Annotated in this window: 48 protein-coding genes and 1 pseudogene (1 of these 49 running past the window's edge); 15 read left to right on the forward strand and 34 right to left on the reverse strand. The window is 31.2% G+C overall.

The genetic code is table 11. The features are described from left to right. Positions 1-77 precede the first annotated feature (77 nt). Entirely contained in the window at positions 78-179 is a 102-nt protein-coding gene (locus tag KA828_RS07975; protein ID WP_016930637.1) for an SE2200 family small protein, read from the reverse strand. A 219-nt stretch (positions 180-398) separates the two neighbouring features. Between KA828_RS07975 and KA828_RS07980 the strand changes: the two genes are divergently transcribed. Then, on the forward strand, positions 399-1,025 hold the full coding sequence (locus KA828_RS07980; protein WP_210125995.1) for an FMN-dependent NADH-azoreductase: 627 nt from the start codon (positions 399-401) through the stop codon (positions 1,023-1,025). Between the two features lie 49 nt (positions 1,026-1,074). On the opposite strand, the gene KA828_RS07985 is transcribed toward KA828_RS07980, so the two are convergent. Next, positions 1,075-1,521, reverse strand: a complete 447-nt coding sequence (locus KA828_RS07985) for a MarR family winged helix-turn-helix transcriptional regulator (RefSeq protein ID WP_053028986.1) — start codon at positions 1,519-1,521, stop codon at positions 1,075-1,077. A 151-nt stretch (positions 1,522-1,672) separates the two neighbouring features. Here KA828_RS07985 and KA828_RS07990 point away from each other — a divergent pair, with 151 nt between their 5' ends. Continuing rightward, positions 1,673-3,313, forward strand: coding sequence for an alpha-keto acid decarboxylase family protein (locus KA828_RS07990; protein ID WP_210125996.1), 1,641 nt, complete (start codon positions 1,673-1,675; stop codon positions 3,311-3,313). A 66-nt stretch (positions 3,314-3,379) separates the two neighbouring features. On the opposite strand, the gene KA828_RS07995 is transcribed toward KA828_RS07990, so the two are convergent. Beyond that, on the reverse strand, positions 3,380-4,462 hold the full coding sequence (locus tag KA828_RS07995; protein ID WP_245336070.1) for a CapA family protein: 1,083 nt from the start codon (positions 4,460-4,462) through the stop codon (positions 3,380-3,382). Positions 4,463-4,720: 258 nt separating this feature from the next. Here KA828_RS07995 and KA828_RS08000 point away from each other — a divergent pair, with 258 nt between their 5' ends. Further along, complete coding sequence (locus KA828_RS08000) at positions 4,721-5,053, forward strand: SdpI family protein (RefSeq protein ID WP_210125998.1); 333 nt, start codon at positions 4,721-4,723, stop codon at positions 5,051-5,053. 431 nt (positions 5,054-5,484) lie between these two features. Here the strand turns inward: KA828_RS08000 and KA828_RS08005 are convergent, their stop codons facing one another. The 7 genes from KA828_RS08005 to KA828_RS08035 all read right to left on the reverse strand — a co-directional run bounded on the left by KA828_RS08005 (position 5,485) and on the right by KA828_RS08035 (position 11,870). Then, complete coding sequence (locus KA828_RS08005; RefSeq protein ID WP_210125999.1) at positions 5,485-7,608, reverse strand: hypothetical protein; 2,124 nt, start codon at positions 7,606-7,608, stop codon at positions 5,485-5,487. After that, complete coding sequence (locus KA828_RS08010; RefSeq protein ID WP_210126000.1) at positions 7,608-8,798, reverse strand: hypothetical protein; 1,191 nt, start codon at positions 8,796-8,798, stop codon at positions 7,608-7,610. Before KA828_RS08010 ends, KA828_RS08005 begins: the two co-directional genes overlap by 1 nt. 125 nt (positions 8,799-8,923) lie before the next feature. Beyond that, positions 8,924-9,526 carry a hypothetical protein gene (locus KA828_RS08015; RefSeq protein ID WP_210126001.1) on the reverse strand — a complete coding sequence of 201 codons (603 nt, stop codon included), beginning with the start codon at positions 9,524-9,526 and terminating at the stop codon, positions 8,924-8,926. After that, on the reverse strand, positions 9,519-10,238 hold the full coding sequence (locus KA828_RS08020; RefSeq protein ID WP_210126002.1) for an ImmA/IrrE family metallo-endopeptidase: 720 nt from the start codon (positions 10,236-10,238) through the stop codon (positions 9,519-9,521). The genes KA828_RS08015 and KA828_RS08020 overlap by 8 nt, the downstream gene beginning before the upstream one ends. Further along, on the reverse strand, positions 10,231-10,584 hold the full coding sequence (locus KA828_RS08025; protein ID WP_245336071.1) for a hypothetical protein: 354 nt from the start codon (positions 10,582-10,584) through the stop codon (positions 10,231-10,233). Before KA828_RS08025 ends, KA828_RS08020 begins: the two co-directional genes overlap by 8 nt. A gap of 117 nt (positions 10,585-10,701) precedes the next feature. Next, positions 10,702-10,848: a hypothetical protein gene (locus KA828_RS08030; protein ID WP_193838848.1), complete on the reverse strand. Its 147-nt coding sequence runs from the start codon at positions 10,846-10,848 to the stop codon at positions 10,702-10,704. A 62-nt stretch (positions 10,849-10,910) separates the two neighbouring features. Further along, a complete protein-coding gene (locus KA828_RS08035) occupies positions 10,911-11,870 on the reverse strand; it encodes a helix-turn-helix transcriptional regulator (RefSeq protein WP_210126003.1) in 960 nt (319 codons plus the stop codon). A gap of 159 nt (positions 11,871-12,029) precedes the next feature. Here KA828_RS08035 and KA828_RS08040 point away from each other — a divergent pair, with 159 nt between their 5' ends. After that, positions 12,030-12,395: a DUF4870 domain-containing protein gene (locus KA828_RS08040; RefSeq protein ID WP_193838846.1), complete on the forward strand. Its 366-nt coding sequence runs from the start codon at positions 12,030-12,032 to the stop codon at positions 12,393-12,395. A 50-nt stretch (positions 12,396-12,445) separates the two neighbouring features. Here KA828_RS08040 and KA828_RS08045 read toward each other — a convergent pair whose 3' ends face one another. The 7 genes from KA828_RS08045 to isaB (KA828_RS08075) form a co-directional block, all read right to left on the reverse strand. Continuing rightward, positions 12,446-13,441: a LacI family DNA-binding transcriptional regulator gene (locus KA828_RS08045; protein ID WP_210126004.1), complete on the reverse strand. Its 996-nt coding sequence runs from the start codon at positions 13,439-13,441 to the stop codon at positions 12,446-12,448. Between the two features lie 336 nt (positions 13,442-13,777). Next, entirely contained in the window at positions 13,778-14,539 is a 762-nt protein-coding gene (locus tag KA828_RS08050) for an alpha/beta hydrolase (protein ID WP_210126034.1), read from the reverse strand. Between the two features lie 303 nt (positions 14,540-14,842). Continuing rightward, positions 14,843-15,526: a Crp/Fnr family transcriptional regulator gene (locus KA828_RS08055; RefSeq protein WP_210126005.1), complete on the reverse strand. Its 684-nt coding sequence runs from the start codon at positions 15,524-15,526 to the stop codon at positions 14,843-14,845. A 34-nt stretch (positions 15,527-15,560) separates the two neighbouring features. Further along, positions 15,561-16,991, reverse strand: coding sequence for an arginine-ornithine antiporter (arcD, locus tag KA828_RS08060; protein ID WP_193838843.1), 1,431 nt, complete (start codon positions 16,989-16,991; stop codon positions 15,561-15,563). 167 nt (positions 16,992-17,158) lie between these two features. Beyond that, positions 17,159-18,394: an arginine deiminase gene (arcA, locus tag KA828_RS08065; RefSeq protein WP_053015764.1), complete on the reverse strand. Its 1,236-nt coding sequence runs from the start codon at positions 18,392-18,394 to the stop codon at positions 17,159-17,161. Between the two features lie 357 nt (positions 18,395-18,751). Continuing rightward, complete coding sequence (locus tag KA828_RS08070) at positions 18,752-19,216, reverse strand: arginine repressor (RefSeq protein ID WP_053029001.1); 465 nt, start codon at positions 19,214-19,216, stop codon at positions 18,752-18,754. Positions 19,217-19,398: 182 nt separating this feature from the next. Continuing rightward, entirely contained in the window at positions 19,399-19,974 is a 576-nt protein-coding gene (gene isaB / locus KA828_RS08075) for an immunodominant staphylococcal antigen IsaB family protein (RefSeq protein ID WP_210126006.1), read from the reverse strand. Between the two features lie 389 nt (positions 19,975-20,363). Between isaB (KA828_RS08075) and KA828_RS08080 the strand changes: the two are divergent. Beyond that, positions 20,364-20,486: pseudogene (locus tag KA828_RS08080) on the forward strand (YolD-like family protein); the annotation flags it as partial. An 87-nt stretch (positions 20,487-20,573) separates the two neighbouring features. Here KA828_RS08080 and blaI read toward each other — a convergent pair. Together blaI and blaR1 are read right to left on the reverse strand one after the other, a co-directional pair. Next, positions 20,574-20,954, reverse strand: a complete 381-nt coding sequence (blaI, locus tag KA828_RS08085; RefSeq protein WP_001284658.1) for a penicillinase repressor BlaI — start codon at positions 20,952-20,954, stop codon at positions 20,574-20,576. Beyond that, entirely contained in the window at positions 20,944-22,701 is a 1,758-nt protein-coding gene (blaR1, locus tag KA828_RS08090) for a beta-lactam sensor/signal transducer BlaR1 (protein ID WP_001096367.1), read from the reverse strand. Before blaR1 ends, blaI begins: the two co-directional genes overlap by 11 nt. A 106-nt stretch (positions 22,702-22,807) precedes the next feature. Between blaR1 and blaZ the strand changes: the two genes are divergently transcribed. Continuing rightward, a complete protein-coding gene (blaZ, locus tag KA828_RS08095) occupies positions 22,808-23,653 on the forward strand; it encodes a penicillin-hydrolyzing class A beta-lactamase BlaZ (RefSeq protein WP_000733621.1) in 846 nt (281 codons plus the stop codon). 312 nt (positions 23,654-23,965) lie between these two features. Beyond that, on the forward strand, positions 23,966-24,376 hold the full coding sequence (locus KA828_RS08100; protein ID WP_000612779.1) for a YolD-like family protein: 411 nt from the start codon (positions 23,966-23,968) through the stop codon (positions 24,374-24,376). A gap of 42 nt (positions 24,377-24,418) precedes the next feature. Here the strand turns inward: KA828_RS08100 and KA828_RS08105 are convergent, their stop codons facing one another. The 4 genes from KA828_RS08105 to KA828_RS08120 are packed head-to-tail and all read right to left on the reverse strand — an operon-like array spanning position 24,419 to position 29,346. Beyond that, positions 24,419-25,789 (reverse strand): hypothetical protein, encoded by a 1,371-nt coding sequence (locus KA828_RS08105; RefSeq protein ID WP_000368920.1) that lies wholly within the window; start codon positions 25,787-25,789, stop codon positions 24,419-24,421. A gap of 4 nt (positions 25,790-25,793) precedes the next feature. Continuing rightward, complete coding sequence (locus KA828_RS08110) at positions 25,794-26,159, reverse strand: DUF6262 family protein (protein ID WP_000410574.1); 366 nt, start codon at positions 26,157-26,159, stop codon at positions 25,794-25,796. Positions 26,160-26,167: 8 nt separating this feature from the next. Continuing rightward, positions 26,168-28,231 carry a tyrosine-type recombinase/integrase gene (locus KA828_RS08115; protein ID WP_000026851.1) on the reverse strand — a complete coding sequence of 688 codons (2,064 nt, stop codon included), beginning with the start codon at positions 28,229-28,231 and terminating at the stop codon, positions 26,168-26,170. A 2-nt stretch (positions 28,232-28,233) separates the two neighbouring features. After that, a complete protein-coding gene (locus tag KA828_RS08120; protein ID WP_000706213.1) occupies positions 28,234-29,346 on the reverse strand; it encodes a tyrosine-type recombinase/integrase in 1,113 nt (370 codons plus the stop codon). A 195-nt stretch (positions 29,347-29,541) separates the two neighbouring features. Here KA828_RS08120 and KA828_RS08125 point away from each other — a divergent pair, with 195 nt between their 5' ends. Then, positions 29,542-29,826, forward strand: coding sequence for a YolD-like family protein (locus tag KA828_RS08125; protein ID WP_245336072.1), 285 nt, complete (start codon positions 29,542-29,544; stop codon positions 29,824-29,826). Positions 29,827-29,946: 120 nt separating this feature from the next. Here the strand turns inward: KA828_RS08125 and isaB (KA828_RS08130) are convergent, their stop codons facing one another. Continuing rightward, positions 29,947-30,477 (reverse strand): immunodominant staphylococcal antigen IsaB family protein, encoded by a 531-nt coding sequence (gene isaB, locus KA828_RS08130; RefSeq protein WP_210126007.1) that lies wholly within the window; start codon positions 30,475-30,477, stop codon positions 29,947-29,949. Between the two features lie 201 nt (positions 30,478-30,678). On the opposite strand from isaB (KA828_RS08130), the gene KA828_RS08135 reads away from it, so the two are divergent. Next, a complete protein-coding gene (locus KA828_RS08135) occupies positions 30,679-31,194 on the forward strand; it encodes a RodZ family helix-turn-helix domain-containing protein (RefSeq protein ID WP_210126008.1) in 516 nt (171 codons plus the stop codon). A 53-nt stretch (positions 31,195-31,247) separates the two neighbouring features. On the opposite strand, the gene KA828_RS08140 is transcribed toward KA828_RS08135, so the two are convergent. The 4 genes from KA828_RS08140 to KA828_RS08155 all read right to left on the reverse strand — a co-directional run bounded on the left by KA828_RS08140 (position 31,248) and on the right by KA828_RS08155 (position 42,798). Then, on the reverse strand, positions 31,248-36,458 hold the full coding sequence (locus tag KA828_RS08140) for a DUF87 domain-containing protein (RefSeq protein ID WP_210126009.1): 5,211 nt from the start codon (positions 36,456-36,458) through the stop codon (positions 31,248-31,250). Beyond that, positions 36,439-37,797 carry a DNA phosphorothioation-dependent restriction protein DptG gene (dptG, locus tag KA828_RS08145; protein WP_210126010.1) on the reverse strand — a complete coding sequence of 453 codons (1,359 nt, stop codon included), beginning with the start codon at positions 37,795-37,797 and terminating at the stop codon, positions 36,439-36,441. The genes KA828_RS08140 and dptG overlap by 20 nt, the downstream gene beginning before the upstream one ends. Continuing rightward, complete coding sequence (gene dptF / locus KA828_RS08150) at positions 37,797-39,692, reverse strand: DNA phosphorothioation-dependent restriction protein DptF (protein WP_210126011.1); 1,896 nt, start codon at positions 39,690-39,692, stop codon at positions 37,797-37,799. Before dptF ends, dptG begins: the two co-directional genes overlap by 1 nt. A 289-nt stretch (positions 39,693-39,981) precedes the next feature. Then, on the reverse strand, positions 39,982-42,798 hold the full coding sequence (locus KA828_RS08155) for a YhgE/Pip domain-containing protein (protein WP_210126012.1): 2,817 nt from the start codon (positions 42,796-42,798) through the stop codon (positions 39,982-39,984). Between the two features lie 209 nt (positions 42,799-43,007). On the opposite strand from KA828_RS08155, the gene KA828_RS08160 reads away from it, so the two are divergent. Then, positions 43,008-45,134, forward strand: a complete 2,127-nt coding sequence (locus tag KA828_RS08160) for an amidase domain-containing protein (protein WP_210126013.1) — start codon at positions 43,008-43,010, stop codon at positions 45,132-45,134. Between the two features lie 85 nt (positions 45,135-45,219). On the opposite strand, the gene KA828_RS08165 is transcribed toward KA828_RS08160, so the two are convergent. From KA828_RS08165 to KA828_RS08175, 3 genes are all read right to left on the reverse strand, one after another. Then, the gene (locus KA828_RS08165; RefSeq protein ID WP_053029023.1) at positions 45,220-46,794 is read right to left on the reverse strand and encodes a YfcC family protein; all 1,575 of its coding nucleotides are present in this window, start codon (positions 46,792-46,794) and stop codon (positions 45,220-45,222) included. 447 nt (positions 46,795-47,241) lie between these two features. Then, positions 47,242-49,338, reverse strand: coding sequence for an LPXTG cell wall anchor domain-containing protein (locus tag KA828_RS08170; protein WP_348634777.1), 2,097 nt, complete (start codon positions 49,336-49,338; stop codon positions 47,242-47,244). A gap of 117 nt (positions 49,339-49,455) precedes the next feature. After that, positions 49,456-50,067 (reverse strand): metallophosphoesterase, encoded by a 612-nt coding sequence (locus KA828_RS08175; protein WP_210126014.1) that lies wholly within the window; start codon positions 50,065-50,067, stop codon positions 49,456-49,458. A gap of 149 nt (positions 50,068-50,216) precedes the next feature. Here KA828_RS08175 and KA828_RS08180 point away from each other — a divergent pair, with 149 nt between their 5' ends. From KA828_RS08180 to KA828_RS08200, 5 genes are all read left to right on the forward strand, one after another. Continuing rightward, on the forward strand, positions 50,217-51,089 hold the full coding sequence (locus KA828_RS08180; RefSeq protein WP_210126015.1) for a LysR family transcriptional regulator: 873 nt from the start codon (positions 50,217-50,219) through the stop codon (positions 51,087-51,089). 332 nt (positions 51,090-51,421) lie between these two features. Beyond that, a complete protein-coding gene (locus KA828_RS08185) occupies positions 51,422-51,589 on the forward strand; it encodes a hypothetical protein (protein ID WP_174841335.1) in 168 nt (55 codons plus the stop codon). Between the two features lie 302 nt (positions 51,590-51,891). Beyond that, entirely contained in the window at positions 51,892-54,576 is a 2,685-nt protein-coding gene (locus KA828_RS08190) for an MMPL family transporter (protein ID WP_210126016.1), read from the forward strand. A gap of 24 nt (positions 54,577-54,600) precedes the next feature. After that, complete coding sequence (locus KA828_RS08195; protein ID WP_210126017.1) at positions 54,601-55,545, forward strand: glycine betaine ABC transporter substrate-binding protein; 945 nt, start codon at positions 54,601-54,603, stop codon at positions 55,543-55,545. Positions 55,546-55,861: 316 nt separating this feature from the next. Further along, positions 55,862-56,431 carry a TetR/AcrR family transcriptional regulator gene (locus KA828_RS08200; protein WP_193838832.1) on the forward strand — a complete coding sequence of 190 codons (570 nt, stop codon included), beginning with the start codon at positions 55,862-55,864 and terminating at the stop codon, positions 56,429-56,431. 44 nt (positions 56,432-56,475) lie between these two features. On the opposite strand, the gene KA828_RS08205 is transcribed toward KA828_RS08200, so the two are convergent. The 3 genes in view from KA828_RS08205 to KA828_RS08215 are tightly spaced (at most 27 nt apart) and all read right to left on the reverse strand, a layout consistent with a single transcriptional unit that may run on beyond the window. Then, entirely contained in the window at positions 56,476-56,649 is a 174-nt protein-coding gene (locus KA828_RS08205; protein ID WP_210126018.1) for a hypothetical protein, read from the reverse strand. Between the two features lie 27 nt (positions 56,650-56,676). Next, positions 56,677-57,369, reverse strand: a complete 693-nt coding sequence (locus KA828_RS08210) for a type 1 glutamine amidotransferase domain-containing protein (protein ID WP_053016278.1) — start codon at positions 57,367-57,369, stop codon at positions 56,677-56,679. A 20-nt stretch (positions 57,370-57,389) separates the two neighbouring features. Next, positions 57,390-57,671: the final stretch of an NADP-dependent oxidoreductase gene (locus KA828_RS08215; protein ID WP_210126036.1), read on the reverse strand. 720 nt of this gene lie beyond the right edge of the window; 282 of the gene's 1,002 nt are visible here — the last part of the coding sequence; the start codon falls outside the window, past its right edge; its stop codon occupies positions 57,390-57,392.

Below are 57,671 nucleotides of genomic sequence, written 5' to 3' on the forward strand. Positions count from 1 at the left end.
CCGATGTTTGCGTAGAACCCACAAAAAAGAGGCGGGACAATGAAATTATGCTAATTTCTGTCCCGCCCCTTTAAATATTAATATTCAATATTTGGCATTTCGTTTACTTTGTTTTGGTATTTTTTGAAACCAACATATGCAGCTACGCCTAAAACTACTGTAATTAATAATCCCTTCATGTCTGTCACTCCTTTAAGGTTCTACATTTATTAGATTTCTTAAATATTTAAATCTAAATTTACCTATATTATACACTTAAAATCGTTCATTTTTAAAGTCACGTTTCATTATCTTATACACCATTGGTCTGATTTTTTATCAAAAGTATTGCAATAATTTGAAAATCTAATATATTAATTATATCGATTTCGAAATAAATTTATTAGAGGTGCACGACTGTGACAAAATTATTATACATTACAGCACATCCATTAGATGAATTAACTTCTAATTCTATGGCTGCTGGTAAAGCATTTATTGAATCATACAAAGAAAATCACGCTAGTGATGAAGTAAAACATATTGATTTATTCAAAGAAGATATTCCAGTGATTGATAAAGATGTATTAACTGGTTGGGGTAAATTAAGAAATGGTGACGATCTTACTAAAGAAGAACAACAAAAAGTAGATCGTTTCAACGAAATCTTAGAAGAATTCCTTTCTGCGGATAAATATGTGTTCGTTTCACCAATGTGGAATCTTTCATTCCCTCCTGTATTAAAAGCATACATTGATGCGATTTCAATTGCAGGTAAAACTTTCAAATACACTGCTGAAGGTCCTCAAGGTCTTTTAACAGATAAAAAAGTATTACACATTCAATCACGTGGTGGCTTCTACTCAGAAGGTCCAGCTGCTGAGGTTGAAAGTGGTGACCGTTACTTAAGAACCATCATGACTTTCTTAGGTGTCCCTTCATACGAAAATGTCATTATTGAAGGTCACAATGCACAACCGGAAAGAACAGAAGAAATCAAAGCCGCTTCAATTGCCGAAGCACAAGAAATGGGTAAAACTTTCTAATAAACCTTATTAAAAGGCATTGCGTAAACGACTACGCAATGCCTTTTTCTTACTCATCTTTCAAATGCTGAATATCTTGAAAGCCTTCTCTGTAATTTGATAATTCTTCCATGATGTCATACCAATCATGGCCCACGTTTTGAAATGTACGTTGCATTAATTCATTTTGCGCTTTATTTAATTTATCCACTAACTTACTTCCTTTAGGTGTTGGGAATAATTGTTTCACGCGTCGATCTTCTTCAGATGTTTGTTCGACAATAAGCCCTTCTTCTTTTAATTTGCGCAACGTCGCATGTGATCCCTGTTTAGAAATTTCAAGTGTTTTCAATAGTTGTTTAATGGTAATACCAGGCAATTTATTAATGAAGAATAAAAAGCGATGGTGTTGACGGCTCATGTCATATTTTTCAATAATTTCATCTGCCGTTTTTATAAATGTCTTATATGCGAAGTAAAATAACATATGTTCATAATCATTTTTATTACTATCCATAAGCTTCTTTCCTTTTCCATTTGTGAATGATTACCCACATTATAATCAATTTTCAAAAAACAGTCGAAAAAAGGTCAACATAATTGACTTTATTATTTAATGTAATTATATTGTAAGTGGATTCTAATTTATAAATAAAGGTGGAATGAATATGAAACAACGTGTAGGACAATACTTAATGGATGCAGTACATCGTGCAGGTGTCGATAAAATATTTGGTGTTCCTGGCGATTTCAACCTAGCATTTCTAGATGACATCGTGCGTCATGACGGTGTGGAATGGGTTGGCACAACCAATGAACTTAATGGGAGTTATGCTGCGGATGGCTATGCACGTATCAATGGACTAGGCGTGCTTGTTACAACATTTGGTGTAGGTGAATTAAGCGCGGTTAACGGGATTGCAGGTTCGTATGCTGAACGTGTCCCTGTTATTGCGATTACAGGTGCACCAACACAAGCAGTAGAACAAGCTGGTAAATATGTGCATCACTCATTAGGTGAAGGTCGTTTCGATAGCTATCAGAAGATGTTTGAACATATTACGACTGCACAAGCGTACATTACTGCTGAGAATGCTACAACTGAAATTCCTAGAGTCATCAATGCTGCTATTCATGAACGCCGCCCAGTGCACATTCATCTTCCTATTGATGTTGCAATGACTGAAATTGAGGTGGAATCATCATTTGATGTGACACCAGTACCAGACGTGAACGTTGAGCGCTATATAGATATGGTTGCAGAAAAATTACGTTCTGCATCACAACCCGTCATTATTACAGGTCATGAAATTAATAGTTTCCATTTACACGAGGCACTTGAGCAATTTGTTAATCGAACACAGATTCCAGTCGTTCAATTATCGCTAGGTAAAGGTGCTTTTAACGAAGAGAATCCATATTATATTGGTATTTACGATGGCAAAATTGCAGAAGAGCAAATTAAAGATTATGTCGATAACAGCGACGCAATTTTAAATATTGGAGCTAAATTGACTGACTCAGCTACAGCCGGTTTCTCTTATAAATTTGATATTGATGACGTCGTTATGCTTAATCACCATAACTTCAAGCTGAACGAAACAACTGCTGAAGACGTGACGCTACCTCGCTTAATCGACGGCTTGAATACAATTGATTATCGATATGAGGGTACGTTCCCTCCTTTTAAAAAGGAAGCAACAAATGAAATGACTTTATCAGATGATATCTTAACGCAAGCAACTTACTTTGACATGATGCAACAATTTATTAAAGATGATGATGTCTTATTAGCTGAACAAGGTACATCATTCTTTGGTGCGTATGATTTAGCTTTACCGAAAGATATGACATTCATCGGACAACCATTATGGGGGTCTATCGGTTACACACTACCAGCTACTTTAGGTACGCAAATGGCTGATCCAAATCGCCGTAACATCTTATTAATCGGTGATGGCTCATTACAACTTACAGTTCAAGAATTATCTACGATGATTCGCCAAGATATCAAACCGATTATCTTCGTGATTAATAACGATGGTTATACAGTAGAACGCTTAATCCACGGTATGGAAGAAACATACAATGATATCCGTATGTGGGATTATAAAGCGCTACCGAAAGTATTTGGTGGCGATAACGTTGTTGTTCATGACGTGAATACTTCTAATGATTTACAGAACGTCTTTGATGCCATTAACGCTGCACCAGAGCAATTACACTTCACTGAAGTTACAATGAAATGGGATGACGCACCAGCCAAACTTCGCGACATTTCAAAAGCCTTTGCAGCACAAAACAAATAAAAAATATTGCTTCTGCTAAACATCAAGCCTGCGACATTTAATATTGTCGCAGGCTTGTTGCTTAATTTATATACTCTTTTCATCTAAATAGTCGGAATCAATGACGTCTTTCGTTATATCTTGCAGATGTTTAAGATCCCATTGACCTTTATTGTCGTGTCTCAAACCATGTTGTTGCGCTAAATCCTCATTATAATCATCTAAGTTATACACTTCAAAATCATGTCTCGTGTCTTTATCGGTTTCATCCCACTGCTGATAGTGATTGACCATACTTGTCCACTTCACATGTTCTATGTGTGCACCTTTAGGCGCTTTAACGATATCAAAATTCAATCTTCCTAATAATTGATTATGTTCATTTCCAGTATCTTGTCCATTCAGAAAATTACCTAATGAATACGCAACCAATGTTTGATGATGTCCATGTTGACTCTTTACCCACTCAATCGGTTGTATGACATGGGGGTGCGTGCCTATTACGACATCTACGCCTTCATTCGCAAATAATTGCGCATATTTCCTTTGTGTACGATTTGGCTCATGATGATTCTCTAACCCCCAATGGGCCGACACCATCACGACATCACTTTGTTGTTTAGCTTTTCTTACATCTCGTTTAATCGTCTTTTCATCGAACGTTTTAACTGTATAAGGATATTTTGAGTTCATATCATTCATACCGTATGTATAACTTAGTAAACTCACCTTAATGCCATTTACAGTCATGACTGGTATCGTTTGAGCGTCCTTTTCCGAATTAAAAATACCTGTAAATATAACATGATCTTCAAATGGTTTCCAAGCCTTAAGATGATTGAACACCCCTTCATCTCCTTGATCTAAGGAGTGATTATTAGCACCATTGACCATATCAAAGCCTGTTGCGACAACATCTTGCGCAATTTGGCTTGGTGTATTAAAGTGCTTAAATCCAGAAAATGGGCGATCATCACCACCTAAAGGAGATTCTTGATTAATAAACGCAAGATCAGGTGCTTGTATGTCCTGCTTAATGTGTGAATACATAGGTTTAAAATTAAACGTGCCATCTTGTTGCATCGCATCATTATACACAACGGGATGTATTAAATTATCTCCGACTGCAACCACTGACGCCTCATCAGTCACATCTTCGGCTAACGTCATGCCACAAAGGATAGTAAAAGTAAAAAATAATATTATACAGCTGACATAATATTTAATCACAATACATGCCCTCTTTCATTGAAGCATTATAATGTCTTTTATATTCAGAACATCTTTAAATAAATTGTATAATACTTTATAATCATAGCTTTTATTTAATTTTAGTAGATTACTTATTTCGATGCAATTTGAATAAGAAAATAGTTTAATATATCATTTAATTGTATATTTTTATTAATTATTATAGGGAGTTATAACATGATATTATTACCACTAAGCATCATTATGGGGTGCTTTGGTTACATCTTTAAATGCCATCCACCTACCGAGCGCAACGGTTGGTACGGTTATCGAACAAAGAAATCCATGGCCAATGATCTCAATTGGATTAAAGCACAAAAACAATATGGCATCTATTCTCTAAAATACTTATGGGTGATCATATTGTTTGGAATTATCGGACTCGTGATTGAAATTGTAGGTATAGTGAGAAGTAATGATTTAATCATTATGGCCGGTTTAGGCATAGAGTTGGTAGTAATGGTATGGTATTTATTCATCATCTATTGGAAAGTCGAGAGAAAACTGTGATGATAGATTTATGACATAGTAATATTAGCGAAATCCATTTATTTTTTGGAAATCAAAAAGACTGCTGGTTTGTACTGAACCCCAAAAGTTGGACTGAAAATCTAACTTTATGGGGTGCACATCATTTGAGCAGTCTTTTGTGTTAATTATCTTCACCTGAATCATCTATTTATTTAAATACTTTATCAAGTGCATCTGAGAATTTGTACATCACTGGTGACGAATTAATCTTATCAGACCGTGATTTTGGTGACATATTTTCACTAGTCAATATATAAGTATTATGTTGTTTTAGATTATTAATTAGCCTTATTTTCGCAAAGAATCCATGTTAAATATACTTTATTTTTCAAGAAGTTGTAACTTCAAAGAATAATCGTTTGAAAGTTAACAAATGTCTACAATTCTTTTTCTATTTATTTCAAGATTAACTATGATTCAAAAATATTATTACTAGCATATCCAACACTTTTGTATATATATCGTCTGGTTAATTTATGTTGATATTCGTCATCCAATTTAAATATGTCCTCATTATTAGAATTAACATTTATAATCTTATTCTCTGTAACATTAATACTAAAATATTTATAAGGTTTTTCAATTAATTGTACTTTAACTAAATAATTATCTTCTAAATTAATATTTTCAAATATACATCTTCTTATTTCTGATGATTCACTTTCTTTAAAAACAGAAAAGCCAATATACCCTTGTGGCAAATTGCCAAGGGGATATTTTTCATTAAAATTAGCATTTTGAAACTTACAATCACTAATTTTAAGACCACTCGCTATTTCTGCAAAGTTAACAACATTATCAAAAAGACAATCCTTTACTTCACATCCATTAGTATTCATAAATATAATATTACAATTTTCAAATTTAGAATCCAATAGTAATCCATTAACGTTCCCTCGGAAGATTTTTTCACAATTGTAAAAGTCAGTATTTTGAACATTAACCATATGCTCAAGGCCATCATAAATATTTGTACAGTCTGTATAATTTGAATTATAGTCTTTTAAACTTTCGTATGAATAAAACACATTATAAATAGTGTTAAAAGTCGAATTTTTGATTTCTATAACATCCGATTCAAAAACTGGTTGATAAAAGTAATTTTTTATAACATCAATTTCTTCCTCATCCTTAAAGACATTATTACTATTAATTTCCTCTTGGATTTTTTCTTTTGAAACGAACTGATTCTCAAATACACACTCTTCCATAAAAAGTTTTTCACTATTAATGAATATTTCTTCACCTAAAATTTTAGTGAATTTAGATTTTTTAATAGATATGAAACTACCACAATCATGACTATTAAATGGTATTGAAATATCGAAAAGACACCCTTCTATGTATATATTTGATGTATAAGTATCAAATATATCCTTATATTTAAAGCTAGTTAGAAAAATAGTTTCTTCTTTATCATCTTCATCTTTTTTTAAAATTGGACTATTAAAGTCACAATTAATAATATTTACCCTCCCCTCATTAACTTTAATAGTTTCAAAACCCTCTACCAAATTAATCGAACTATTTTTTAATAAAAGGTTTCCTTCTATACGTATTTCACCTTTTATCGACAGTTTACAATTTTCATATTTTAGCGTTTCACCATAAGGAATTTCAAGATCTTCTATTATTTCTTCTCTCAATGTTTCGTCAGTTTTTATACCATATTTATTTTCAATTAATTGTTTATCATTTTCAAATACAGTTTCTTCTGTTTTTTCTATTTCAAATTCAAAATAATCATTATAATTATCCTCATAATTTATAAACCAAGTAAAACCATCAATTCCTCTTAAATGATATATATCTTCAATTTTACTCTTTAGTGATTTAATCGTTTTATTTCCAAAATCAAAGTAGTCAATGATTTCTTCAAACTCTTCCTTAAAATCAAAATCTTTATTGTATAAGAATCCATATTCTAATAATATTTGTAAAAGAACCTTTCGCTTAGATGTTGAATCTAAACTTTCTATAGCATTTTCAATCTCTATACTAGAGTTATTTACTCCTAAATAACGAAGTGTCTTATCTGCAAATTCCTTCTGATCTTCAGAAGTATGTACATATGTTGATGCAACATGTGTTAATAAAGAAGATAGTATAATTTTCTCCTCATCATTTAAATCATTTATATTTAACTCTTCATCGATACCTGCAATAACTTTATTTAACAGTTGCTTAACTTTTCTTGTTAAAATTTCTGTATAGCCATATAATCTTTCAATATTTTTGGAGTTTTCAAGTACCATATTATCAATTTTAGTATCTGTATTTGATAAACGTTTAAGAATTTCTATTAAAATATCTTGGGCTTGTGCAATAGAAGTGATTTGTTCTGAAACTTTGATTGACTTCTTATTTGATAATGTAATCAGATTAAAAATTCTATTAAACCATTTTTCATTTCTCATTGCTTCTAAATTTTGATTATTGTTTTGAGTAATATTTTGAATCGCTTGTTCCAAGTACGAATAGTCTTCACTATCTTCGCCAAAATGAGATAAATCAAAGTCAACTTGATGTTTCATTATTTTAAGTCTCCTAACATATCTTCAATCTTTATTTTCTTTTTGTTTATATTTTGATTAAGTTGTTTAATTTTTTTATGATTCTTTTCAATAATCATTTCATTTTCTTTAATAACTTCTAATAATTCACTTAGCTTTATAACACTAGCTTGGATATACTCATAAGATTTAAGGATTGCTCTAAAGCTACCTTCTCCATAAATTTCTTCCAAAATATTCTGAGTTACTTTTCCAAAATAAATACCAATTGCCATCCCAGCAAAGAATCCAATAGGTCCACCAGGTATAAAAATTGAAACTCCTGCCATTGCTCCCCCCAAAAGAGCACCTTTAATTCCTTCTTTTCCAATGCTTATGAATGCTTCTTCTTTTGTTACTTTACCGTTTTTATAATCCAAATATCCTTTTATACTTGCAATAGAAACATTTACAGCTGCACCAATAACCGCACCTTGTTTCATTTGTTTACCTACTTCACCAAGTGTGACATTGGGATTAGCTTTACCATTTTTCATTTTTTCCATTAGTCTGTCTGTAGATGCCTTAGTAGTATTTTTTGTACCTAATTCACTTACTTTTAAATTTTCTTTTGCAGATTGTAGTTTTTTTAATTTCTCTGTGTCATTATTATCATTCGCAGCTTCTATTGCTTTATCTAAATATTTATTTACAGCTGTTTTCATCCCTTTAGAACCTACGACTTCATCCGTTGGTTCTAAAGAACCTTTTTCAATAGCTTTAATAACATCTTTCGCATTTGTAACTAATCCTTTGTTGCTTTTAGCTGTTTTAATTGAAACACCAACTGATTTGTTAGTGAGTCTATTAGTGTTTAAACCATCAATCCCAGGTGCATTAGCTTGTTCGGCACCAATCAACTTTGTTTTATTAAACACCCTGTCAAGAGAACCCTTCTTATCTCTTAGCCAGTCGACTTCTTGAGCAGTACCAGTTAACTTTCTTTCTAAGTTATTTTTAAATGTTTGTTTGCCATTTTCATTAATATAAGTTTCTGCAAATTCATAATAAGCTTGCGCATTTTTACTATTAGCAAATACTTTAGAGTTTTTAAAAGCATCTACATTTAATTGTTTGAATACATTTACATCACGAGCATATTGTTCAACTCCTTCGAAAGATAAATTTGTATTTGCTACTTTATTTATAGATTGCGCAACACTATCTAACATCTGTGAATTTATCATCTGATATTGCGTTGCTAGACTAGTAAATTGTATTGCTTCATTTAATAAATTTGGATTTTCATTTAACTGTCTTTTTTGTTCTATAGTAAATTCATCAAAATTATTAATGGCTATCCCCTCATTAATTGTTTTAATTTATCCCATCGTGGGTCTTGTTTAGTATGTTTGTGATCATGATTTTGTTTTTTCATTTTTAGTTGTTTGATATCAACTTGTTTTTGGATTTCAAGTTTCTCTTTGAAGTTGGTGCTGTAATTATCTAAGATGTCTATCCAATTGACGAAGGTAAATGTTTCATCTAATGTGTCTTCAACTTCTTCTTTGAACTTTCGATCGTTTGTTTTAAATCGATGTATGTCTTTATGTAAGGCGTATAGTAAACTTGTAAATTCACCTTTATTTTTCTCTAAAATATCTACGGTTTTTAATCCATATTCACTAAGTGTGTGATTGATGCTTGCTTGTGACAATGCATCAAAATCGTCAAAATGTATAACTCTGACATCATGTTGGTCTTTTAAATTTTTAAATACACGCGCTACATTTGAAAATTCTTGCGTATTACTTTGCCATTTTAGTATTTCTTTTTCTACAACATCGGAAAATTGCAAATAACCGTAATATTCAATAATTCGTTCATAATAGCCTGACAATATAAGATAAACCCATATATCTGTATCAACTATCGGCGGCGTCATACCCTTATTAGTCATGATTGAGCACCTCTATTTTGTCGATAATTTCATTTATCTTCGCTCCAGAAACGAGCCCTTCATTATAGTTATGTTCTAGCACCGTCATAATATTAGGCGAGATTTGAATATCATTTGTCGGTTCTAAGATATCTGTTGGTAAATCATTATCTGTGTAAATTGCATACAATTGAGCCTTATGAACTATACGAGAGAGTGCACTCAATTGTTGATACGTATCATGTGGAATAGGATTCAGCTGCATTGCTCTTATCATAGCAGCACCAAAACTAATCTGATAATGTACACTCATGCGCGCAATCACATCGGGGCGCATAATATCATCATATGCCGCCATCCATTTTTGAATTTCTGCATTTGGCAATAACACAATACCTGCAAATATTTCCGCTTCTCTTTCTTCCAATGACTTATGATTAAAATCACTAATTCCATTTTGATGATTCATGTAATGGTGGTATACTTCATGCCACAACGAAAATTGTTGACGGCCTTTACTATGATTTGTATTCACAAAGATGAACGGAAATCGATCCTTCTTCATATAAAAACCAGATAAATTATTAGGTGCTTGTGCTTTTACAATGTAGTAGCCCATTTCAGATAACACTTGTGTTGAATTCGTTATCGGATATTGGAGTTGGTGATCTGAAATGAATTGTTCTGCCACTGGAATAATACGTTCTATTGTTTCACGGTATGATTCAGTCACGTGACTCACTTCCAATCTTTAATTGATATGTCAGCAATTGGAAGATGTCATCGAGTTGTTTGACTCTGTGGTTAATTTCATCTGTATTCTCCAATGCACGAAATGAAATGCTATCTAAGTCTTCTTGAGGTAAATGTTCTAGAAGTATTTCAGGTGTCGTCTTTAATATTGTAGCTGCACGTTGATAATCTTGCGCTAACCATATTAAGTTTGGACTTAAAAGCTTACGCAGTTGCTTAGTATCATAATCATGATGTTTAGCAAATGTCACTTGATCTAAACCACTGAATTCTATTTCTTTTTGTATGCGCTTACTTATTTCGACTTGCGTGTATTTGGGTATCATATGTATTTCCTGCTTTCGTTTATGAATGATACATGTTTATTATAATTATTAAATTAATATTTCTATACATTTTATATTAAAAATAAGGTATCTATCCAATTTATTTAACTGCAAAAATTAGAAGATTTTCTTTTTACTACCTTTACAATATACTTCCCTTTTAATCATTGTAATGATGACATTTTCTACGTGTGTTCTTAGAAATTTAGGTTTGAGTAGTGCTTTTCTAGCTAACTTCTTTGCGTCGTGATCCAATTTAATCATAATTACAACTCCTCTTTGACTGATTTAATCATAGTTTATCGCACTACATAGACAAAAATTGTCTACCTATAATTCCCAAGTATCTTTTCAATTTCAGCTATATGTTTCTCTTTCAAACTATTAGGCGATAATACTTTCACTCTTGCGCCTTGTGATAACAGCCACATTAAAATGCCATCGCCAATGACTTCAATTTCTACTACAAATCGGTTATTGGTGTAATCTTTTTTCAATAATTGCGCAGTTGGGAAACGATCAAGCACTGACTCAATAATCCCGCCATTAAATTCAAAGCGTACTTTCTTCCAATGGCCGCCATACATGAAATAGATACGTTGTTTCAAAGCGCCTTCTCTAATATATGGTGAATTCGGAACGTTAAATTTAGTGTTCAATACTTTATATTCTTGAATTCGATCTATCCTAAAAATGAGTACCTGTTCTTTATCATTAACCCCTACTAAATAAAAGTACAGTTCAGAAAATGTAATATACATCGGTTTGATGACATGTGTACGCCCTTTGTTCATTGCATTAAAATAGTTAAATTCAATCACGCGATTTTGTTGAATAATATGATTTAAATCCCAAATTTTATTTAATAATGGCTCGCCATGATTCATGGGCTCATAATAAACTAGTTCAGATTGAATGGCCTTTTCAATTACACGTTGATTCTCATCAGACATATGTTTCGTAAGGTTATTAACAATTATTTGTAATTCATCTTCAGATAGTCCTCTTGTTGAAATAAGAATTTTTAATATCGCTAGCACCTGTGTTTTATCAAAGGTTTCACTACTATTGTGGACCATTTCATATTTACGGTCTGTCGTATTCATCGTTATCTTCAAATGCGCCATATCCGTTCTGTTAGCAAAGAAGTCATTTAAATGCGCGATATAACGCTGCACGGTTCTGTCAGATTTTTTACCTATGATGTCGCCTATTTGTGCCTTAGATAAGCGTTCGCCAGACATAAACTTTAAATATAGCTCTAGCATGTCAGTTGTTTTAGTCATAATTACCTCCCATTTTTGGAAAATGAATGATTCTACTTTATTAAACAACAATAAAATAAAAAATGTAAGATACATCTTTTTACTACGACAAAAATTGACGCACCTTGGAGGTATACTAAGCTCAAGCAGTTCAAAACACTTAGAAAGTTGGGAATAAGAATGAATTTGCAAAACCAATCCAAACATCCGCAAATGTTTAACCATGTTTCAAAAGAAGATAAAACACTAGCAATGATTATGTGGGTCTTAACCTTTTTCACAAGTTTTGTAGCACCTTTAGTGATTTGGTTAGTCAAAAAAGACGAATCTGAATACATTGATAAGCAAGGGAAAAATTGCCTAAATTTCGCTATTAGTTACGGTATCTACGGTATTGTTAGTTTCTTATTGACTGTCATTTTAATTGGTTATTTCGCTCTAATGGCTTTAATCATTGCCAACATCACTTATACGATATTAGCAATTGTTTCATGCAATAAAGGTGAAGATTATGTCGTTCCATTCACAATTGAAATAATTAAATAAAACAAAACAAGCCTTCCACTTCGTTTAAACTTTGAAATGGAAGGCGTTATTTATGTACTTTGTCGTTCTACGATATTTAATTTTAATACGTCATGATTGCTTTCAAATGTTGTATCTTCAAGCAATGCCAATAAATAGTGAATCAATTGCTTACCAATGTCATTAACTGGTTGATTCACTGTCGATAAAGGAATCTTCAATAAACTAGAAATGGGTTGGTTATCATATCCCATAATCGCGATTTGATTAGGAATATCAATATGATGCTCAGTTAAAAAATGAATTAACCCTAATGCGACTTCATCACTGCCAGTAAATATAGCATCAGGCATCATGTCTTGTTCTAGCAATGTTTTCCCTATGCGTTCACCGTCTTCAATCGTATGCACATTATTAAAAATCCACTCTCGTCTAATGGCTAAACCATTGTCTTTCATTGCCTCTCTAAACCCAATATTTCTAGGCTTATTGAAACAATGATCATAGTAATGATTATCTGTACAATACGCTATATGACGATAGCCTTTATTAATTAAGTATTGAATGGCATCATATGTCGTTTGACATTGATTGGTATGTATGATTTTCACTTTATCTGACTGAGTTGATTGATCCGCCGATAATACGATAGGACCATATTGCGTATACGGTTCTAAAACCTCTATATCATTTTCAAGCGTACCCATAATCACGCCAGCAATGTGCTTTTGTTTAAACATATTTAATAAACGTAATTCTTCATCTTTATGATTATATGTCTGCATGATTAACGTATGATATGGCGTATCTTTAATTTCTTTGTCAATTGCATCTATTAAGTATGCGAAATACGGATTCGTAATTCTAGGTACAATAATGCCAATCGTATAAGACTTGTTAGAGCGCAATTGCATTGCAATCGAATTTGGAACATAATCCAGTTCATCCATCGCTTGTTGGATTTTAATTTTCTTTTCCTCAGAAATATAGGGATGATGGTTCATATACCTTGAAACCGTCGATATGGATAATCCCGCTCTCTGAGCTACATCTTTAATTGTCGCCATAGTACCCACCTTTAATGAAACCGTTTTCATTATTTATGATAGGTTGTCGCTACATTTTTGTCAATCACTCAAGTTAGATATTCAAGAGTTAATAGGGTGTGGAACAAGATTCTTTTAAAATTCGTCGTCCACTCCCAGCTTGCTTTGCTTGTAGAGTTTCTTTATGAAATTCTCTTTGCTGGGGTCACGCCCACCTCCGCAAGAATGATTAGAACTGAGAAATGCTTGATTTAAGCGATATCTCAGTTCAGTCAGCTACTGCGAATTGGCAAAGTAGCATGATCATATTGTTTATGTCTCAGTCTCGAAGACAGCACTTTATTGGCGCTACCTTCTTTATGATTCCACTAACCATTCAATTGTACGTTTAATCGCTTTATCCCAGAAGGCATAATCGTGTTCACCTGGGCCTTCTTCATATTGATAGTCTATCCCTTTATCATCCAAGTAGGCCATAAATTGTTGGTTGTCTTCGTATAAGAAATCTTCGGTGCCACATTGAATCAATAGTTGCGGTATTTCGACTCCCTTTTCAACGGCTTCATCAACTAAATGATATGTATCGAGTTCAGTCCCTTTGATATTGGTATCTTCCCCAGTAATCGCTTTAGGTGCGAAATCAGTATAATCAAGTTCCATTAGTCCTTGTGCTTGAAAGACTGCAGATAATGGTGATGCTTTAGCGAATAGCTCACCTTGTGTTAATGCAAATTTCATCGTGCCATATCCACCCATTGAATGTCCTGCAATAAAATTGTCTTCACGCCGTGTCGATAATGGCAGTAACTTATGCGCATAGTGATACACTTCCAATATGTGGTCATAATAACTATGACCGTACGCCATATTCGCATAACCACTATGATCTGCATTTGGCATAATAATGGCTAATTGATGTTCATCTGCATATCGCTCAATACTTGTGAAACGTGTATACGATGTTGCATCACTTGATAATCCATGTAGTAGCATCAATGTTTGATACGATTTCGGCGATGGTGTATCGTCGAAGAAACTCGCGTCTTCTGGAATGATTGCTACAAACGATTGTTGCATACCTAAAGCTGGTGAGAAGTAATTGATTGTCATGAGTGCCATATTCATTATCATCCCTTCTAATAATAAATCATTATATCCATTTTACACTTTTTTCGACAAAGGTGTCACCAAAGCGCGACTCCTTCAGTCATTTCGCCAAGTTACTTTGCATTTCTATATCATTTCATATAAGAATGCTTAAAAAAATAAGGCACCTTTCGCATCATCTAACTTAATGAACGAGGTGCCTTATGTATCCAGGAATTTTATATCCCGGACTCAAAGTAGCAATTGTGTTTATATCGGTTTTGGTAGTTTAATATAAACGTTTTTTATATAAAGGGGTCTTTGTGTCTTATTGTATTACTTTATAATCATCCAATTTTTGCCATTTTTTACCAATTTTTTCTCTTCTTTTAGTTCATGTACAATATGGCCTGTTGTTTCACGTGAAATACCTGCTAAATCACTTAGTAGTTGAATGGTCATGATATGATTAATTTCGTAAAATTCATCATGATCGTATCCTATTGCATGACATAAATAATATAGTACTTTCTCAATGCGCTCTCTCGCCAATTTTGTAGTTAATGCCATATTGTATTCCATTAGAAGTTCAAGTTCGTTATTTAATTTTTCGAACAGTGTAACAAATATGTCGTCATGATTTTTACAAAGATATTCCAACATATCTTTAGGTATGCCTATTACATTACATGGTGTAATAGCTGTGCACATCTCGTTTAATTCCATTTTCCGAAAGAGATGATTTAACGGAAATAATACCTGCGCTTTATTCAGCTTACGATAAGCGTCTCCATCTTCATTTATTGTTTCACGCAAAACAATCCCGTCTAGTAACAAATACACATATGTAGGTTGATCAGATGAATAATATATGATTTGTCCTTTATTGTAATGTCGTATGAAACACTCACTCTTGAATGCTTGAATGACACCTGTTGGAATATTTAAGTAAGACGCTAATTGTTTGAGTCCTTCACTTAAATCATTATCTCTGTTGTTGATAAATGTCTTTCCAGCCATTGAGATACACTCCTAAACCTTTTAAAACTTTTTATTAGAATACTGAAACGCTACCCATCGCTAAGCGAATAATACCTATTATTGCAAGTATGATGATGACTGCAAATAAGATATAATCACCTTTCGTTAACGGTTTATGATTATTACGTTGTACGAAACGATAAACAAATAGACCAGGGATATAGAGCAACATGGTTAATAACAAGTAATCAATACCTGCAGCGTACACAAGCCATATCGCATAGATAGATGCAATGATACCGATTGTCCATTGTTTCACTGTAGCGTGTCCTTTATGTTCAATTGTATATTTCAATTGATAAAAGGCACTAAACATATACGGAATTAAAATCGCGCTTGATGCAAGTGAAAATGCAAATTGATATGCACTATCTGTAAATAACATGCTGACTAAGAATATTTGTACTAAAATATTTGTAATTAATAATGCATTAATAGGTGCTTTATTTTTATTTTCTTTAGCAAACCATTTCGGGAACAAGCCATCTTTGGCCACTATGAATGGTAGCTCACCAGCTAATAATGTCCAACCAAGCCACGCACCTAAAACAGAAATGATTAAACCAATGTTAACGAGAACTGAACCCCAATGACCAACGATATGTTCTAATACTTGTGCCATAGATGGACTTGCAAGATCAGCAATTTGATTTTGTTGAATGACACCTTGTGCTAAGACGGTCATTAAGAAATAAATAACGAGGACTGAAACAAGTCCAATAACGGTAGCAGTACCTACGTCTTTTTTCGATTTAGCACGACCTGAGAATACCACTGCACCTTCAATACCAGTGAACACCCATACGGTTACAAGCATTGTACTCTTCACTTGAGACATTGTATCGCCCCAACTAAATACACCTGTACCTCCACTTGTCATGCCATAGAATCCTGCTTTGAATGTATCGAAATTAAATACTACAATCATACAAATGATAACTAAGAATATAGGAATTAACTTTGCAACAGTTACAATACTATTGATGAAAGCTGCGGTTTCAACACCTCTAAGTATTAAGAAGTGCACACCCCATAGCAAGAAAGAAGCGACGATAATACTTGGTAGTGTATTACCACCTTTGAAGATTGGGAAGAAGTTACCTACCGCTGACATCAATAATGTTGCATAGGCTACGTTACCTAGAAAAGCAGCAAACCAATAGCCCCAAGCACTTGAGAAACCAATAAAGTCACCAAATCCAGCTTGTGCATAACTGTAAATACCGCCTTCTAAGTCCGGTCTTACATTAGTGAGATTTTGGAAGACAAATGCGAGTGAAATCATTCCAATTGCGGTGATGATCCAACCAATCATAATGGCTAAACCACCGGCTTGACCACCCATATCAGAAATGATGTTGAACGCACCGCCACCAATCATAGAACCAATAACTAAACCAATGAGTGACGTTTTACCAAGTTTGTTTGTGTCTGATTCATTCATAATTCATTTCCCCTTCTAAGGAGGATTACTTTTAAATTAAGGGCTTGAAGCATCGTTATTCAATTGATTGGCAATTTGCTTCAAACCCTTCTCCTTGTGTTATATTGCTACATCACTTTCTCAGCGATGTATTTTCAAAATAAGTCCTTATAGTTGCTCGAAATACTTTAAATTTCTTCTCTAAATAATGGTTGGCTCATACATCTTGGGCCCCCACGTCCACGAACAAGCTCACTACCTGTGATTTCAAGTACTTTAATGCCTTTGTCACGAAGTAATTGGTTTGATACGTAGTTTCGGTCGTAAGTAACAACTACACCTGGGCGGATACATAATGTATTTGAACCATCATTCCATTGTTCACGTGCACCGTCGATAACATCACCGTTACCTGTTGGAATAAACTCGATTTTTTCAACACCAAGTACATCTGCAAGTGTTTCACGTAGTTTATTAGAATGTGTGATTTTAATGTCGTCTTTGGCTTCATCGTATTCAATTGTAAATAAATTCATATTATTTTCTTCTTTGAAAATTGCTGAATGTACTGTGAATTTATCGTAGTCAATCATTGTGAATACGGTATCTAAATGCATGAACGTACGGCTATTTGGAATTTCAATCGCAATCACTTTTTTGAATGTTGTAGATTCATCTTTGAATATATTACGTGCTAAGCGTTCAATCGCTTGTGCTGATGTACGCTCTGAAATACCAATGGCTAAAGCATCTTTAGAAAGAATTAACTCATCGCCACCTTCGATGTTAAATGGTGAATTTCTGTCTAACCATACCGGTACATCTGCATCTTTAAATCTTGGGTGGTATTTTAGAATGTATGTCATAAATAGAGATTCTCTACGACGTGCTCTCCAATACATTCTGTTGATTGTCATACCTCTACCTACTGATGCTTGAGGGTCACGTGTAAAGTAAAGGTTAGGCATTGGGTCTAAATAGAATGGATATCTATCATCCATATATTCAACGAGATGTGTTGTTTTAAGTTCAATTTCTTCTTTTCTTACACCAGCCATAATTTTGTCGATTAATTCTTGGTCAGATAATGTCGCAAAGAATGTTTTAATTTCAGCTTCATGTCCTAAGACTGTTTTTTGAGATTCTGCAAGAATATCATCAATAAATTGTTCACGCACATCTTTATCTGCAATGGCTTCAGCTGCTAGTTTTTCTAGATAAACAACTTCTACACCTTCATCACGAAGTGTTTGTGCAAATTTGTCGTGTTCTTCTTGTGCCACTTTTAAATAAGGAATATCATCGAATAGCAAGCCACTTAAGTGATCTGGTACTAAATTTTCTAGTTCTTTACCAGGTCGTTTGAGTAATACTGTTTTCAATCTGCCGATTTCACTGTTTACTTGGATAGGTCCTTGAGTCATATTCATTTCCTCCTTTATTTATCTACAACTAGAGTATAAAGCGCTTTCAGATTTCATTATGTGATTGTTTTCACATTCTAAATGTGTGTTAATTCATGCTTTTTGGTTATTCAATGCATATTTTTGATTGAATATACAATAATGTTAGGTAATTAGTGATTATTATGTATATTTCATTCATGTTGACATGCTGATATCTAACCGAAAAAGTTTTTTATGCATCATTCTGTATTTATAAACACTTATCATTTTTACGTTTAACACGATGAACGTTCAAGATGTGAACATTATATTTTAAGCGTTTCACACACTATTATAGATAACATCAAAACGTAAATCCACATTATATTTTATGCATTAATTTGAATATTTATGATTAAACAGTTTATAGTGAACATATTTTGCCATTTCCTCTGAATTTGTAAGTACCATTAATGTGTCATTGCCCCCCACTGTTCCAAGGATTTCTGCAATATTCATGCGATCAATAAAATAATTTATACCTTGTGCAAATCCAGGAGAGGTTTTGATTAGTATGTAACTATCTTTGATGATGATACTTTGAATTTCATTATCGTAATAATGAAGTAGTTTCGTTTTAGCATCCATTTGTTGTGTATTATCTAACTTTTTATAATACGATTGGTTACTTACTGCTGGGACTTTAAATATCTTTAATTCTTTTAAATCTCTTGAAATTGTAGTGATGCTATAACGTACGCCAAAATGTGTATCAATATAATCTGCAATCTCTTCTTTTTTATTAAATCGATTATTCTTAACTACCGTTTCGATGAGATCTAGACGTTTACTCTTTTTCATATTATAAACTCCTCTACCCCTATACAGCATAAAGCTGTATGTATTCTTACCTTTAACGTATCATCTTTTCGTATATTGTGGTGTTGGCTATTTCATGAATTTTGCTATCATTTTTATTTATTTTCACAAAAAAACTCCAAAAGTGAGCATTATTACTCAACTTTCGGAGCATCACCATTATGCTATTTCGTTTCTTTCATTGCTTGTTTCACGGTACTATAGCCCATTACTACACGATCCACTTTGCCTTTTTCTACATCAAACCAAACTGTCATTCCCTTTGTATTGGGTTGGTAGTAGTAAATGCCCGTTGTATTATGTTTATGATTATCAATTTTTTGTAAGTCTTTACCATAAACTTTATTTAATTGGTCTAATGATAATTGCCCAGTCACCTTTAAATCTAGTAATGATGCTGTTTTACCGTCTTTAGATACATTTCTGAAATATTGATCATATTTTTTAACATTTTTAGTCGATGATGTTGGCTTTAATTTAACACCATTAAATGTGACATTCTCAGCTTTTACTGCATTTTTAAAATGTTTGTCTAATACAAAAGATACGTCTTGACCCGCATACCCTTTATAATTGTAATAGGCAGATGTCGCATTGGCTTGAGTAGTCGTTGTGTTTGACATCGTTTTAGATTCGGCATATGCGATAGATGTTTCCATTAATGTACCGGTAACACCTACACCTAATAATGTACTTAATGCCAAGGTTGCAGTGACGAATGTTTGCGTTGATTTTCTCAAATGAATAGCCTTCTTTCTTTATAACTAAACATATCATACGCTATTCAAAGTGGTTATACAATTTATATTCATTGATAAGGAAAGCACATTTGTGCTTAATGTGTGAATGTTACAAATTATACAAAATTAAATTTCACAAATCGTTAAATAATGTTTTTATATAAATTATGTTATACTAAATGTAGGAGTAACATCCCCATTAACTCCTTCACAAAAAGTTATATTATGTAATGACTATAGCCATAAGTTTACTTCCCCTTTGTTAAACTTATGGCTCTTTTATATAGTCTTTTTTACTTTTCCGCCATAAATATAAAATTCATTTATATTGTAAAAAACCTCTTTCAAATTACGAACGTATGTTCTATAATGATGTTGAGGTGGTTAACATGATTCCAAATCCTAATGCGCCAGATGAATATAAATATGAAACAGATTATCGTAAAATACCAAGACAATATTTAGACGCTAATATTCCTCAAGGACGTGGCATGGTGAAGTGGGCGCCGTTTATTATATGTACTAATCTCATAAAAAATCTAATTTAATAGGGTTCAAACATAATTTATATATGTATTATGTTTGAACCCTATATCTATTTATTTTTTACTAATATCATTTAAAATGTCTCGCAATTCTTCAATTTCTTTGTTATTTAATTCTTCATTTTTCGCAAAATTAAGCACTAAACTTTTCATATCCCCTCCATACAATTTATTAAGAAAGGTTTTAGCAGTTTTCATTTTAATATCATCTTCTTTAATAATTGATGAGTAAAAATAAATATTATTATATTTATATCGTTTTATAATCTCTTTTTTATATAGTCTTGTAATTAATGTTCTAATCGTCTTATCGCTAACTTCTTTATTTTTTTGAATCTCAACTACAATTTCATTAGCTGATACTGATTTTTTATTCCATATTATATTCATAACATCCCATTCAGCCATAGATATTTCAACTTGCTTATTGGCCATTTAAAACACCCATTTCTTTTAATATTTTTTCATTTATGAATTTAGCATTTTCACCAGAGGCTTTTTCATCTGATAAATGTGTAGAAAAATAATACTTATCATGATTTGTAATTACGTAACCTACAAACCACCCATTATTATATTTCCCGTTTACTATACCTGTACCTGTTTTCCCATACAATTCATAATTTTCATTTTTTCTAATCAATAACGAAGAAGATAATTGTTTCTTTTCATTTTTACTAAAATGGTTATTTTGTTCCATCATATTTTTTAAAACTATTACTTGTTCAAGATTAGATATTTTCAAACTATCTTCCAACCAATAGGCTTTATAACTTCCCAAATTTTTATTACCATAATTTAATTGCTTGAGTTGATCAGAAGTATAGTTCTTTGATAATTGATTACTAATACGTTCGAAGTACCAATTAACTGAGTTTTGTATTGCCGTATTTAAATCTTGATCCTTATTCCAAGAATCGAAAGGATAATGATTATGATTCCATGACATACGTGAATTTTTATCACTTATAATATGACGGTCAAGTCCAAACAGTGCTAAATAAATTTTGTAAGTTGAATCAGGAGAATATCTTTTTCTACTTTCTTTTTCATTATAAATATAGTATTTGTCTTTCTTCATGCTGTACATAACGAAAGATCCACTATTTGAACCAAAATTTTTACTTTCATCTAAAATTTGGTAATCGCTTTGTAAGGGCTTTTTATAATTATAATCAGTTAAGGATTGCCCCATTAAAAACTGGCTTTGAATTATCATGATAAAAAAAGTAAAAATACAAATAAAAATTAGAATTAATTTTGACTGCTTCTTCAGATTGCCTTCTTTTATATTAATTAATCTTCTTTTGAGTAATGATTTTTTACCATTAAATGAATGGCTTAATATATTTTTGTTGAAAAATGAGGTTTTTAATACGGAATCCATAATAGCTTCCGCATAAGACTTAAATTCATTTTTGTTAATATTATTAAGGACAAATCTATCGGCTTCTACTTCATTGTCATGAATCATCTTTCTTTTTACAATTTGTATTAGTGGATTATAACTCATAGCAATAGAAAAAATATGAAAGATAATTAAATGCAAAGTATCTCTGTTTTTAGCATGAGCATACTCGTGCAATATTATATATTTTAGTTTTTTGTCATTTATACTTTTAAAATATAAACTGGGAATCAAAATAATATATTTTCCATACCAAAAAGTTATTGGAGAATGAATAGATTCTGCTTTTCGAATCACAATATTTCTTTTATATTGATGATTGAAAAGTATCTTGTTTATTTTATCTTTTTCTTTTTCATTTAGATAAAGTGACTGTTTCTTTAAATACTTAAGATATAATAAAGAATTTAAAAATTTAAAACTTAAAATAATAACTAAAACTATCCAAATAACTGTGCAGATATTATCTATTGAATCCCAATTAAACTTATGGATGTCTGTTGTAAACTCATGAACAGGTTTAGTGGTATTTATGTTAGGATTCAAATTGTGTGAATTACTTTCAACTGTGGGCTCTTGATTATTCAAATTATTAAATTTAAAAAAAGAGAATTTAATAGGGATGAAAGGAATTAATCCTGCAAGAAGAGTTAGATACCAAACTTTATAATTTAACATATAATTAAAATAGCGTTTTAATATGTACCTAAAAAATAATAACAATAAAAATATAAAACAAAAGCTTACTATGCTCATTATTAATAACTTAGCCATTTCAACACCTTCTTTCAAATATTTATAATAAACTATTGACGCGAATATTACAATTGTAATATTATTGATTTATAGAAATTACAACCGTAATATTGGAGGGTATATTTTGAAAAAGTTAATACTTTTAATTGCAATTGCTTTAGTTTTAAGTGCATGTAATTCAACCAGTTCACATGCTAAAGAGTTAAATAATTTAGAAAAGAAATATAATGCTAATATTGGTGTCTATGCATTAGATACTAAAAGTGGTAAGGAAGTAAAATTTAATGCCGATAAGAGATTTGCCTATGCTTCAACTTCAAAAGCGATAAATAGTGCTATTTTGTTAGAACAAGTACCTTATAATAAGTTAAATAAAAAAGTACATATTAACAAAGATGATATAGTTGCTTATTCTCCTATTTTAGAAAAATATGTAGGAAAAGATATCACTTTAAAAGAACTTATTGAGGCTTCAATGAAGTATAGTGATAATACAGCAAACAATAAAATTATAAACGAAATCGGTGGAATCAAAAAAATTAAAAAACGTTTAAAAAAATTGGGAGATAAAGTAACAAATCCAGTTAGATATGAAATAGAATTAAATTACTATTCACCAAAGAGCAAAAAAGATACTTCAACGCCTGCTGCTTTCGGCAAGACTTTAAATAAACTTATCGCAAATGGAAAATTAAGCAAAAAAAATAAAAATTTCTTACTTGATTTAATGTTAAATAATAAAAACGGAGACACTTTAATTAAAGATGGTGTTCCAAAAGACTATAAGGTTGCTGATAAAAGTGGTCAAGCAATAACATATGCTTCTAGAAATGATGTAGCTTTTATTTATCCTAAGAACCAATCTGAACCTATTATTTTAGTCATTTTTACGAATAAAGACAATAAAAGTGATAAACCTAATGATAAATTGATAAGTGAAACCGCCAAGAATGTAATAAACAAATTTTAATAGTCTAAATGTACTACAAAAACTGATATAATTCTATCTTTCATAAAACTTCATAATATCGAAGAACATATATATTATTTATAATTATATATGTTCTATTTTTTTATGTTCACATTTTTTAAAAGAGAAAATACTATTAACATACCAAACATCATATTCCAGTTACTATAATTATAAATGCTCGATAATCTTACTCAACTTTTCCATATAGAAAATAACTTATTTTAAATTAATTAATTAATCACATTAAAAAATTATATAATCCTTGCCAAAAAAGAACATACGTTCTACAATGATGATGAGGTGGTAAACATGATTCCAAATCCTAATGCGCCAGATGAATATAAATATGAAACTGATTATAGAAAAATACCAAGAAAATATTTAAACCCTAAAATCCCTCAAGGGCGTGGAAAAATCAAATGGCAAGCTTTTGCGACTCTCCCGCAACAGTTTGAAATTTTAGAACAAATTATAAAGGATCAAAATAAAATAGAAAAACCATTGCTAACACATGATTCATTAGATAATTTAGATCAGATTTTTCAAATAAAAATTCAAAATGATGAGTTATGTACAATCTCATATTGGGAAGACGGTAACATTTCAAAATATACAGGAAAAATTTTAAAAAAGGATGAAATTAGTAATACATTTTCCTTTTCTGATACTAACAATAATATATATAATTTAAATAATGCTAACGTTTGTAGTATCACTTAACACTATTTAAACTTTTAAAAAGTTTAAATAGTGTTCTTATAATTACCTTTTTCGAAATACTTCTAGCAAAATCATTATAAGTATCATACTGATATTAAATATATTATTTTTATCACTGAAAAAAATTTCTACTACTTGGAAAATTGATAAAAGACTTATTATTAACAAAAGTTTATTTAATTTTTCGCTTCTTTCTTCTTCCTTATATGACTGCTCCAATTCAATTAGTAATAATTCTTCTTTGTTTAATTCTTCAATATATTGTGGAGATTTAAAATCATTATTATTCTTTAGATACAAATATAAATATAAACTAGGTAAAAGCTCTGTTCTATAAATAATTGCAATAGATCTCTTGAAATTTAGTATCCATTGTCTAAAATATAGGGCTTCTTTTTTTCCATTTAAATTATATTGTTGATACCCATACAATTGTAATTCATTTAACATAGTTTCTAAGAAAAAGAAATTAGCAGAACTATTGAAATAAAGTGCCATTTGAGAACATTTTTCTAAAACATCTCCTTCTTGCTCATCCATCCAAACTACAAAAACAGATGCTTTATTCAAGAAGTTTATATAATTATCGCTATAACCATCTTGCCTAAAATGTTTACTTTTTCCTTCAAATGAAAAAATAGGCGCATTTACTAACCACTCTTGAATCTTCACGTCCTCATAGAAAGGATCATCAGTAAATTCATTTTCATTAGCTAAATAATAAACTTCAAAACCCATATTTTTAGATACTTTATATTCAAAAATATCCTTACTATTAATTTTTATAATTCTATTAATTTGTCTAGAAACATCTCTAATATTTTTACAATGTCTATTACCATACAATTGATACTGTCTTTGTCTATTATTTTTTTCTTGATTAATTAGAGGATATATCTTATCTTTTACACATGAGAAAGTACTATACAAGTCGCTTCCAAAGTTTATACTCTCTAAGTCTTCAATGATTTCTATAACAAATGTACCATTGTTAAATATAGTTAAGGTTAAAAAAAATAAATTCAAAGTGTTCTCATGAGTAATTTCAATATGTGGAGTGAATATATATTTTTTATATTTGTATCCATGTATATTATTTTGATCAAACAATCCATCATTAATATTTGCATTAGTAGCAAATTTTTCTAAAAATTTTTCTAGTTTTTCGTGATATTCTTTTGTATGTCTTTTATATCTTCCAGGTAAAATCCAATAATCATAATTTACCGGGGGGTTGTCAGGAGATAAAATGCGTATAACTCCTTTTACATTCAATAGAATTTCCTCAATTTTTTCAAACCAAGGGTTCATGTTATTATCTTTTATATTTATAGCAGTAGCATATTGATATGTTACTTTATAGCCTTGTAATTTATTAATATCTTCTAGAATCTTTTCAATTTTATTGTCCATTATTTTAAATATCCTCATACAGCCTAGAATATAAAACGCTAATTTCTTCTTTCAACATTTTTTTCTCTTTTTCTAAAGAATTTACTTTTCTTTTTAAAGAGGAGATTAACGCATCTTTACCGTCATTTTTATTTTTATGAACAAATATTTCTCTGTTTTGTTCACGTAACTTCTCTATTTTCTTTCGAATTTTATTATTTTTATATAATGTAGCTTTCGAAACTTTTGAATGTTTAGAAACGATGTTAAAGTTAATTTCTTTATTTTTTTGAACTAAATCATTTATTGCTTTATCAACTTTTTTCTCGGTTTTAACTTTTCGTTCTGCATGCAACTGTTTTAATTGTTCTTGTCTATTAAATTTTTCCATCTTAACCTCTATACTTTTATTCTATTACTTCTCCCGAATATAATGTTTCCATCTTTTATATTACCTAGTATTTCTTCATATTTATTTAATATATTTATATGCTTTTCAACCATATCTTGTCTATTATTATTTTTAGCTAATTCTATAGATTTGACCGTTGATTTGATATGTAATTCATATTTTTCAACATCTAAATCAGAAAATCCAATAGCTAAATCCTTACATGGTTTCCCAGAATTACAAGTCAGGCATGGCGGAGCTTCCATGTATGGACAATCACCACTCAATCTAGCATGACAAGTGCCATAAGGATTGTCCATTGCGTTTAATTTATGTTCTTGCCATAAAGAATTCAATGCTTTTTCAGATAGTTCACTACTATGCTGTATATTTTTAATTTTACCGTCAACATCAAAACTAAAAGCTCCTTGATCAATAACTGATTCAAAAGCCTTTCTCTTTGTATCATCAAGTAACTTAGCATATCTTAGAGTCATTTCTGGTGAGGAGTGTGCTAATAATTCTTGTATCGTTAATATATCTGCTCCACCATTTAACAATTTTACTGCATAGGTATGTCTAAATTGATGAGTTTTGAAATGGAAGATTTCTCCTTGTTCATCAATAATATTTTTAGTCTTTGATAAATGATTTAAGTGTGCTCTGACCATATGTTGTGTAAAGGGCATTCCCTTTCTTTTTCCTTTATAAATAGCAAAAATATAATTATTAGGATTATTATCTTTTGTACTTTTACTTTTAGAATCGGCTATTAAAACTGCTATTATATCAGCTAATTTATTATCAATTGGTATTCTATGTCCTTTAACAAAAGTTTTAGCAATATCTGTGATTATTGAATACTTTCCATTAACTTTTGCAAGGCAATTATTTTGTAATGTCAATACATCAGAAATTCTTAATCCTGTTTTAAAAGCTATCCAAACTACAGGTATTAAATCTTTATGCAAATCATTTATATGCTCAAAAAGCTGTTCCAATACAAAATCTGGGATATAATCAATTTGGCTACTATTTTTCTTTTCGTGTTTAGGTAAGTCTTGAGGATAAATTAAAAATCGTATATCTTGGTACGGTGCTATAGCATAGTTTTGAGTTATAATATCGTTTAAGAACCTTCTAATTGTTTTTAATTCTTCTCTCACAAAATTCTTAGTACTTTGCAAATTTTTATTAGCTGCATATTCAAACAAAAATTCTATATATGCTTCGATATGACATCTATCTAGTTCATTTAAACTATTCCTTGTTTCTTTATTTTTAGATATATTTTGAAAAAACCTAGTTAAAACTCTTATATAAAACCTTGCTGTAGCAAATGCTATATCACCAGTTATCAAACGATTTTTTAAATATTTTTTTGCTAATTCTCGCATTTTAATTGACTCAATTTTTTCAAAGTTTAAATAATTGCCAGTTAGTGTTTTATTATAACTCAATCCATATTTTTCTAAATTTCTAATATCCCATTTATCTTTTTCCCATTCTTCTCGCTTATCAATGAACTTAATTAGATTAATGTACATATTCTTTAAAAAAGAAGCCAGTCCGCTTTTGTATTCATAATCACCAAAAACTATTGTTGATGATCTTCTTTTTATTGGTATATTATTTTCAGTCAGCCAATTAAACCAGTGCTTTTCTAATGTATTTATATCACAATCAAGTAAAGAATTTAAATTTGGATAAACTTCATTAAAGAACTTAGCAATCTTATTAAGCTTTACTGCTCCAGTATTAAATAAATTAGATAAGGACCAATCCTCTTTAACTATCAGTTTCAAAAAAAGGTATTTAAATTCTAAATTCAAATTTTTACTTTTAATCCTAAAGAAAACATTTTTTCTTTTGTCTCTATAGTTCTTGATACTATCTTGAAATTGCTTGAATTTGTTAAAAGCTGTAATGTGCCACTCATCATTTTTAAAAAAGTAATCATCATATATTTCAGTTATTAAAACCTCTCCTTTTATATTGATGGTTCTACTTTGTAATGTACATAATTCATTAATCATAGTACTGTTTGTAGGTAAATTAATTGGTATTGACATAGTCATTCCCCTTTATTAAAAACTTGAAATTGATGCTTTACTTTATTCCAATCTTCACGTATATCTTCTTCAGTGGGATGAACATATAAATTAATAGTCGTTTGTATATTACTATGACCAAGTCTTTCTTGAACTTGTTTTATATCCTTAGTTTCATTATAAAAAACAGTTGCATGTGTATGGCGAAATAAATGAGGATGAACATTTATAGATGTTTTATGTTTTAGCCTTTTAAATAATGAATATATATCACTATAATTCATAGCTTCTCCTACATTTCTCCCCTTTATTTTTACAAAAAGATAATCAGAACATATTGAAAGTTCGTCAATTATTTCGTAGACATAATCATCGTATAAATCAATTAACGATTGGGAAATAAATATTTTTCTTTCCCCAGTTTTCAAATAAGTACCATTATCATTAAATCTATTTTTCAAAACTATTTGATGGCCTTTTCTAAAGTCAAATTTAATATCATCAATACGTAATGATAATACCTCACCTATACGTAATCCGGTTTCATATAGTAATTGTATTAAGAATTTATCTCTAATATTATTAGCTTCCTCTAATAATTTCTTAACCTCCGCATTAGTTAACACTTCTATTTTTTTCTTTGGTTCTTTAACTTTCAAAATATTTTTCAACGTTCTATAGTCCTTATTTATGTGATGCATGAAACTTTTATATTTTTTAGAGTATTTACTTTCCATATGCATAAAATCATAGAAATTAACATCTAATTTTTTACTCCTATAGAGATAATCATAAAAATTAGATACTACAGTCATAGTCAGATTAATTGTCTTAGGACTAATGCTTTTTTCTTTTCGGTGATAAGAGAGGACATTCTCATATTCAAAAGGTGTTTTCATCCATCTTATAAAATCAACAAAGTTATCAAAACTAACTTCTTTATAGCATATCTTTTTACTTTCTAAGTAAACAAAAAAATTTTTTAGTGCATAGGCATAGGTTTTCTTGGTATTTAAACTTTTCTTAACACTATCCAGATACTTCAAATATCTTACTGCATCTACTATAGGTTCATTATTACCATCTAAAATCATAAAATTGGTACCATTCTTAGATTTTACTTCTACTATTTTCATAATAATCTCATTTCTAATTTTAATAGTATAAGTATACACTATTCAAATTCTTTTTACATCATACATATTAAACTTATTACACGTAATAAAAAAAGACTATTTAATATTTTTACTTTGTTCATTTTTTCTTAAAATATGATTCATTTTAAACAAAATAGTCTATATTCTTCAACATATATATAACCATTTGCGACAATGCCGGAACAATATCAACGGTTGAATGATTTTATTGAGGAACAGAATAAAATTGCCATGCCTTCTTTATCAGATGATCAATTTGAAATGATTAATCGTCAGCTGACTTACAAGTTCACACAGCATCAACTGGCGATGATTAGTTATTGGAGAAATGGTTATATTCAATCCATTGCAGCCTATATACGTCGGATTGATTCATTGAATCGATGCATCACCATTAGTAATGAGAATGGCTCACAAACAATGAAACTCGACTTTGCGGTTATTTGTAATGTGGAGTAAGTGTGGTACGCAATGAGTGATGCTTATCACTGAACCAGGTATTGCATTTTAGCTAAATTGAAATAAAGGGAGTAGAACCACATTCCTTTCGACTGTGTTGTTCCACTCCCAAATCTAAAGTTATTTACTTGTTGTAAAGCCTGCATAACTAATATCTACTTCTACAACTTTGCCTTCATTAAGTACGAATGATGCCGCTAAACCATTTTTATTAGGTTTGTATACGTAAATACCGCTACCTTTGGCATTTTTGTTACCTTTTACTTTTTTCAAATCTTTACCATATGCTTTTTTAAGTTGATTATACGTTAAATCACCTTTGACTATAAATTGTAACTTATTCGCTTTTTTACCGTCGCTCGTTACACCAGTAAATTTCTGATTATACTTCTCTTTAACTGTTGTACTGCTCGTTTTAGCAAGTTTAATACCGTTAAATTTAATGTTGTCATGCTTAATTGCGTTAATAAAGTTTTTATCTGTTAAGAATTTAGCATCTTTATCAACGTAACCATTATAAGCGTAATAATACCCTTTCGTTTGAGTTGCTGCATGGGCAGTATCTTGTACTGGTAGTACTGCGCTACTCACTCCTAAAAGTGTTCCAAATGCTAATGTTGTTGAGGCAATAGTTTTAACTACTTTATTCATGTTAGTCCTTCTTTCTATATTAGAATTACACTTCACTTATATTATCGCACAATACATACAAACATTCACTGTACTTAAGACCTATTTATCAAAAATTTTAGTAAACAAAATTTAATATTATAAAGTTGTGTTAATACTATCTATTTTATGAAGTTTTATTATAATAAGATAAAGAAATGAATTAAGGACGGAGGACACACTTTGAAAAAAGTATTGGCAGGTATCGTCATTTTATTACTTATTGTTGCTTTAGGCTTTTCAATATTTTTTGCAGCAACTGGTACTAAACATTCAAATTCGAGCGATGACCATAAAACTGAAAAACATGATAAAAAAGACAAAAAAGATAAAACAAGTGAAACACAAACTGAATCACAATCTAATGCGTCTGATAATGGAGAAAATGCACAATCAGAGCCAGCGTCAAACAATAATGTAAATACTCAACAAAATGATTCGACACAACCAAATAACTCTGCAACACAATCATCTAAAACAAAAGAAAACAGTTCTAGACAAAATAGTTCAGAAAGTGCTACTTCAGAGAAAAAGACGAAAGAAACACCAACAACACAACAACCAAGTACACAACCATCGACACAACAACCGGCAACCTCTCAACCGAACACTCAGAACAAAACAACAACTCAAAGTAGTTCAACACAAAGTTCAAGTAGTTCAGCTCAGGGTAGCAGTCAAAATAATAAAGACAATTAAAACAACCGCCTAATGAGTAGTCTTATAACTATCTATTAGGCGGTCTAGTTTAATTATTCCCTATCTTCTAAAGAAGTTACTTCAACAATTTCTGTTTTTTTGACTAGTTCTCCATTAATGTTAGAAAAACCTATAACTAGACATTCTCCTTTATTTAATGATGATAAATCTTGTTCCATTTTTCTTTTTTCGTCATTATTTTTATTCTTACTAATAAAGGCGATTTGATCTTCCGGTGGAGCAAAGTGAACTTGCTCAGCGGCATTAAATAGTGCCGAAATATCTCCTCCGTTATTTTTTATAGAGCTGATAGACTGTGTAGCAAGCCATGAAGACCATCCGAATTTTCTACCCTCTTTTAAAATTTTAGTTGTAGGAGAACTTTCTTTATGATTCAAGTTCTGCATTTCATCTAATAAAACAGGGATAGGAACATTTTTACTTCCTTCTCGTTCGGTAAAATTATATAAATCCCATAGTAAGAATTCAGTTATCACTTTTTGAATACTTGCAACAAAACCTTTTAATTGCATAATAGTTACTTTACCTTCATTATTGAATATTTCTTTCCAAGTAAACTCATTGTTGTTATATGCAAACGGATCTTTATCTAATAATTTGTCAATTCTTCCAACTAAAGTATTAGCATTAGTAGTTTCTTGATCAATCAATCTTTGTTTTAATTTAGTGAAAGTAAAGTTTTCGCCATATATATCTAAACCACTTTTGATAGATTCTTTTAATAAACTACTTTGTTGGATACCAAGTTTAAATACGAAATCTATAATTTGAACTACTCTATCTGCTATATCATCATTTTCTTCTGGCACGGTAAAACCACCTAAGTCTATTTCATTTCTTTTAAAAGGATTTATCGGAAGCTTATCTCTAAAAATAAATTTAGTATTGAGATTATTTCCTAGTTTTCGTGTAAATTCCTCTTCTAATTGGTTGTTTAAGAAACCATCCGTGTAATCAACTACTAAACTATCAAGTTTATTTTTAGCCATTTCATATAGAAGACATTGCATAAAGTAAGTTTTACCTTGTCCAGATTTGCCGCTAATTAATATATGGCGATTAGGTAATTGTTTATGACCATACTCCCAATACACTTTTTCAGTACTACCTTTTGCATTTCCTAATAAAATTCTCACATTTTCTAAATCGTGATTTTCTTCAGTTCTTTCTATTTCCTCAATAACAGGAGGTTTATCTTCCCAATCATTAGTAGGAGGAATTTCCTCTTTATTCGAATCATTGTTCACTTTATTTTCATCTTCAAGAGTGGAAGTTGGCACATCACTATTTTCATTAGTTAGATTATAATTTGTATGGGAAACTAGTAAATTTGCTAAATCAATCCCTCTTTGATTGTTTAATATTTCATGTTTAACAGTTTCATAGTCCTTTTCTGCGTCATTATACGCATCTAGTTCAGTTAAATGTAATTCATATACATTTTTCTCGCTGTCTTTAATTAATTTTCTGAAACTATTTTCTTGATTAAATAATACTGCTATTCCTATACCATACTCATCTTTTATCTTAGTAGAGAAAGTAATGTTACCGTTTAAAATTTCTGCTCTTTTCTCATAAATGTAGTGCATCTTTTCATCCACAATTACACCATTTTCAATAAATTTATTTAAATTACCAAAATATAAATTCAAGAAAAATTGTCTATAAAAATCTTGAGTTAAAACTTGAGAAGATGGAGTAATCAATTCTTTTTCCAGTACTTTAAACAAATGACTTATTTGTACTTTAGCTTTTTCAATCACATTAGTGTGATTAATACCGACTTTTACTTCAACTGGCATAAAATGGACATTTGCATTTTCTTCTTCCAATTCTAAGCCTATAAATAACAAGTCATCTGAAATAGAGCCACTATGATTAAGTTCCTTAGCCGAGAAAACATCTGAACTTGCATCCAGACCTTGTTGTCTACTCACTCGAAGTACTTCTTCCATAGAAATTGGAATCCAAGTTATTTTTTCATGGGCTAATATTGACAACACTTGTTTATATGCTGAAATAATACTTAATTTTTCTCTAATAGAATGATCTCCGTAATTTGATTTAGACCCTCTATTTCCTATAACTGATAAAAGCCATTCACCATTAAGGATATTGAAAGATCGGATAATATTATCAATATTTTGTGGAGTATAATCTACGTTAACTTTATTTAAAAATTCTTTAAGAATATTACTATATTGTTCTGTATCATTTGTTACAGTAATTGATTCATAATTAAACGATGAAGTTTGATCATTATAATGAATAACATACAAATCATAATCATTACTATTGAAATAAGATAAATCAACTGAAGGATCTATAAATGTTACCCAATTCGTATCGTTAAAAACACCATCAAGGTTTTGATTTTCAATACTAATAACATTATTAACGATTCCTTCATCCTTCTTATATGGATTTAATCGATAATTTTTATTATTAGAAACAAAACTATTCCACAATAATGCACTATAAATTAAATCGTTATTCTCTGATATACCTCTCGTACCAAATCCAGATAAATATGAATTACCTATTTTAGTATAGCTAATATTTGATAATAGACCTTTACTAGTAACAGAAGAGTAAATTTCTTTAAGATTACTCACACTAAACTTAGGTTCTTGATTAAAATTAAAAAACGTAATATGATAAATATTTTCTTCTTGCTTATTAACAAATATATTTATTTTAGATTTTATTGTTTCCAATATATCTTCTTCGTTAAATTTCTTTTTAATATTACTAGGAATTTTTATATTATATGCTTCTAATAATTCATCGCTGTCTTTAATGTTATATAAAGCATATATATTATCAATAATTTCAATAGCATCCATATATACATTTACTGGATTTAAATAATGAATTGATTTTATATCTTTCATTTGATCTAAAAGGTGTTCAATAGTTCCTTTAATAACTGTCTTATAATCTTTAACATCAATGTACCTTACTTTAAGTGCATAGTTCCTATTAATATCAAATAAATATTTAAAGTGTTGTTTATAGTTGTTCAAACGTGTTTTAATAATAAACTGCATTTTTTCTGAGCTCATTTTATTTGTAGTCTCAAAAGGTTTATATGTAATCCATCTGGCTCCACTTTCAGTATAGTTAGCGAAATAATAATTAGACTCTACATCTACAAAATATGGTAATAAGCCAATAGGATTATATTTTCTGAAAACTTTTTCACTTATTTCATCATCATTAAAACGTTCAGTTTTATTTAATTCATATCTTAATATTAGTGGATGTAATGAGGTGAAATATATATTATTATCATCGGTCACAGTACCTAATTCATGTACATTTAATATTTCTTTTTCAGTGATTTTTTCATTATCAGTTAAATTTTTCAATACTTCTTCTATAGTTTCACAATAATTAGAAACAGCTCTACTAATGTCCTCATCATAATACATTAAACTAGGAACTGTTTTTTTCTGAATTATTACCTCACACAATTGCTTATATGCTTTTTCTACTAAAGGTGGTAAACTTTTTGTTTCGCCAACTAGCTGGTTATCTTTAATAACTCCATTAGTAAAGTTGTTTTCAATCATTGATTTTTCAATTTGCGTTATGATTTTAAAATCATTAAATAGATAATATTCATTTGTATCTTGAATAGCTATATTATCTTTAACAATCATAGATTCTTTTTTCTCAAAAACTTTTTTTATTAAATTAGAACTTGAAACTGGAACCGGTTTATTTACAAATTCACTTAATCTAACTATATACTCAATATCATTGATTTTTAAATTAATATAAATATTATCAATATCAGCATTAACTAATGGACTGAAGTCTAAGTTTGAAATTTCATTCAAATCGTAAGTTTCTCCATTTTCAAACACTTTACTTAGATTATTATTTTCATCATTAATTGATAGTAAATTTTCGACATTATCTAAGATAAATTCAACCTTTTTCTTTTGAACATTATATTTCAACTTATACTTAGTTTTAAGATTTTCAATATTGGAACTATTAAAATTCACTAACAAAATCCTAAATTTAAAAGTTAAAGAAGTTGAATTATTATGTTTATATGTAAAATCAATAAAGTACTCATTTTCGTCTTTAATTTCACTAAGATCAATGACTAATTTACCTTTAGATTTAGATTTAAATTGTACTTTTGACGTCTCTTTTTTAGATAGGTTATATATTTTCGCTCTATTAGTATTAATAAAAGATGGATTAATGTCATCATGTTTGTCAAAAGGTAAGATTATAGTTTCTAAGTTTGAGAATTCTTTAAAGATAATTATATTTTTTTCTCTTGATTTAACCTTAGTTGTCCCAGAATTTTTATTCCATACTTCAATATTATTAAATTGATGATAAAATCCTTCATCATTAAACTCTATTTTCACCCTTTTTTCATTATCAACCGTCTCTTTACTTTTTCTAATTGGCTCGAATTCCGCTTCATACCAATTATCTTTTACTAATTTAGGAGGGGCACTGACACCGAATTTTTCTTCAATATCTTCTTTAATATTTCCTCTATCATGTATAACTGAAACAGTCTCAAATAAATCACTATTTTCAATAAGCCTATTTTTTATATCTTTTGTTGAATTTGAAAAACTCTTTAATTGTTTATCTTCAAAAAGCTCCAATTTTAAATAATCTTCTTTTTTAATTTCACCTTGTTGAATAATACTAAATACAGATTCAAAGTCTAGCAAAGTATATTTAACAAGTTCATCTGAGAATTTTCTTTCTATTACAAATTTTAAAATTTCGCTTTCATGTTTCTCTAAACTATGATTCTCCTTATTAACTATTTTATCTAAGTTTTGCTTTAGAGAATTAGTATGGAATGGTGCTCCTTTTTTAGATAAATCTAATGAGCCGCCTGTTATACTATCTAAGTCCTCTTTCATCAAGAAAATAACTACTGAATTTTCCCATTCTCCTTTTTGCAAAGATACTTTATTTCTTATAGTCACTAAAAAATCATTGGTAACGCCATCGTGCGCGAAAACAAAGATTACTTTTTTATCGTTTATCATATAATAAATAGTTTCAAAGCTGAATTCATTTGATCTGAAGCTGTTAACTTTCTTATCCTTTGAATTTTCAATTGCTGTTTTTAAGCTACTTATTTCATCGTCATTATTTAATATCAAAAAGAACCTATCCCCTGCGTTTAAAGAAGTGCTATTTAAATAAGCTCTTAATTCTTTATCTAAAAAATTATAAAACTGGTTTGACATACTTTACCTCCCCACTATCACTTTTCTTATCAAGAATATTCATTTTCTCGTAGAAATTAACTACATCTTCTTTTGTATATCGATCAAAAAAGACTCCTCGTTTTTCAAACTCTACAAAAACTTCTTTAATTAATTTCTTTTCATCCTTAACAATTATTGAAGTTAATAATATTAATAAGTCGTTCCTGATTGTCAATGTTTTCCCTAAACTACCACGACTTTTTAGAAAATATAAGTCTCCAATTTCGTCTATTGATTTTGAATATCGCGAACTAGTAGCAGCATCTAAATCAGTGTATAACCATTTTTTGAAGACCTTTAAATTCTCCATGAAATCATCTGATATTTCGTCTTCCTTAGACAATTTTTCTTTATAAATCCTCATCATTTTAGATAATTCATAGTTTATATTTTTTATCATATTATTATCAAAATTCAGTATCTCTGTTAATGAATAAAATTTATCGTCATTTTTTATATCCTTAATTATAATATTTAAATACCCTGTTAAATTGTCATTTGTTAAAGTATATTTTTTTCTCTCTTTAATATAATTAAATCCTTTTTTGTATGTAATCCTAGATGAGGATAACTTTTCACTATCTAATGTGAAATACAATGGCTCTAACTCTACTCCATTTTTAATTTTATTTAAATTATCAATATTGATAACTGTCTGTGTAATATACTGAAAATAATAAAAAGCAAAGAATTTATCTAAATTTTTTAAAGCAAAATCTTTATATTTCAATAAAAAATCTAAGTCTTCTTTTCGAGTAGTAAATAAATCATCTGGTAATGTGACAAAACTATTTTTTATTTCTTTAGTACCAATTTTTTTTATTGAATCAAAAAACATTTTTTCCATTAAATTATGAGATTTGGTTGTACTAATAAAGTTTTTCCAAGTTAAATTATTATTTAAATCAAAAGCTTTACTTATATATAAAGCTATATTGATTTCTCCTTTTTTATCAGAACCTTCACTTAATGGTTGAAAATTAAGTATCCTAGGATGATTAATTGAAGATATCTTATCAAAATCAAAGAGTCTTTTTAATAACATGTTTTTTTCATTTTCATCAAGATGTCCTACACTCTCCACATTTTCATAAATATTGCTGATATCATAGTCTTCATGATTATATTCAATTTTTAAACCTAAACTGTATCTAGCCATAGCCCCAATAATCGGCATGAATCCATTTTTAAATTTTGCTCTTTCGTTTTGTCGAGTAAAAAAAGGAAGTATATTATAATCAAAGCTTCTGTTATATTTAGGAGAACCTTCATCTAATTTTAAATGTTTTATTAATGCATTAGTACCGTTAAAATCCATTAGTCAACCTCCTCAAGTTGATAACCTAGAAAACCATCATGAATTATATATGTCTCGTTACTAGAAGGTAACTTAATAATTGTATTTTCATTGGATTCAAGATTATTTATTATACTATCTACAAATTCAGTAAACACTATTGCTTCAATTTTATCTTTTTCTTTAACAACGTAACCAGCTTCTATTTTTTCCAATAAATTAAATAGATTATAGTCCATTTCAATTTCAGCTATATATTCTTGAACCTTAAGTTGAACTATTAAATTATTTTTTTCATTTACACTCACTAAATGGACCTTAGGTTTAAACTCTAAACCAATTTGAATGCTTGTCTCAGGTTTTAGACTTTCATTGTATATATAATTTTTCTTAGGAGAACCTTTCCATCTATAAATTGCTAATATTACTTTATTTAAAATATCTTTTTTCAAAGCATTATCTGTATTTAAATCACTTATCATATTTATAAAACTTATAAAAGTAGTAGGTTCATATTCTGTATAGTCGAACAAATAGTGTAACCTTACTATCATTTCAAATCGTCGTTTATGATCTAAACCATCCAACAAATATAAATAACTCATCACCTTTTTATAATTATCTTCTCCAAAAAGTTGTTCGCACTTTGCTTGCAAATCGAGAGTATTAAATAATTCAATATTAAGTTTATCTAATTTAGCACTTTGGAATAGCACTGGATCTTGAAAGTGCATTGAAGTTAATAACGAAGATTTACCGTTACTATTAAATAGCATGTTAACTAAAAATGAATCATTACTTCTTTGATTTATTTCTGGGACTATAATGTCATATAAAAAATTTAGTAATGCTCTAGTCGAGATGATTCTTTTATTTACTATTTGTGTTTTAATAATTAAATATTTGATAGTAGTTTGAACATTTTTATCTAACATTAATAAATAATTTTGATAAATCGGTTCTTTTCTATTAAAACCATCATCTTCAATAAAAGCTTTGTAAAAAGGATTACCCATATCTTCAGAAAAAATCTTATTAAAAATTGCATCATAAAATTCACTTTTAACTTCACTTTGTTCAATATCAAATACTTTTTCATTTAAAAATGAAACTATTGAAATATTATCTAATCCAAAGTACAAATTGTTCATACCTTTATTTGAAAAAATATTACTTTGCTCAATAGTTTTTATAATTTCTAAGTTTATGTTATTCGCTCTCAAGTATTCGTTTAAATTATTGAGCATACCAACATTAATAGCTATTACTATCTTATTTATCTCATTTTTTTCAAACTGTGTTAATTTTTCTACCAGGGTTTCAATTGCTGTTTTATAAGGATTATTGCTTTCAGTAGCGTCATTATATATAAATACATCTTTAAATAATTCAGGTTGATATTTATTTAAATATGATAGTAAATGTGACTTCCCATCACCTACAGACCCAACTAAAAAAATAATTCCTCTATCTTTACTTTTTAAATTCAACAAAGATTCTTTTAATTCATTTTCAATTTTTCTATGTACATGTAGATATTCATTAAATTTATTAAATTCTTCAGTATTAACTATTGATTCTCTTGAAGAGGTGCTTAAGTTATTCATCAAATCAATAAGATTGCTACTGGTAATATTACTTTGTTTTTCAATATAACTTTTCAAATGTTTTAAATACTCGTTTAACTTGATATAGCTATTTTCATCCCCATATTGTTGAACTTCTTTTAATTGATTTTTTATATTCCTTAATAGCTCATAAGTAGTATTGTCGACAAGTTGTTGTGTTCGTAGTTTAAATATATGAGAATTAAAAACATTAATATTGACTTTTTCTAGATTATAAATATCAAATGAGATATCTATCATTTTTAAGGTTTTAAAAAAATTATCTTTAATTATATTTTTTATCTCCATATTATCCCCCCTAAGATTTTTGCATCACTATCATGATACCTAATAATATTACAAAAATATATAATTCAAACTATTTTTTTAGTTTAAAATATTTATAACAATTATTTTTTTAGTTTCTCTCCACTTTTAAAAAATCATTTTTATAAAAAAATAGTTCTAGCATGATAACTTCACACTAAAACTATCTTTTATACTTCTTATTAAATTAATTCAATTTTCTTATACACTTAGTTAAACAGATAATAAAATAACTTATTCAAGACCCTTTTTATTTTAGAGATACTATAGCCTATTCAGTAACTTTACTTTCATCTACACGTTTAGAAATTTTACGCATTACTGGATCTAACACTGGTTTGACTAAGATACCTAGAATAAAGAATCCTAATCCGAATAGTGCTAGGATAAGCATTTTTGTGATTAATATTTCCGGTACAATGCCACCTACTGTTTCACGTAATGAATCTATCACATACGTGAACGGTAAATATGGTGAAATAGTTTGGAAGAATTTAGGTGCCGTAACGACTGGGAAAGTACCCCCACCACCGGCAATTTGTAATACTAACAAAATAATTGCGATTGCTTTACCTGGGTTACCAAGTAATGATACGCATGTATACACTATTGTGTTAAAGACAATCGCACCACATAATGCAACTAAGATAAATAGTATCGGTGATTCAACTTGTGCTTTCAAAATCACTAAGTCCCCAATGGTTACAATCAGTGTTTGAATGATCCCCATCATGATAAAGAATGCACCTTTACCTAAATAAATTTGACGTTTCGTCAATTCGTCTCTCAATGATTCATGTTTATTATCTACAGACAATAAACTTACTAATAGTAAGGCACCTACCCATATAGATAATGAGGTATAGAATGGTGTCATACCTGAACCATAATCTTTAACTGGGAAGACATCCACTTGTTTTTTATGAATTGGGTTGGCGATTACATCAGCTTGTTTCTTCAAGTCATTCTTCAACGCATCAATGACTTTATCCACTGCATCGTCTTCGTCTAATTTCTTGAAGATTTTATTTGCTTTGTCTAAATCTTTTTCAATATCAGGCAAACGATTTTCAGAGAAATTCGCTAAGTTAGCTAATGCCTCTTTCGCGCGTGGTTGATTTTGATTTAATAAATCAACTGCATTGTCATACTTATTAAACAATGTCGGTAAATTCGCATTTACAGTTGCTGTCGCATTAGCAAGTTGTTGCTCTAACTCAGGTAAATCATTACGAACAAAGTCTGCTGCATTCGCTACGTCTGCTTTTACAGTCGGGAAGTAGTTCTGTGCCGTTTGCATCGCATTAATATATGTTTGTTCTAAAGCCGGCAATTCGCTTTGAATATTAGCAATGCGATTTTGCCCATCCGCTACAATATCTTGACCCGCAATGATAACACGATTAATTGTATTTAATTTAGATTGAACGTCTGATAGCGTATTCTGACCTTTATTTAATTCTTGCGTAATTTGATTAGATACGACTAACAAACGATTGTTTAAGTCATTTTTAATAAAGTCACGGTAGTTACCTAACGCTTTATTTAAATCTGGTAATGAACGTAATACATTAACCGCTTCTGCTTTTCCTGAACTGCCATTTTTCAAGGCATCAATAAGTTGATTCGTTGAACGCAATGTATCACTGATGCGATTATTTGCACTTTCTACTTGTTTAATTTGTGATGATAAATCGACATGTTCTCTTTTTTCTAATTCCTTTAATACGTCGATCAGTTGTTGGTTATTTTTCGAGCTGTTTTCAAGACGTGTTTTTAAATTTCGTAACATCTCATTAAATTCAGTTGGTCGATTAGAACCGATGACGCCATAAGATATCGTTTTCAAGGCATTGATGTCTGACTGTGTCGCTTTCGCTTGAGTATCAGAATGACTAGAAAGTGTGAGTAACGCTTCTGCAAGCGCACTATTCATCGACTTCACGTCTTTGTCTGACACAATTTGATTATCGTTGACAGTGTCTTGGCTACTATCCGTACTCAACTTCTGAATATCATAGTGCGGCAATCCCGATGTACTTTGTTGACGCAAGCTGTTATTAGCTTGATTATTTACCTCTTGTGCACGATTGGCCGCTTCTTGGTAATCACCTACACGTTGCTGCGCAGCTGTAAGATATCCTTGTGCATCGTTCAGACGTGAATGTGCTAAATCAAGCCCTTCACTAGCAATATCTACACCTCTATTAATTTTAGGGAACTGTGCTGGTATATCATTAGAAGCTACATTTAGCAATTTCTCAATATTTGGCATATATTCATTAAGTGCTAAGATGAGTTTTGCTTTTTCGTTTAATGACGGTATGGCCGCATTCACATCATTCAGTTTTTGTTGTGCATCTAAAACATCACCTTTATAATTACCTAGCGCACGGAATTGATTAGCATATTTATCAAGCTCATCTTGATGATCATTCAAATATTCAATACGATCTGCAATTTTATTAATTTCTGGTAATGAATTATGTGCTGCATAAACTGCATTTTTAATCTTATTAATTGTAGGCACTTCATCTTCCAGTTGAATACCTACTTTATTCGCTTCTTGTAGTAACGCTTTCGTTACTGTCTCATTGAATTGTTTGTTTGCTTCGTCAACAATGACCGTTGAACCTGTATCTGTCATTTTCGGTGCAACCGCATTAATTTTCTGATTAACTTTATATTCAATATCTGCTTTTTGCGGTTTCTTTCTCAATGTCCCAGTAATTTGATGTGAGAATTCTTTCGGTATGTATATGCCGGCATAGTATTTCCCCATTTTGATTTCATGGTCTGCCTTTTCCCGGCTAACGAATTGCCAATCAAATTTATCATTCTTTTTAAGATTGTTCTCAAGCGTATTACCCACGTTAATGTTCTTACCACGAACTTTGTCGCCTCGGTCCTCGTTCACAACAGCGACTTTGATATGACCTGTATGACTATATGGATCCCACATGGCCCATAAGTTAAACCACGCATAAAAAGATGGTAATATTGCCAGACCAGCTAATATGATCCAAACTGCTGGTGTCTTAGCCACACGTTTCAAGTCCGTTTTAAATAGTTTTAGTGCGTTTTTCATTTTCACACTCCTAAAAATGAAATATTAAGATTTTATTTCAAAATGATTTTAAGCATTGTTTTTTTCTTTATAGAGTTAGTATAATACTTTTATTGAGTAAAGTAGAAATTAGTTGATAGTGGTCAACTAAAAACCATAATAAGTATTATATCAAATTCTGATATATTCGCATACCACTATAATTTATTTGATAGGAGGAAAAGCGCGTCATGTCGAAGCATAAATTTATCATCTATTTTTTAACTACAACGCTAGTATTACCAACATTTACAACTAGCATTGCCCATGCTGAAGACACACAAGCAGATGCTAAGACACAAGCATCCACTACATCAAAAGAAACAACTTATGATACTGAAGATGTAGATGATAACCATACGAATGAAACGACTGAATCAAATGACAAACAATCAGATCGTCCCTCTTCAGAGACACCAACTAAAGAAGCGTCAAAGAAACATAATAATAAAGAACAAAATAAATCTACACATACGTCATCAGAAAAAAGGAATGACGATAACAAAAACGTATCTCGTAGTCATCAAACGCGTGATGAAGACAAACAGGATACTTACCGTACACCCCTTTCTCCTATTTTTGACGAAGCACAATCTAGCGGCTTGTTTTCATCTAACTTTTTAAATCCTGATTTATATCAAAATGGATTTAGTTTAACCAATTTAATTGCATCACTATTCTATTTCGACAGTGATATTTCAGATTATGAGCAACCCGCAAGTTCTAGTGAATCAACAGATGACGACCATATCACAGATGAGCACGATGCCGACACAGCTCATCGTGACCATCTAGATGTGAAGCAAAACGATGAACAAGCTAATCAAACAGACCATTCAACACAACAACAAGGTGACAGCGCGACGAACCAGCAATCAACAGCTAGTCAAAATAAAGATGATGCGAGCGTGAGCAAAGCATTAGATGCTATTGATGATTTCGTTTCTGATACCACAGATGATGACACAGATCATCAAGCAAGTCATGATGGAGATAACACTGACCGTCAACATGAATCTACTAAGGATGATGCAAGTACTCGTACTAATGATGATGCTAATCATGCCTCATCTTCTGATAGTAAGTCTTTAACTGAATCCGCTTTAGATTCTGTACTGGATCAATACAGTGAAGATGCTAAAAAGACGCATCACAATTTTGAATCATCTAAAAAAGATAACACATCAGACACGTCTAAAGATGAACAAGATAATGATGATACGACGACATCTAATAATCCACAATTACCAACTAAAGACGAACTTGAACATAAGACAGCACCCGCACAATCATTTGAAGATGACTTTAAACAAAGCAACACACGTTCAACTAGTCTCTTCCAAACCTTACCTCAATTTAATGGTAATGAAGTAACTGACGGAGACATAGCAGTAGTTGAAAATAAAGGTACACGTGACTTTATTAAATCTATTGCTAAAGATGCACATCAAATTGGTCAAGACAAAGATATTTATGCCTCAGTTATGATTGCACAGGCTATTCTTGAGTCAAGTTCAGGTAATAGTGCTTTAGCACAAGCGCCAAATTATAATTTATTTGGAATTAAGGGGAGTTATAAAGGACAATCTGTTAACTTTAATACTTTAGAAGCTGGCAGTGATCAAAGTATGTTTAGTATTAATGCCGGTTTCCGAAAATACCCAAATACGAAGGCATCATTGGAAGATTATGCTGATTTAATTAAACATGGTATTGATGGTAATGCCACAATCTATAAACCTACCTGGAAGAGTGAAGCTATAGATTATCGTGATGCAACACAACATTTGAGTCGTACATATGCTACGGATCCAAACTATGCTACTAAATTGAACAGTTTAATCAAGCACTATCACTTAACAGATTTTGATAAGAAAACAATGCCTGATTTAGATCAATATGCTAAACAAACATCGAGTGGCAAAGATACTTCAGGTCGTGGGTTTAAATCATTCGAAGTAACGGATGCGTCTTCACCATATCCTCAAGGTCAATGTACTTGGTATGTATACGAACGTGTTCAACAATTTGGTAAGCAAGTCAGTGGCGACTGGGGCGATGCACATCATTGGGATAATCGCGCAGAACGTGATAACTATGATGTCAGTCAAACACCTTCAACTCATAGTGCCGTTGTCTTTGAAGCAGGACAAGCTGGCGCCCATGACGTATATGGTCATGTGGCTTTCGTTGAAAAAGTAAACAGTGATGGCTCAATCGTCATTTCAGAATCTAACGTTAAAGGTTTAGGCATCGTGTCATATCGCACTATTGATGCAAACACAGCTGAAACCTTACATTACATTGAACCAAAATAACATTGCAATGGATGGAGTAAATAAAATTGTTACACAAAAAAGGTGGTGCACCCTACCCGGGTGAACCACCTTTTTAATTCATTTATTAAGAGTAAATTAATACTTGAGTGATTAGCATGCCACCACCGAAGATGAATACGAAGGCAACGACTGGCCATACGAATTTCAACCAATGAGAGTACTTCATGTCTAACATTTGTAATGTTGCCATAATCAATCCTGTTGGTGCTAAGAAGAGCATTGCATATTGACCAAATTGATATGCTGTAACAATTACAAATCTAGGAATTCCTACTGTATCAGCAAGTGGTGCAAAGATTGGCATTGCGAGTACTGCTAATCCAGAAGATGATGGAATAATGAAACCTAGGAAGAAGAAGATAATCAACAATATTACAATGAAGATTGGTCCACTTACACCCTGTACAAGTGATGAACTGAAGTTCAAGATTGTATCTGAGATTAAGCCATCATTCATAATCATATTGATACCACGTGCTAAGCCAATGATAAGTGATACCCCTACCAAGCTTGATGCCCCTTCAACAAAAGCATCGACGACGACTTTCTCGCCGAGTCCATCTTTACCTAATGCAACCATTAGCATGATTACAATCGTAAATGCTAGGAACATTGAGGCCATGATTGGGAACCACCAACCTTGTGTCATAACGCCCCACACCATGATTGGGAATGGTAGAATGAATAAAATTAAAATGATTTTTTTGCGTAATGTAAATGGTTTTTCAGCACCATCATCATTAATAACTGACCATTGTTTCTCGAATTTAGCTTTATCTTCATAAGTATATGATGCTTTTGGATCTTTTTTGATTTTTTTAGCGTACCAATATAAATAACCTACTGTGAATATTGTAGCTACGATTAAGCCCGCGATTCTCCAGTATAAACCGTCAACGAATGTTGTACCCGCTGCATTTGATGCGATAACAACTGAGAATGGGTTAACAGTTGAGAATGTACTACCCACAGAACTCGCAAGGAAGATTGCCCCAACACATATAATTGAGTCATATCCCATTGCAATAAAGATTGGAACAAGTATTGGATAAAATGCTACCGCTTCTTCTTCAATACCACAAAGCGTACCGCCTAATACCATTAATACAGATACCATGAATACAAGTAAGAATTCATGACCTTTTGTTTTTTTAGTCAGTGCTAAGAGTCCTGATTCGAATGAACCACTCTTTTGTACAACACCAATAAGTCCACCTAATACGAGAATAAATACCATTACGTCTACGGCTTCAATCGTACCGTTGACCATACTTGATGTAATTTGGTCTGGTCCAGCAGGATTTTGATCTAATCGTTCATATGTTCCAGGAATTGAGATAGGTTTATTGATGGCACCTGATTTAAATTGGTCTACATCAATTTTTACACCTAATTTATCTAATTGCTCTTGTGTTCCAGGGACTGTTTTTGATTTATTATGCGCATCAACAATTTTGAATTCTTGCGCACCGCCATCATATGATAACTTAGAATAAGCACCAGCTGGTATGATCCACGTTGCCATAACCGCAATTACAGTTAAAATAAATAAAATTGTAAATGCGCCGGGCATCTTAAGCGAGAATCGTTTTTTCCGTCCTTTGCTTGTGCTGTTAGTTACGTCATTAGTATGTGTCATGCGTTTCAACCCCTTCAAGTATTTTTTATCTATGAAAATGCTTACACATTCAAAACTTATACTTTGTTGAAATATGTCAAATAAGTGACTTTGTGAAAAAAATATCAATTTCTTTTTCCACTATTAGTGTATGTCTAATGCAATTTACAATCAATATGAATATATATAAAAGTGTAAATATTTTAGATAAATTCATAATTATTTCACACAACTTTACCAAGAATTTCTCGAAATTCGCTTGCTATTTTTGGTAAATTGTGCAAACGCTTTCTTTTTCTAATCCACTTTTCCTAATTGAAATACGCAAGTCAGGGTCAACATTCCTCATGACTCTATTAAATTCGTTTATACTCATAAAAAAACTGAGAAAAGCTTACTATAAGCATTTTCTCAGTTTAGCTTGTGCTACATTACGTGTGCAATGTAACTTACAATATAAGTTTATATTTAATGTTTTGTGTGTTGTCGTTTGCGGCGACCTAACCAAATCAATGTACCACCCGCTACCACTAATAGCATGGTTATCGGTAACCATGATTTCTTAACTACTTCCCCGGTATTAGGTAAAGATAAATTACCATCATCATCAAATAAGCCACTTAAAAAGCCATCATCGTTTCCTAAATGTCCTAAAGATAACCCTTGTACTGGATTAGGAATGTCTTCAATACTATCTAAAAGATGACCACCTGAATTAAGGCCATTTAATAGACTGCCACCAGTTAATCCGTCTAATACATGAGACCCTTGGTTAAGAAGGTTTGAGTTAGATGTAGTATGATTTGAAGTACCATTAATACGATCAAGTAGTGATGGTCTTTGTGTAATCGGTGCTAAGATATAATTTAAATTCTTTTTGGCATTGTCGAGTTGATTTTGTAGTTGAAGTAAATCGCTCGCAGTACCATTTAATGCATTCTTCACTAAATCTAACGTGTTTGCTTTACCTGTTTGTGCTCTAGCAATGATATCTGCCAATGCTTTTGCTTGTGACTGATTTAACTTTGTCGCTAACAACGTTTCAATCGTTTGTTTACGGTCTGATGATTTTTCGAGAACATCTTTAAGAATATCATCTGCAGTCACTGTTCGTTGTGCATTGATTTCTTGTTTCACTTTATTGACTAATTCTGAATTAGACAGTTGTGCTTTAGCAAGTCGTTTCGCAATTTGTGATGCCTCACTATTGCCTAAACGCGTTGAAAGTAATGTTTTAATTAACGCTTCTTTATCTGGCGCTTGGTCGAACATGGATGCTAAGATGTCATCGCTTGTCGTCGTTTTCAAACGATCTAGCTGTTTCATCACTTGGTCTGTAATTTGCTTATCTGATTGACCTTTAGTGTTAATCTCTTTGGCTATATGTTGTGCCTCATTTTTACTAAAGACACTTCCGATGATTTGGTCAACTGTTGCTCGTTTATCTTTTGATTGTTCTAGGCGATCAAGAATTGTATCTCGATTTGCTTTAACATCTTGTCGAACATTTGTTATATCATTTTCAACATTTTGTTTCTGTTTAGTTGTCAAATTTTGGTTTTGTTTTACTTGTTGTTCGAGTTGTCTTAATTGCTCAAGTTTACGATTACTATATCGCTCAGTTGTATTGTCTTGTGCACCTTCTACTTTTGAAATAGCTTGATCAATTTTTTGAGTAGCTGATAACTTATCATTCAATGCGTTAAGTGCATCACTTTCTGAATGATTCGTGTTTGCGTGATGATTTATGACATCCTCTTTATCCATTTGTTTAACATCATTTATAACACGTCCATCTGAATGGGATTGTGCCGTATTCTCTGAAGAAGATGCTGCTGATTGGGTATCTTGCGTCGTAGATTCTACATCTCTTTCAGTATCTTCCACTGATGTATGCTGATTGTCTTTGACTGATTCGACATCATTTTTCACATCGTCTAATTTATCTAAGACGGACGTATCATCACTTTCTTTTTCTAAATGGTTTGAATCTCCAGACGTTGATGGTTGATCACTACTTAACTGTTTATGATCATTAACTGTTTCTTCTGACTCCAAATCATCATTTTGTTGATGAGTATCAACCTTTTCAGATAAAGTATTTAAATCTGTGATGATTTTATCTAATTCATCTAATTGATTTTCTTCATTTGCCGACGAATGTTTAGACGTTGAATGTGCGTCGTTCGTTGAAGGTGTTTCGTTGTGATCCGCTTCTTCAGTACTTTCTTCATCAGATATACGATTTTCTGCTTGTGCATCCCTTACAATTTGATCTATTTCAGATTGGTTACGTGCATCTTCAATATCTTGTTTATAGCTTTTAATTTCGTTCGTTTTTAAGTGTTTTAAACGATCAATTTTCGTCTTCGCTTTATCTATCGCTAGATCAAGTTGGCCTTGAACCGTTTTCACTTCACTTGAAGTGTTGTTAGCATGGTCATTTGATTGCGCAAAGCTATCCTTTGTAAATCCATAGCCTACGAATGTTCCACTCATTAACAATACTGAACATGACACTTTTAAGTACGAACTGAATTTAGAATGTTGTTTATGCTTATCCACGCATGTCACCCTTTTTTATTAATATTCCACTACATTATATAACATTTATTTTAAAACTTATACTTCTGTTTATTGAAATCTAATACAAGCTTTCCTTTTTTGACTAATCGCAAATGTTTATAATTTAATACGTTTCGTGTTAATGCTACTCATATCTGTGACCTTAACAGAATATTGATACGCATTCGTTAAATCTATAAGCGACAAGAATTTATTATGACCTGCACCTGTATCAATATCTAATATATTTTTCTTTTGATATAACTCATCATTTTTAAAACCATAGCGATAATTAGGGATATGACCATGAATCAAGTATTTATTTTTAGGGATGTTTCTATTTAAAATGTGATTATAATGCCCCGTTGTGTATTCTTTGATTTGTTTATTTAAAGGCTTTGACGTATCAATGCCAGCATGCGCAAATATGTAATCATCGATAACCTCAATCGTAGACAATTCTCTTAAAAACTTATGCCATCGTTTAATTTTTTTATCTTTACTTTCCAACCAACGCATCTCATGGTTTCCAGCTAACGCACGTGCACCTCGACGTTTTAACCGCTTCACTAACTTTAAAGTACCAAATGAGTCAGGACCATTATTAACATAATCTCCCATTAAAACCAGTTGATCTTTTCTAGCATTAAAATTTACTGCTTTCAAAAGAGAGACAAGCGCTTTCCGATGTCCATGAATATCAGAAACCACCAGTATCCTTTCTTTCATATGCCTTCTCTCCTAACCTACTGCTAAATGCATACTAATATAAAACCACTGTTTAACTAACTTTAAACAAATTATTAACGTGTGCTCAAAATTCTTTATTTATTATAGGAAATAGTATAAACAAAATATATATTTTGGGGAATCAATTTATGAATACAAAGCAATTACACATTTTTAAACATTTCGTTGAAGCACAAAATGAAAACGCCGTCGCTGAAAAGCTCGGCATCACACAACCAACAGTAACATTTCATTTTAAAAACTTAAGTAAAGAATGCGGTTTACCACTCTATTTCAAGAAAGGTAAACATTTCAACCTGACTGAAGCCGGAGAATTACTTTATCGAAATGCGACTAAAATGATTAATTTAATTGAAGAAACCACAGATATGATGGACGATTTTAAGCAATCTAAACGAGGTACATTGAGAGTGGGTGCTAGTCATGCGCCGATTTATAGTATTTTGCCCTCAACCTTTAAAAACTATATGCATGAACATCCAAATATAGACATTAACTTAACGGTAGATACCGCACCAGTCATTATTGATCAAGTCAAAAATCGTAAAATTGATATTGCTGTCATAGCCGAAAAAGGGTTTAATGAAAGTGAACTACAAGTTAAACGTCTTCACGACAACCCACTCGTACTTGCTATGGATAAACGTCACCCGCTAGCTCAAAATAAACAATGTACAATTGAGGATATTAATAACTATCGTTTCATTATACACAACGGTGGTTCAACTCGAGACAGCATTAATGAATGGCGAAAAAAGAACTTTATCAACTTAGATGTCCATATGGAAACAAATAGTATTAGCATTATTCTAGCAACGATTAAAGATTCTAATTACTTAAGTTTAGTGAGTGAAAACGCCATTCGTCATCATCCTAATATTATTAGTAAACAATTGCCTAACGCCCCAACGACAAGTTATATATCACTCATTTATCGAAATGATAGACATCTGACTACAATCATTCAAGACTTTATTACGTTAATATATAACGCTAAATAACTTTCATATACCTTAGCAATCACGTTGATTAGACTTTCGTTAACGTGATTGCTTTTTTATATATGTACTATTTCGATGACGATGTTCCTTGATGACTCATTCATTCAATTTAAATACTTATAGTTTGAAAAATCAGTTTATTATTATATTTATAAAATATTAAGAAAGCATAAAGTTTGTTAATAAATATTCTAAAAAATAATAACAATTTTACATTATATTAATAAATCGCTATAAAAAAATGTGTTCACATAATATAATAGATTTGAATGAAAGATATTCATATTAATCAATTTGCTATTTAGTATATTATTGATTAGGAGGCAATGTTAATGCTTGTTCTTTCCATCATCTTGTTACTCCTAGGTCTTATTCTAATCGGTATTAGTCGATTTGTTGCATACCAGCGTGACATTGATCTTAGAGAAAAAATTTATATTCCAGGCGTTATTTTTGTATTAATTGGCGCATTACTTCTCCTGTTTGATTTAATAAAATAACCACAACTTAATACATACACCCTATCATCTTCAGGTACACCAGCTTCAAACGGTTACCTGTTTTTTTATTATCCCCACGAAATCATGCTATTTTCTCCAACATTTCTTCCAAAGTGTTGCATTTTCCAACGTCATATAACTTTTAATGGTACCGAACAAGGGTATAACTTGTTACATTATCAAATGTAACATTTTAAATAAGCTTAATTTGCGATGGCGATGTAACATCCTTGCTCACAATTCATCAACACACTATCTATAGGTTAAGCAAATAAAATCATAATGAAATAGGGGGAAATGTCTTGGCAAAGCTATTATATAAATTAGGAAAATTTATAGCTAAAAACAAATGGCTAAGTGTCATAGGATGGCTTGTCATTCTAGGTGTCATTATTACGCCTTTAATGATCAACTCACCTAAGTTTGATAGTGACATTACTATGAACGGCCTTAAGTCATTAGACACAAACGACAAAATCAGTAAAGAATTTCATCAGGATAGTGAAAAAGCCTCGATGAAAATTGTCTTTCATTCTAATAAGAATGATGGATTGAATAATAAAGATACGAAGAAAGATATTGAAGATGCACTAGATAACATCAGACAAAATGATGATTACATCCAAAACATCTCAAATCCATACGACACTGGACAAGTTAACGATGAAGGTGACACTGCGATCGCTAACGTAAGTTACGTCGTTCCACAAACTGGATTAAAAGATTCATCTAAACATATCATCGACAAAGAATTAAAAGATGTAACAGATAACCATAATGTTCGAATCGAGAAAACACAAGGTGGCGCTATGAATGCCGAACCTGGTGGTACATCTGAAATTGTTGGTATCGTCGTAGCATTTGTAATTTTACTTATTACTTTTGGTTCGCTGATTGCAGCGGGTATGCCAATTATTAGTGCAATCATCGGCTTAGGTTCAAGTGTTGGTATCATTGCGTTATTAACTTATATCTTTGATATTCCAAACTTCACACTTACACTAGCCGTAATGATTGGTTTAGCTGTTGGTATTGACTACTCACTCTTTATTCTATTCAGATTTAAAGAACTTAAGAAAAAAGGTGTCGATACTGTAGAAGCTATTGCAACTGCAGTTGGTACAGCAGGTAGTGCAGTCATATTTGCAGGTCTTACCGTTATGATTGCTGTTTGTGGATTGTCACTCGTAGGCATTGATTTCTTAGCGGTAATGGGATTCGCTTCAGCAATTAGTGTATTATTCGCAGTATTAGCAGCATTAACATTATTACCTGCACTGATTAGTATCTTCCATAAGAGCATTAAAATTAAAGATAAACCATCTAAAAGTAAAGATCCTAAAGATCACCCTTGGGCAAAATTTATTGTAGGCAAACCAGTTATTGCAGTGATTGTGAGTTTAATTATTTTAATCTTAGCTGCGATTCCAGTGAGTGGCATGCGTTTAGGTATTCCTGATGACAGCTTAAAACCAACGGATTCATCAGAGTATAAAGCCTATAAATTGATCTCAGATAACTTTGGTGAAGGTTATAACGGACAAATCGTTATGTTAGTTAATACAAAAGATGGTGGCAGTAAAAACACTATCGAACGTGACTTAAATAATATGCGTAGCGATTTAGAAGATATCGACAATGTAGATACCGTGTCAAAAGCGCAATTGACTGACAATAACAATTACGCACTATTCACAATTATTCCTGAAAAAGGACCTAACGCTCAATCTACAGAAAATCTCGTATACGACTTACGTGATTATCACAGTCAAGCTCAAGAAAAATATGACTATAGTACAGAAATTTCAGGACAAAGCGTCATTAATATCGATATGTCCGAAAAATTAAATAACGCTATTCCAGTATTCGCTGGCGTTATTGTTGTATTAGCATTCTTCTTATTAATGATTGTATTCCGTTCAATCTTAGTTCCATTAAAAGCAGTACTAGGATTCATCCTATCATTAATGGCTACATTAGGTTTCACAACATTAGTTATTCAAAACGGCTTTATGGGTGGCTTATTCGGAATTGAAAATACAGGACCATTACTTGCATTCCTTCCAGTGATCACAATTGGCTTGTTATTCGGACTTGCCATCGACTACGAGTTATTCTTAATGACACGTGTCCATGAAGAATACAGCAAGACGGGTGACAATGACCATTCAATTCGTGTCGGTATTAAAGAAAGTGGACCTGTCATCGTAGCAGCAGCACTCATCATGTTCAGTGTGTTTATTGCATTCGTCTTCCAAGATGATAGTGCAATCAAATCAATGGGTATCGCACTTGGATTTGGTGTCTTATTCGACGCATTTGTCGTACGTATGACATTGATTCCTGCGCTAACTAAACTGTTCGGCAAAGCTTCATGGTACCTACCTAAATGGTTAGGTTCAGTATTGCCAAATATTGATGTAGAAGGTAAAGCTTTAGAAGAAGATCAACATCAAGACGCATCTTCTGAAAAAGATCATGACAACGATAGACATGGTGAATACGCTAGCCCAGACAAACAAGATCATCGTTATCAAAATGGTAGCCATCACGATAATCACAACTATAATGATGAAGATTATAATCGTTCTGTACACTTAGGTCATCATCACGACACCCACACGCACCAACATCATTACTATGATAACCAATATGATGATATTGATTATGCGTCACTTTACACGCAAAATGGCGATTATAGTCAGCACGATAAATATAATGATCGTGCGCGTCGCGATCGAGACAAATACGATAGACAAGATGAAAATCGTTATAACAGTGATGAACAATACAACGATCGTCATCATGAGCACGATTCAAATTTCGACAAAACAACAAATCTTTATAAAGAATTAACTGATAGCAATGTCGATCAAGATGTATTATTTAAAGCACTTATGTTATACGCTCGTGAAAATAATAAAGGTGTTTACGATAGATATAACCGACCATCTCACCATCGTCACGATGACGAATATAGAGACTAATGATTACAAAGGAGGAAACACGTTATGTTAAAACGACGTAGTTCGAAAGTGATAGGACTACTAGCCACACTTGCCTTAGCCATAGTGCTAAGTGCTTGTGGTAATAGTGGTAGCGGTAGTGGTTCATCTGACGATAGTCAAACATCACTTGGTAATAAAGAAATCGAAATACCCTATATCGCGAGTGATAATTCCACACCACGTTCACTAGTGATAGCAGAAGTATTGAAAAAAGCAGGTTATGATGTAACGACTACACCTGTAACAGCAAGCGGTCCATTATATGCTGCTGTCTCAGAGAACACTGATTCATTCCATGCATCAGGTATCTTCCCTACTACTGATAAAAGTTATTACGATAAATTCAAAAGTAAGTTAACTATTTATGATGACAAACATTTAATTGATAACGCAAAAGTTGGCTTAGCAGTACCTAAATATGTACAAGACGTTGATTCAATTAGCGACTTAAAAGATAGTGATTTCGGTAAATCTGTAGATTGGACAATTCAAGGCACAGATGCACGTAATGGTGTGATGAAAGAAACGAAAGATGAACTTGATAGTGACAATCTTGATAAATATAGCTTGAAAGAAAGCTCTGACCAAGAACAATTCAAAAAAATCCAGTCAGCTTATAAACAACAAAAACCAATTGTCTTCACAGCAATGGAACCAAGTTGGTTCTCTAAAGAATTAGACGTTAAAATGTTGAAAGATCCCGACAACATTTATGGTAATAACAATCAACATATCGATTTAGTATTTAACAAAGACTTTGAAGAAGCACATCCTGCAGCATATACAATTGCAACACGTATCGCAGATGACTGGAGTAAATCTGATGAAGAAAAATTAGCTAAACAAATCTTTGTTAATAATAAAAATCCAGAACAAGTAGCTAAAGACTACGTGGACGACAATGATAATAAAGTGGATGAATGGTTAGACGGTATTGATACAAAATAACCTTTCACATGGGAGAAATTAAATAAGGGGCATGCTTGCTTGATATAGCATGATTTAAAATGGGAGTAAAATGGAAATCTCTATCACAATTGATTTCTATTTTGCTCTCATTTTTTGTATACATTAACCTTTCATAACTATAAACGTGTTGCGCACATATTTTACTTTTTATTTTTGATTCATATTCAATTGCACTATCCACATATGTAATCCCATTACATAATGGTTATTTTTGGAAATATAAAAGTCATTGTGATAAATTACTCTTATTACGTCAGGCTATCTGACAAGATTAAAGATATAGGAGCATCAGATAATGCCGTCAGCAAATCAAAAACGTATGATTAAACATATACATGAAACTGTGTTTGTACTTTTACATGATTATCATTTTGATGAAATCACTGTTCAAAAAATTTGCGATATTGCAGAGATTAACCGTAGTACGTTCTACAGATACTTTCAAGATAAATACGATTTACTCTACACCCTACCTGATTTCATTACTCAACAAATTATAGCTAAAGGTGACACGTCAGCCAATATTACAACACCAGAGTCGTTTGAAGATTTTATATACTTTATTGGCAATAATAAAAAGATTTTCAAGCATTTATTAGTATCATCGCGTCAAGCTGATGTATTTAGAAGCTTAACCAATGTGAGTCGCGATATGATGCTTAATAACTCCAAACGTCAAGATGATCCATTAGCTAAGAAGATTAGAGAAAGTAAACATCCTGAAATTGTAGCCGATTTTTATAGTAGTGGCGTAATAGAAGTACTACGCCGTTGGGTCGAAAATGACTACAATTACAATGTTGAAGAAGTGTTTGAAACATTAAACAACGTGCTTGAAACATCTCTAAATAGCCATAACAAATAAAAGCAATCTCACACAAACCAGGCGTGAGATTGCTTTTTAATTGATTACTTCCGTTTTCTATCTCCTGTTGTTTTATAAACCATGAAGATACTATTAGCAATGATTAATAGTGCTAGTATGACCATTGGCCAAACACCTATATTAACCATATTGAATACAATAAGTATTATCATCAAAATAAGATTTAGTGCATTTGAAGTCAACATTGATCTATCCACTAAAATCACCTCTTACTATGTTATAACCTAATCTATTAAATTTAATTGTTTTTTTACTTCTTCGGCAACTAATTTAGGTGACTGTGGATTTTGTCCTGTAATCAATCGACCATCAACTTGTACATATGGCGTAAATGGTAGTCGTCGGAATGAATAATGAGCACCACGTTTTTTTATTTCATTCTGTAAATGAAACGGTACTAATGTGTCACGGTTGGCTAATACTTCTTCTACGTTAGAAAAGCCTGTGATGTCTTTATCTTTAATTAAATATTCTCCACTGCTATTCTTTGCGTTGAGTAGTGCTGCAATACCATGACACACTGCTGAAACGATGCCACCTTTATTGTATATCGTTTCGATAGCGTTTTGTACGGCACTATTTTCCGGGAAATCAAACATCACACCATGCCCGCCTGTGAAGTATATAACGTCATAGTCTTCTACAAGGGCTTCAGATATTGGTTGTGCATAGCGCAATTGATTCATAAAGTCATTATCTTTATAATATGCTTTTGTTACTTTGTCTAACATAAATGGAGATAAACTAACTGGATCTATTGGTGTATTCCCACCAGTCATGTTATAAATATCAATATTTACATCCTCATTTTTGAATTGATTGTAAAAGTGGACAAGTTCTCCTAACCATAGTCCAGTTGGTTTACTATTATCACCAAAATAATCTGCACTTGTGTTCACTATCATAATATTTTTCATAAATTTAACACCTACCCTTCTTAATTATTCATTTTAATAATAATCTTACCTTTAGCACGACCACTCGTTGAATAATCTAACGCAGCCTGAGTGTCTTTAAAATCAAACACTTTATCAATAATTGGTTTGATTTTGCCTTCTTCGATTAATTGACTAATTTCTTTTAATTGAGTGCCACTTGGATGCATAAATAAAAAGTCATAATTGACGTTAAACTGTTGGGCACGTCGTCTTAATCTATAAGAAGCAACGCGTAATAACGCTTCTTTACCAATATTTAGATTTAAATCTCTAGCATTTTT

The sequence above is a fragment of the Staphylococcus sp. GDY8P85P genome, from assembly GCF_017892405.1.
Classification (GTDB): domain Bacteria; phylum Bacillota; class Bacilli; order Staphylococcales; family Staphylococcaceae; genus Staphylococcus; species Staphylococcus borealis.

Bases quoted from the DNA above. Each gene is read 5' to 3' on its own strand.
- KA828_RS07975 (WP_016930637.1), bottom strand. From the start codon at position 179: ATGAAGGGATTATTAATTACAGTAGTTTTAGGCGTAGCTGCATATGTT.
- KA828_RS07985 (WP_053028986.1), bottom strand. From the start codon at position 1,521: ATGGATAGTAATAAAAATGATTATGAACATATGTTATTTTACTTCGCA.
- KA828_RS07990 (WP_210125996.1), top strand. From the start codon at position 1,673: ATGAAACAACGTGTAGGACAATACTTAATGGATGCAGTACATCGTGCA.
- KA828_RS07995 (WP_245336070.1), bottom strand. From the start codon at position 4,462: ATGACGTTAGCCGAAGATGTGACTGATGAGGCGTCAGTGGTTGCAGTC.
- KA828_RS08000 (WP_210125998.1), top strand. From the start codon at position 4,721: ATGATATTATTACCACTAAGCATCATTATGGGGTGCTTTGGTTACATC.
- KA828_RS08005 (WP_210125999.1), bottom strand. From the start codon at position 7,608: ATGAAACATCAAGTTGACTTTGATTTATCTCATTTTGGCGAAGATAGT.
- KA828_RS08010 (WP_210126000.1), bottom strand. From the start codon at position 8,798: ATGTTAGATAGTGTTGCGCAATCTATAAATAAAGTAGCAAATACAAAT.
- KA828_RS08015 (WP_210126001.1), bottom strand. From the start codon at position 9,526: ATGACTAATAAGGGTATGACGCCGCCGATAGTTGATACAGATATATGG.
- KA828_RS08025 (WP_245336071.1), bottom strand. From the start codon at position 10,584: ATGATACCCAAATACACGCAAGTCGAAATAAGTAAGCGCATACAAAAA.
- KA828_RS08030 (WP_193838848.1), bottom strand. From the start codon at position 10,848: ATGATTAAATTGGATCACGACGCAAAGAAGTTAGCTAGAAAAGCACTA.
- KA828_RS08035 (WP_210126003.1), bottom strand. From the start codon at position 11,870: ATGACTAAAACAACTGACATGCTAGAGCTATATTTAAAGTTTATGTCT.
- KA828_RS08040 (WP_193838846.1), top strand. From the start codon at position 12,030: ATGAATTTGCAAAACCAATCCAAACATCCGCAAATGTTTAACCATGTT.
- KA828_RS08045 (WP_210126004.1), bottom strand. From the start codon at position 13,441: ATGGCGACAATTAAAGATGTAGCTCAGAGAGCGGGATTATCCATATCG.
- KA828_RS08050 (WP_210126034.1), bottom strand. From the start codon at position 14,539: ATGGCACTCATGACAATCAATTACTTCTCACCAGCTTTAGGTATGCAA.
- KA828_RS08055 (WP_210126005.1), bottom strand. From the start codon at position 15,526: ATGGCTGGAAAGACATTTATCAACAACAGAGATAATGATTTAAGTGAA.
- arcD (WP_193838843.1), bottom strand. From the start codon at position 16,991: ATGAATGAATCAGACACAAACAAACTTGGTAAAACGTCACTCATTGGT.
- arcA (WP_053015764.1), bottom strand. From the start codon at position 18,394: ATGACTCAAGGACCTATCCAAGTAAACAGTGAAATCGGCAGATTGAAA.
- KA828_RS08070 (WP_053029001.1), bottom strand. From the start codon at position 19,216: ATGAAAAAGAGTAAACGTCTAGATCTCATCGAAACGGTAGTTAAGAAT.
- blaI (WP_001284658.1), bottom strand. From the start codon at position 20,954: ATGGCCAATAAGCAAGTTGAAATATCTATGGCTGAATGGGATGTTATG.
- blaR1 (WP_001096367.1), bottom strand. From the start codon at position 22,701: ATGGCTAAGTTATTAATAATGAGCATAGTAAGCTTTTGTTTTATATTT.
- KA828_RS08100 (WP_000612779.1), top strand. From the start codon at position 23,966: ATGATTCCAAATCCTAATGCGCCAGATGAATATAAATATGAAACTGAT.
- KA828_RS08105 (WP_000368920.1), bottom strand. From the start codon at position 25,789: ATGGACAATAAAATTGAAAAGATTCTAGAAGATATTAATAAATTACAA.
- KA828_RS08110 (WP_000410574.1), bottom strand. From the start codon at position 26,159: ATGGAAAAATTTAATAGACAAGAACAATTAAAACAGTTGCATGCAGAA.
- KA828_RS08115 (WP_000026851.1), bottom strand. From the start codon at position 28,231: ATGTCAATACCAATTAATTTACCTACAAACAGTACTATGATTAATGAA.
- KA828_RS08120 (WP_000706213.1), bottom strand. From the start codon at position 29,346: ATGAAAATAGTAGAAGTAAAATCTAAGAATGGTACCAATTTTATGATT.
- KA828_RS08125 (WP_245336072.1), top strand. From the start codon at position 29,542: ATGCCGGAACAATATCAACGGTTGAATGATTTTATTGAGGAACAGAAT.
- isaB (WP_210126007.1), bottom strand. From the start codon at position 30,477: ATGAATAAAGTAGTTAAAACTATTGCCTCAACAACATTAGCATTTGGA.
- KA828_RS08140 (WP_210126009.1), bottom strand. From the start codon at position 36,458: ATGTCAAACCAGTTTTATAATTTTTTAGATAAAGAATTAAGAGCTTAT.
- dptG (WP_210126010.1), bottom strand. From the start codon at position 37,797: ATGGATTTTAACGGTACTAATGCATTAATAAAACATTTAAAATTAGAT.
- dptF (WP_210126011.1), bottom strand. From the start codon at position 39,692: ATGGAGATAAAAAATATAATTAAAGATAATTTTTTTAAAACCTTAAAA.
- KA828_RS08155 (WP_210126012.1), bottom strand. From the start codon at position 42,798: ATGAAAAACGCACTAAAACTATTTAAAACGGACTTGAAACGTGTGGCT.
- KA828_RS08160 (WP_210126013.1), top strand. From the start codon at position 43,008: ATGTCGAAGCATAAATTTATCATCTATTTTTTAACTACAACGCTAGTA.
- KA828_RS08165 (WP_053029023.1), bottom strand. From the start codon at position 46,794: ATGACACATACTAATGACGTAACTAACAGCACAAGCAAAGGACGGAAA.
- KA828_RS08175 (WP_210126014.1), bottom strand. From the start codon at position 50,067: ATGAAAGAAAGGATACTGGTGGTTTCTGATATTCATGGACATCGGAAA.
- KA828_RS08180 (WP_210126015.1), top strand. From the start codon at position 50,217: ATGAATACAAAGCAATTACACATTTTTAAACATTTCGTTGAAGCACAA.
- KA828_RS08185 (WP_174841335.1), top strand. From the start codon at position 51,422: ATGCTTGTTCTTTCCATCATCTTGTTACTCCTAGGTCTTATTCTAATC.
- KA828_RS08195 (WP_210126017.1), top strand. From the start codon at position 54,601: ATGTTAAAACGACGTAGTTCGAAAGTGATAGGACTACTAGCCACACTT.
- KA828_RS08200 (WP_193838832.1), top strand. From the start codon at position 55,862: ATGCCGTCAGCAAATCAAAAACGTATGATTAAACATATACATGAAACT.
- KA828_RS08210 (WP_053016278.1), bottom strand. From the start codon at position 57,369: ATGAAAAATATTATGATAGTGAACACAAGTGCAGATTATTTTGGTGAT.